Annotated in this window: 56 protein-coding genes and 2 tRNA genes (1 of these 58 running past the window's edge); 22 read left to right on the top strand and 36 right to left on the bottom strand. The window is 70.6% G+C overall.

Annotation, left to right across the window (positions count from 1 at the left end; genetic code table 11):
• Nucleotides 1-11: 11 nt before the first annotated feature.
• The 4 genes from QM626_RS03540 to QM626_RS03525 form a co-directional block, all read right to left on the bottom strand.
• The gene (locus QM626_RS03540) at nucleotides 12-1,703 is read right to left on the bottom strand and encodes a hypothetical protein (protein WP_415074033.1); all 1,692 of its coding nucleotides are present in this window, start codon (nucleotides 1,701-1,703) and stop codon (nucleotides 12-14) included.
• Between the two features lie 77 nt (nucleotides 1,704-1,780).
• On the bottom strand, nucleotides 1,781-2,938 hold the full coding sequence (locus tag QM626_RS03535; protein WP_415074031.1) for a cystathionine gamma-synthase: 1,158 nt from the start codon (nucleotides 2,936-2,938) through the stop codon (nucleotides 1,781-1,783).
• The gene (locus QM626_RS03530) at nucleotides 2,935-3,939 is read right to left on the bottom strand and encodes a PLP-dependent cysteine synthase family protein (protein ID WP_415074029.1); all 1,005 of its coding nucleotides are present in this window, start codon (nucleotides 3,937-3,939) and stop codon (nucleotides 2,935-2,937) included. The genes QM626_RS03535 and QM626_RS03530 overlap by 4 nt, the downstream gene beginning before the upstream one ends.
• A gap of 198 nt (nucleotides 3,940-4,137) precedes the next feature.
• Complete coding sequence (locus QM626_RS03525) at nucleotides 4,138-4,992, bottom strand: sulfurtransferase (RefSeq protein ID WP_415074027.1); 855 nt, start codon at nucleotides 4,990-4,992, stop codon at nucleotides 4,138-4,140.
• 281 nt (nucleotides 4,993-5,273) lie between these two features.
• Between QM626_RS03525 and QM626_RS03520 the strand changes: the two genes are divergently transcribed.
• The 5 genes from QM626_RS03520 to QM626_RS03500 are packed head-to-tail and all read left to right on the top strand — an operon-like array spanning nucleotide 5,274 to nucleotide 9,916.
• Nucleotides 5,274-5,729 carry a MarR family winged helix-turn-helix transcriptional regulator gene (locus tag QM626_RS03520; RefSeq protein WP_415074025.1) on the top strand — a complete coding sequence of 152 codons (456 nt, stop codon included), beginning with the start codon at nucleotides 5,274-5,276 and terminating at the stop codon, nucleotides 5,727-5,729.
• 12 nt (nucleotides 5,730-5,741) lie between these two features.
• A complete protein-coding gene (locus QM626_RS03515) occupies nucleotides 5,742-6,185 on the top strand; it encodes an Ohr family peroxiredoxin (RefSeq protein ID WP_415074023.1) in 444 nt (147 codons plus the stop codon).
• A 4-nt stretch (nucleotides 6,186-6,189) separates the two neighbouring features.
• Complete coding sequence (locus QM626_RS03510; protein ID WP_415074021.1) at nucleotides 6,190-7,593, top strand: DUF2252 domain-containing protein; 1,404 nt, start codon at nucleotides 6,190-6,192, stop codon at nucleotides 7,591-7,593.
• A gap of 47 nt (nucleotides 7,594-7,640) precedes the next feature.
• Nucleotides 7,641-8,294, top strand: a complete 654-nt coding sequence (locus QM626_RS03505) for a TetR/AcrR family transcriptional regulator (RefSeq protein WP_415074019.1) — start codon at nucleotides 7,641-7,643, stop codon at nucleotides 8,292-8,294.
• On the top strand, nucleotides 8,291-9,916 hold the full coding sequence (locus QM626_RS03500) for an MDR family MFS transporter (RefSeq protein ID WP_415074017.1): 1,626 nt from the start codon (nucleotides 8,291-8,293) through the stop codon (nucleotides 9,914-9,916). The genes QM626_RS03505 and QM626_RS03500 overlap by 4 nt, the downstream gene beginning before the upstream one ends.
• A gap of 7 nt (nucleotides 9,917-9,923) precedes the next feature.
• On the opposite strand, the gene QM626_RS03495 is transcribed toward QM626_RS03500, so the two are convergent.
• Both QM626_RS03495 and QM626_RS03490 read right to left on the bottom strand, forming a co-directional pair.
• Nucleotides 9,924-10,187: a hypothetical protein gene (locus QM626_RS03495; RefSeq protein ID WP_415074015.1), complete on the bottom strand. Its 264-nt coding sequence runs from the start codon at nucleotides 10,185-10,187 to the stop codon at nucleotides 9,924-9,926.
• Between the two features lie 167 nt (nucleotides 10,188-10,354).
• Nucleotides 10,355-11,437, bottom strand: a complete 1,083-nt coding sequence (locus tag QM626_RS03490; protein WP_415074013.1) for an NADH:flavin oxidoreductase/NADH oxidase — start codon at nucleotides 11,435-11,437, stop codon at nucleotides 10,355-10,357.
• Nucleotides 11,438-11,540: 103 nt separating this feature from the next.
• Here QM626_RS03490 and QM626_RS03485 point away from each other — a divergent pair, with 103 nt between their 5' ends.
• On the top strand, nucleotides 11,541-12,101 hold the full coding sequence (locus QM626_RS03485; RefSeq protein ID WP_415074011.1) for a manganese efflux pump MntP family protein: 561 nt from the start codon (nucleotides 11,541-11,543) through the stop codon (nucleotides 12,099-12,101).
• A gap of 146 nt (nucleotides 12,102-12,247) precedes the next feature.
• Here the strand turns inward: QM626_RS03485 and QM626_RS03480 are convergent, their stop codons facing one another.
• The 5 genes from QM626_RS03480 to QM626_RS03460 form a co-directional block, all read right to left on the bottom strand.
• Nucleotides 12,248-13,039 (bottom strand): alpha/beta fold hydrolase, encoded by a 792-nt coding sequence (locus QM626_RS03480; protein ID WP_415074009.1) that lies wholly within the window; start codon nucleotides 13,037-13,039, stop codon nucleotides 12,248-12,250.
• Between the two features lie 3 nt (nucleotides 13,040-13,042).
• Nucleotides 13,043-13,459 (bottom strand): VOC family protein, encoded by a 417-nt coding sequence (locus QM626_RS03475; protein WP_415074007.1) that lies wholly within the window; start codon nucleotides 13,457-13,459, stop codon nucleotides 13,043-13,045.
• 100 nt (nucleotides 13,460-13,559) lie between these two features.
• Complete coding sequence (locus tag QM626_RS03470; RefSeq protein ID WP_415074005.1) at nucleotides 13,560-14,018, bottom strand: pyridoxamine 5'-phosphate oxidase family protein; 459 nt, start codon at nucleotides 14,016-14,018, stop codon at nucleotides 13,560-13,562.
• A gap of 260 nt (nucleotides 14,019-14,278) precedes the next feature.
• Nucleotides 14,279-14,701 carry a PadR family transcriptional regulator gene (locus QM626_RS03465; RefSeq protein ID WP_415074003.1) on the bottom strand — a complete coding sequence of 141 codons (423 nt, stop codon included), beginning with the start codon at nucleotides 14,699-14,701 and terminating at the stop codon, nucleotides 14,279-14,281.
• A 126-nt stretch (nucleotides 14,702-14,827) separates the two neighbouring features.
• Complete coding sequence (locus tag QM626_RS03460) at nucleotides 14,828-15,526, bottom strand: class II aldolase/adducin family protein (RefSeq protein ID WP_415074001.1); 699 nt, start codon at nucleotides 15,524-15,526, stop codon at nucleotides 14,828-14,830.
• A 356-nt stretch (nucleotides 15,527-15,882) separates the two neighbouring features.
• Between QM626_RS03460 and QM626_RS03455 the strand changes: the two genes are divergently transcribed.
• From QM626_RS03455 to QM626_RS03435, 5 genes are all read left to right on the top strand, one after another.
• Nucleotides 15,883-17,448: an ABC transporter substrate-binding protein gene (locus QM626_RS03455; protein WP_415073999.1), complete on the top strand. Its 1,566-nt coding sequence runs from the start codon at nucleotides 15,883-15,885 to the stop codon at nucleotides 17,446-17,448.
• A 120-nt stretch (nucleotides 17,449-17,568) separates the two neighbouring features.
• On the top strand, nucleotides 17,569-18,543 hold the full coding sequence (locus QM626_RS03450) for an ABC transporter permease (protein ID WP_415073997.1): 975 nt from the start codon (nucleotides 17,569-17,571) through the stop codon (nucleotides 18,541-18,543).
• Entirely contained in the window at nucleotides 18,543-19,463 is a 921-nt protein-coding gene (locus QM626_RS03445; RefSeq protein WP_415073995.1) for an ABC transporter permease, read from the top strand. Before QM626_RS03450 ends, QM626_RS03445 begins: the two co-directional genes overlap by 1 nt.
• Nucleotides 19,460-20,482, top strand: a complete 1,023-nt coding sequence (locus QM626_RS03440) for an ABC transporter ATP-binding protein (RefSeq protein ID WP_415073993.1) — start codon at nucleotides 19,460-19,462, stop codon at nucleotides 20,480-20,482. The genes QM626_RS03445 and QM626_RS03440 overlap by 4 nt, the downstream gene beginning before the upstream one ends.
• The gene (locus tag QM626_RS03435; RefSeq protein WP_415073991.1) at nucleotides 20,463-21,464 is read left to right on the top strand and encodes an ABC transporter ATP-binding protein; all 1,002 of its coding nucleotides are present in this window, start codon (nucleotides 20,463-20,465) and stop codon (nucleotides 21,462-21,464) included. The genes QM626_RS03440 and QM626_RS03435 overlap by 20 nt, the downstream gene beginning before the upstream one ends.
• Nucleotides 21,465-21,500: 36 nt before the next feature.
• Here the strand turns inward: QM626_RS03435 and QM626_RS03430 are convergent, their stop codons facing one another.
• From QM626_RS03430 to QM626_RS03405, 6 genes are all read right to left on the bottom strand, one after another.
• Nucleotides 21,501-22,184, bottom strand: coding sequence for a type 1 glutamine amidotransferase domain-containing protein (locus tag QM626_RS03430; RefSeq protein ID WP_415073989.1), 684 nt, complete (start codon nucleotides 22,182-22,184; stop codon nucleotides 21,501-21,503).
• 107 nt (nucleotides 22,185-22,291) lie between these two features.
• Nucleotides 22,292-22,582 (bottom strand): hypothetical protein, encoded by a 291-nt coding sequence (locus QM626_RS03425; RefSeq protein ID WP_415073987.1) that lies wholly within the window; start codon nucleotides 22,580-22,582, stop codon nucleotides 22,292-22,294.
• Nucleotides 22,583-22,701: 119 nt separating this feature from the next.
• Complete coding sequence (locus QM626_RS03420; RefSeq protein WP_415073985.1) at nucleotides 22,702-23,121, bottom strand: hypothetical protein; 420 nt, start codon at nucleotides 23,119-23,121, stop codon at nucleotides 22,702-22,704.
• 26 nt (nucleotides 23,122-23,147) lie between these two features.
• Nucleotides 23,148-24,185 carry a zinc-binding dehydrogenase gene (locus QM626_RS03415; RefSeq protein ID WP_415073983.1) on the bottom strand — a complete coding sequence of 346 codons (1,038 nt, stop codon included), beginning with the start codon at nucleotides 24,183-24,185 and terminating at the stop codon, nucleotides 23,148-23,150.
• A 1-nt stretch (nucleotide 24,186) separates the two neighbouring features.
• Nucleotides 24,187-24,354, bottom strand: a complete 168-nt coding sequence (locus tag QM626_RS03410; protein ID WP_415073981.1) for a hypothetical protein — start codon at nucleotides 24,352-24,354, stop codon at nucleotides 24,187-24,189.
• A gap of 79 nt (nucleotides 24,355-24,433) precedes the next feature.
• Complete coding sequence (locus QM626_RS03405) at nucleotides 24,434-25,324, bottom strand: helix-turn-helix domain-containing protein (RefSeq protein WP_415073979.1); 891 nt, start codon at nucleotides 25,322-25,324, stop codon at nucleotides 24,434-24,436.
• Nucleotides 25,325-25,425: 101 nt separating this feature from the next.
• Here QM626_RS03405 and QM626_RS03400 point away from each other — a divergent pair, with 101 nt between their 5' ends.
• Nucleotides 25,426-26,838 (top strand): MFS transporter, encoded by a 1,413-nt coding sequence (locus QM626_RS03400; protein WP_415073977.1) that lies wholly within the window; start codon nucleotides 25,426-25,428, stop codon nucleotides 26,836-26,838.
• Nucleotides 26,839-27,094: 256 nt separating this feature from the next.
• Nucleotides 27,095-28,069, top strand: a complete 975-nt coding sequence (locus QM626_RS03395) for a tyrosine-type recombinase/integrase (RefSeq protein ID WP_415073975.1) — start codon at nucleotides 27,095-27,097, stop codon at nucleotides 28,067-28,069.
• A gap of 11 nt (nucleotides 28,070-28,080) precedes the next feature.
• Here the strand turns inward: QM626_RS03395 and QM626_RS03390 are convergent.
• The 7 genes from QM626_RS03390 to serS form a co-directional block, all read right to left on the bottom strand.
• A tRNA-Ser gene (locus tag QM626_RS03390) sits at nucleotides 28,081-28,172 on the bottom strand.
• Nucleotides 28,173-28,234: 62 nt separating this feature from the next.
• The gene (locus QM626_RS03385) at nucleotides 28,235-29,509 is read right to left on the bottom strand and encodes an LCP family protein (protein ID WP_415073973.1); all 1,275 of its coding nucleotides are present in this window, start codon (nucleotides 29,507-29,509) and stop codon (nucleotides 28,235-28,237) included.
• Between the two features lie 301 nt (nucleotides 29,510-29,810).
• Nucleotides 29,811-30,083, bottom strand: coding sequence for a type II toxin-antitoxin system RelE family toxin (locus tag QM626_RS03380; RefSeq protein WP_415073971.1), 273 nt, complete (start codon nucleotides 30,081-30,083; stop codon nucleotides 29,811-29,813).
• On the bottom strand, nucleotides 30,080-30,364 hold the full coding sequence (locus QM626_RS03375; RefSeq protein WP_415073969.1) for a type II toxin-antitoxin system Phd/YefM family antitoxin: 285 nt from the start codon (nucleotides 30,362-30,364) through the stop codon (nucleotides 30,080-30,082). The genes QM626_RS03380 and QM626_RS03375 overlap by 4 nt, the downstream gene beginning before the upstream one ends.
• 36 nt (nucleotides 30,365-30,400) lie before the next feature.
• A tRNA-Ser gene (locus QM626_RS03370) sits at nucleotides 30,401-30,485 on the bottom strand.
• Nucleotides 30,486-30,686: 201 nt separating this feature from the next.
• Nucleotides 30,687-31,595, bottom strand: a complete 909-nt coding sequence (locus QM626_RS03365; protein WP_415073967.1) for an HAD family hydrolase — start codon at nucleotides 31,593-31,595, stop codon at nucleotides 30,687-30,689.
• Complete coding sequence (serS, locus tag QM626_RS03360; RefSeq protein WP_415073965.1) at nucleotides 31,592-32,857, bottom strand: serine--tRNA ligase; 1,266 nt, start codon at nucleotides 32,855-32,857, stop codon at nucleotides 31,592-31,594. The genes QM626_RS03365 and serS overlap by 4 nt, the downstream gene beginning before the upstream one ends.
• 52 nt (nucleotides 32,858-32,909) lie before the next feature.
• Between serS and QM626_RS03355 the strand changes: the two genes are divergently transcribed.
• The 7 genes from QM626_RS03355 to QM626_RS03325 all read left to right on the top strand — a co-directional run bounded on the left by QM626_RS03355 (nucleotide 32,910) and on the right by QM626_RS03325 (nucleotide 39,318).
• Nucleotides 32,910-33,929 (top strand): diacylglycerol/lipid kinase family protein, encoded by a 1,020-nt coding sequence (locus tag QM626_RS03355; protein ID WP_415073963.1) that lies wholly within the window; start codon nucleotides 32,910-32,912, stop codon nucleotides 33,927-33,929.
• Between the two features lie 135 nt (nucleotides 33,930-34,064).
• Entirely contained in the window at nucleotides 34,065-35,414 is a 1,350-nt protein-coding gene (locus tag QM626_RS03350) for a cryptochrome/photolyase family protein (protein ID WP_415073961.1), read from the top strand.
• A 14-nt stretch (nucleotides 35,415-35,428) separates the two neighbouring features.
• Nucleotides 35,429-36,484 (top strand): LLM class flavin-dependent oxidoreductase, encoded by a 1,056-nt coding sequence (locus QM626_RS03345; RefSeq protein ID WP_415073958.1) that lies wholly within the window; start codon nucleotides 35,429-35,431, stop codon nucleotides 36,482-36,484.
• A gap of 83 nt (nucleotides 36,485-36,567) precedes the next feature.
• On the top strand, nucleotides 36,568-37,548 hold the full coding sequence (locus QM626_RS03340) for an intradiol ring-cleavage dioxygenase (RefSeq protein ID WP_415073956.1): 981 nt from the start codon (nucleotides 36,568-36,570) through the stop codon (nucleotides 37,546-37,548).
• A 31-nt stretch (nucleotides 37,549-37,579) separates the two neighbouring features.
• A complete protein-coding gene (locus QM626_RS03335) occupies nucleotides 37,580-37,858 on the top strand; it encodes a twin-arginine translocase TatA/TatE family subunit (RefSeq protein WP_415073954.1) in 279 nt (92 codons plus the stop codon).
• Nucleotides 37,855-38,634 (top strand): twin-arginine translocase subunit TatC, encoded by a 780-nt coding sequence (gene tatC, locus QM626_RS03330; protein ID WP_415073952.1) that lies wholly within the window; start codon nucleotides 37,855-37,857, stop codon nucleotides 38,632-38,634. The genes QM626_RS03335 and tatC overlap by 4 nt, the downstream gene beginning before the upstream one ends.
• A 12-nt stretch (nucleotides 38,635-38,646) precedes the next feature.
• Nucleotides 38,647-39,318, top strand: coding sequence for a twin-arginine translocase TatA/TatE family subunit (locus QM626_RS03325; RefSeq protein WP_415073950.1), 672 nt, complete (start codon nucleotides 38,647-38,649; stop codon nucleotides 39,316-39,318).
• A 23-nt stretch (nucleotides 39,319-39,341) separates the two neighbouring features.
• Here the strand turns inward: QM626_RS03325 and pheA are convergent, their stop codons facing one another.
• A complete protein-coding gene (gene pheA / locus QM626_RS03320) occupies nucleotides 39,342-40,301 on the bottom strand; it encodes a prephenate dehydratase (RefSeq protein WP_415073948.1) in 960 nt (319 codons plus the stop codon).
• A 52-nt stretch (nucleotides 40,302-40,353) separates the two neighbouring features.
• Here pheA and pgm point away from each other — a divergent pair, with 52 nt between their 5' ends.
• The gene (pgm, locus tag QM626_RS03315) at nucleotides 40,354-41,997 is read left to right on the top strand and encodes a phosphoglucomutase (alpha-D-glucose-1,6-bisphosphate-dependent) (RefSeq protein WP_415073946.1); all 1,644 of its coding nucleotides are present in this window, start codon (nucleotides 40,354-40,356) and stop codon (nucleotides 41,995-41,997) included.
• Nucleotides 41,998-42,097: 100 nt separating this feature from the next.
• Here pgm and QM626_RS03310 read toward each other — a convergent pair whose 3' ends face one another.
• The 11 genes from QM626_RS03310 to QM626_RS03260 all read right to left on the bottom strand — a co-directional run bounded on the left by QM626_RS03310 (nucleotide 42,098) and on the right by QM626_RS03260 (nucleotide 52,868).
• The gene (locus QM626_RS03310) at nucleotides 42,098-43,570 is read right to left on the bottom strand and encodes an alpha/beta hydrolase domain-containing protein (RefSeq protein WP_415073944.1); all 1,473 of its coding nucleotides are present in this window, start codon (nucleotides 43,568-43,570) and stop codon (nucleotides 42,098-42,100) included.
• Entirely contained in the window at nucleotides 43,563-44,351 is a 789-nt protein-coding gene (locus QM626_RS03305; protein ID WP_415073942.1) for an ABC transporter ATP-binding protein, read from the bottom strand. The genes QM626_RS03310 and QM626_RS03305 overlap by 8 nt, the downstream gene beginning before the upstream one ends.
• Entirely contained in the window at nucleotides 44,348-45,331 is a 984-nt protein-coding gene (locus QM626_RS03300) for an ABC transporter ATP-binding protein (RefSeq protein WP_415073940.1), read from the bottom strand. Before QM626_RS03300 ends, QM626_RS03305 begins: the two co-directional genes overlap by 4 nt.
• 34 nt (nucleotides 45,332-45,365) lie before the next feature.
• Nucleotides 45,366-46,256 (bottom strand): ABC transporter permease, encoded by an 891-nt coding sequence (locus tag QM626_RS03295; protein ID WP_415073938.1) that lies wholly within the window; start codon nucleotides 46,254-46,256, stop codon nucleotides 45,366-45,368.
• Nucleotides 46,244-47,200 (bottom strand): ABC transporter permease, encoded by a 957-nt coding sequence (locus QM626_RS03290; protein ID WP_415073936.1) that lies wholly within the window; start codon nucleotides 47,198-47,200, stop codon nucleotides 46,244-46,246. Before QM626_RS03290 ends, QM626_RS03295 begins: the two co-directional genes overlap by 13 nt.
• A 5-nt stretch (nucleotides 47,201-47,205) precedes the next feature.
• On the bottom strand, nucleotides 47,206-48,756 hold the full coding sequence (locus tag QM626_RS03285) for an ABC transporter substrate-binding protein (RefSeq protein ID WP_415073934.1): 1,551 nt from the start codon (nucleotides 48,754-48,756) through the stop codon (nucleotides 47,206-47,208).
• A 116-nt stretch (nucleotides 48,757-48,872) separates the two neighbouring features.
• Nucleotides 48,873-49,319 (bottom strand): VOC family protein, encoded by a 447-nt coding sequence (locus QM626_RS03280; RefSeq protein ID WP_415073932.1) that lies wholly within the window; start codon nucleotides 49,317-49,319, stop codon nucleotides 48,873-48,875.
• A 5-nt stretch (nucleotides 49,320-49,324) separates the two neighbouring features.
• Nucleotides 49,325-50,185, bottom strand: coding sequence for a MaoC/PaaZ C-terminal domain-containing protein (locus QM626_RS03275; protein WP_415073930.1), 861 nt, complete (start codon nucleotides 50,183-50,185; stop codon nucleotides 49,325-49,327).
• Nucleotides 50,186-50,281: 96 nt separating this feature from the next.
• The gene (locus tag QM626_RS03270; protein WP_415073928.1) at nucleotides 50,282-51,853 is read right to left on the bottom strand and encodes a class I adenylate-forming enzyme family protein; all 1,572 of its coding nucleotides are present in this window, start codon (nucleotides 51,851-51,853) and stop codon (nucleotides 50,282-50,284) included.
• Nucleotides 51,850-52,341, bottom strand: a complete 492-nt coding sequence (locus tag QM626_RS03265; RefSeq protein WP_415073926.1) for a nuclear transport factor 2 family protein — start codon at nucleotides 52,339-52,341, stop codon at nucleotides 51,850-51,852. Before QM626_RS03265 ends, QM626_RS03270 begins: the two co-directional genes overlap by 4 nt.
• Nucleotides 52,338-52,868: a nuclear transport factor 2 family protein gene (locus QM626_RS03260; RefSeq protein WP_415073924.1), complete on the bottom strand. Its 531-nt coding sequence runs from the start codon at nucleotides 52,866-52,868 to the stop codon at nucleotides 52,338-52,340. The genes QM626_RS03265 and QM626_RS03260 overlap by 4 nt, the downstream gene beginning before the upstream one ends.
• A 127-nt stretch (nucleotides 52,869-52,995) precedes the next feature.
• Here QM626_RS03260 and QM626_RS03255 point away from each other — a divergent pair, with 127 nt between their 5' ends.
• Nucleotides 52,996-54,232: the 5' portion of a 3-hydroxyacyl-CoA dehydrogenase NAD-binding domain-containing protein gene (locus QM626_RS03255; protein WP_415073922.1), read on the top strand. 785 nt of this gene lie beyond the right edge of the window; the window shows 1,237 of its 2,022 coding nt (coding positions 1-1,237); it begins with the start codon at nucleotides 52,996-52,998; its stop codon lies off the right edge, out of view.

Here is a 54,232-nt window from a genome sequence, read left to right as displayed (position 1 = left end):
GCCGCCGGGGCTCAGCGCGCGCCGACCGGGACGACGGCCACGAGCACGACCTCGCGGCCGCGCTGGGTCAGCCGCGCCCGGCGGCCGAGCTGCCCGACCCCGCGGCGCCGCACCGCGCCGCGCAGGACCCCGGGACTGGCGACCTCGACCTCGAGGCATCGCTGCTGCCGGGGGCCGGTGGCGCGCAGGCGCACGGTCGCCTGCTTGGCCGCGGAATGCTTGACCGCGTTCACGAAGGCCTCGCTGGCGATGTCGGCGACCTGGCGAGCCGTCGCCGGGTCACGCATCCCGGTGGCCGCGTCCAGGTCGATGTCGCAGTCGATCTGCATCACCTGCGACCACACCGACAGGAGCGCACCGAGCGGATCCTCCTCCGGGCCCCGGTCCTGCGGCGACACGACGTGGTCCAGCGCCCGGTGGACCGCCGCGATGAACGTCTCGGTCTGCTCACGGGTCGCGACGTCGTCGTCGAGCGTCGCGGCGAACACGACGCACCGTCCCTGCACGGCGCCGTGGAGGGACGCGGCCGCCGCGCGGAGGACCTCCGGTGCGGAGCCGGGGCTCCGCCCGCCCGGCCCCCGGACCGCGGCGAGCGCCTGCGTGAGCCAGCGCTGCTCATTGTCCGACCGGAGGATCGCGGCCTCGGCGATCGCCGCGAGCACGGTCAGCAGCGGGAAGGCGAGGAGCGAGATCAGCGCCACCGGCCCGTCGACGACCGGCAGGAACGCCAGTGAGAGCACGGCGCCGGTGACGACGGCGAACACCACGATCAGGATGCCGCGGGTCGAAGCGGCACGGCGACGCGCGACGATCCGCAGCAGCAGGTCGGCGATCACCGCGACCGCCAGCAGGGCCAGCGCACAGGCCAGCAGCTCGAGCGGCGGGAGGATGTGGGACGCGTACGGGATCGAGGCCACGATGTAGAGCACCCCCACGAAGCCCACCGGCGGCGGGGCCAGCCTGGCCCACATCGACGGCAGCCCGACCGTGCCCGACGAGGTCGCCTGGTCCGCTCCGGCGTCGAGCCGGTGGCTGGCGGCGCGGACGTCCTCGGAGAATCCACGCACGCGCTCGAAGTCGACGACGCCGTGCCGCAGCGCGTCGACGCGGCGACGAAGCTCACCGACCGTGAAGACCACGCGTGCACGGGCACGGCGCATCGTGTCGTCGTACCCGCCGCCCCCGCCGAGCACGGCGAGGGCTTCGCGCAGCCGGCGGTTGACGGCTGTCGCGGTGACGGTCGTGTCGACCGCGACGGCGACCATCGACATCAGCACGAGCCAGCTGATCGCATTGGTCAGCATCCGCAGCGGCCACTCGGCGATGCTCGTGCCGACCGGGGACCCGCCGAAGAGCAGGTCGTTCAGCGGCGGCCGCAGGACCGAGACCACGACGACGGCCGCGAGCACCGCGACCGCACGGCCCCCGGAGCTGACGAGCAGACGCTCGGCCCACGCGGCGGGCAGCACCACCACGACGCAGACCATCCAGCTCAGCAGCGACGCGAGCAGCGCGGCCGGCAGCTGCGCGGCCGCATCGACCCCCGCGAACGCCCCGAGGGCCGTCAGCGCGGCGGGCAGGCTGACCAGCGCCGACCACCAGGTGAAGAAACGCCCCCCGGTGACGGCGCGCCACCATCGCTGGGCGAGGACTCTCACGACCATCGCCCACCGCTGCGGCGGACGGGCGCGTGCGCGCTGCACTGCCCCATCCCTGCCCCTTCACGGGGACGGACCCGAGACGTCCCCGACTCGTACTCTAACGACCCCGGACCGCGCTGTCAGAGAGCGGACAACGCCGCGTCGAGATCCGCGATCAGATCGTCGGCCGACTCGATGCCCACCGAGAGCCGCACGAGCTCGACCGGGACGGCCAGCTCCGTGCCCCGGACCGAGGCGTGCGTCATCTCGTCCGGGTAGTTCACGAGGGACTCGACGCCGCCGAGCGACTCGGCCAGGGTGAACAGCCGGGTGGACTCGGCGAAGCGTCGCGCGGCGGGGCCGTCGGCGAGCGCCAGGGACACGACGCCGCCGAAGCCGGTCATCTGGCGGGCGGCGAGGTCGTGGCCCGGGTGGGACTCGAGCCCCGGGTAGTACACCCGGGCGACGCGGTGGTGGGCTGCCAGGAACCGGGCGACGGCATCCGCGTTCTCGCTGTGCCGCTGCATCCGGATCGCGAGCGTCTTGATGCCCCGCGTCGTCAGCCACGCGTCCAGCGGGCCCGAGACCGCGCCGGCCGCGAACTGCAGGAAGCGCACCTGCTCGGCGAGCGCCTCGTCGCCGGTGACGACGGCGCCGCCGACGACGTCCGAGTGGCCGCCCAGGTATTTCGTCGTGGAGTGCACGACCACGTCGGCGCCCAGCGCGAGGGGGCGCTGCAGCGCGGGCGAGGCGAAGGTGTTGTCGACGACCACCAGCGCGCCGGCGTCGTGACCGAGCCGCGCCAGCCCGGCGATGTCGCTGATCTTCAGCAGCGGGTTCGAGGGCGTCTCGACCCACAGGATGCGGGCGGGCCGCTCGATGAGCACGGCGGCGACGGCGGGCAGGTCGCTCATGTCGACCACCCGCACCCCGACGCCCCACGGCCCGAGGATGCGGGCGAGCAGGCGGTAGGTGCCGCCGTAGACGTCGCTGCCGAGCAGGACCTCGTCCCCCGGTCGCAGCACGGCCCGCAGCAGGGCGTCCTCGGCGGCCAGGCCCGAGGCGAACGAGATGCCGTGGGCGCCGCCTTCCAGCGCCGCCAGCTGCGCCTCCAGCGCGGTGCGGGTCGGGTTCCCGCTGCGGCCGTACTCGTAGCCCTGGCGGAGACCCCCGATGCCGTCCTGGACGTAGGTCGAGGACAGGTGGATCGGCGGGATGACCGCGCCGGTGGAAGGGTCTGCCTCCTGGCCGGCGTGCACGGCCAGGCTCTCGAAGCCGTGAGCGGCGGGATTGGTCATCGGTGTGCTCCTGCGGGGGTCGTGACGGATGCGGCCGGCTCGGCCGTGAGGGCGAAGCCGCGCTCCCGCATCCATTCGTCGTCGTAGATCTTGCTGAGGTAGCCGCGGCCGTGATCGGGCAGCAGCACGACCACGACGGCGTCGGCGGGCAGGTCGCGCGCGACCCGCAGAGCGGCGGTGACGGCCATGCCGCTGGAGCCGCCGACCAGCAGCGCCTCCTCGCGGGCGAGCCGACGGGTCATGGCGAAGGACTCGGCGTCCGGGATGCGTTCGTAGCCGTCCACGACGGTGGCGTCGAAGGTGTCCGGCAGGAAGTCCTCCCCGACCCCCTCGACGGCGTAGCCGTGGACCGGGCCGCCGGAGTAGATCGAGCCGACCGGGTCGGCGCCGATGACGGTCACCGCGCCGTCGGAGACCTCCTTGAGGTACCGCCCGGTGCCGCTGATCGTGCCGCCGGTGCCGATGCCGGCCACGAAATGGGTCACCCGGCCGTCGGTGTCGGCCCAGATCTCCGGTCCCGTCGTCTGGTAGTGCCCGAGCGGGCCGTTGGGGTTGGCGAACTGGTTCGGCTTGAACGCGCCGGGGATCTGGCTCGCGAGCCGGTCGGACACGCTGTAGTACGAGTCGGGGTGCTCGGGGGGCACGTTCGTGGGGGTCATCACGACCTCCGCGCCGTAGGCCCGCAGGACGGCGACCTTCTCCCCCGCGAACTTGTCGGGCACGACGAAGATCATGCGGTAGCCGCGCTGCTGGGCCACCAGCGCCAGGCCGACGCCGGTGTTGCCGCTGGTGGGCTCGACGATCGTGCCCCCGGGGCCGAGCAGGCCGTCGCGCTCGGCGGCGTCGACGATGTTCCGGGCGATGCGGTCCTTCGCGGAGCCGCCGGGGTTGAAGTACTCGACCTTGGCGAGCACGGTCGCACCACAGCCGGCGGTGACGCGGTTCAGACGGACGAGGGGGGTGTGGCCGACGAGGTCGGCGACGCTGTTCGCGTAACGCATGGAGAAGTCCCTGGGCTGAGCGCCGCGGCGAGGCCTGCGGGCGCGTGGTCGGTGTCGGTCGGTGAGGCGCGCACGAGGCGCGGGAGGATCACTCAGCGACAACAACGACAGGTCAGCACGCCCTCGACCGTACACGACCGGTACCCGCCTCGCCACTCGGCGCCGTCCCGCCGAGCTCGCACGGACGCGAGCGGAGGATCAGCGGGCGGCGACCCGGCCCCACGGCGTCGGCCCCGTCGCGATCGGGCGCCCCGCGGCGCGCGACCACTGGCTCCACGATCCGGGGAACACGCGGGCGGCCACGCCGGCGTGCGCGAGCGCGAGCGCGGAGTGCGCGGCGGCGATGCCCGAGCTGCAGTAGACGACCAGCGGCACCGAGCCGGCCGCCCCGGCATCCGCGAACGTGCGACGGATGCGGGCGGGCTCGCGCAGCCGTCCGGCGGCGTCGATGTGCGCCATGGTCGGCACGTTGATCGCGCCCGGGATGTGGCCGGCCGCCGGGTCGGGGGTCGGCGCCGTTCCCCGGTAGTGCTGCGGCGAGCGCGCATCGATGAGCGCCCCGTCGAGCGCGGCTCGCACGGTGTCGGCGATGGATGCCGCATCCGGCTCCGCCTCGGACAGCTCCGCGTTCCCGGGGCGCGGCCGCACATCGCCCGAGTGCAGCGTGCCGCCCGCCTCGACCCAGCCGCGCACGCCGCCGTCGAGCACCTTCACGTCCAGCCCGCGGCGATGCAGCAGCCACCACAGCCGCGCGGCCGCCACGCCGTCGTTGTCGTCGTAGGCGACGACGAGGTCGCCGCGGTCGACGCCCCAACGGCCGACCGCGGCCTGCAGCGCATCGTGCGAGGGCAGCGGATGCCGCCCTTGCTCCGGGTGCCCGGGATTGGCCAGCTCCTGCTCGAGATCGACGTAGACAGCTCCCGGCAGATGTCCGGACACATACGACGGACGGCCCTCGGGCAGGTCGAGCCGCCACCGCACGTCGAGCAGCCGCACCGGGCGCTCGGCCTCGAGCGCGGCGGCGAGCCCGGTCGGCCCGATCACATGCGTCATCCTGCGAGCCTGACCCGCCCACCCGCCCCCGGCGAGGCTCCCCCGCAACATCCCGTCATGCCGTGTCACGCCGCGTCACACAGGGGCGTCGAGGGGTATCGGCGTCGCTCGCCTGGTCGCCGCTCAAGACAGTCGCTCAAAAGACAGGACACCTCAGCGCAGGCCCCGCGACACGCCGCGCGATGGGCCCCTTCCGGCGCATTCAGCCGCACCCGTCCTGTCTTTTGCGCCGCGGCGTCATATAGGTTGTGCACAACTAGATTGCGTGCAATACTTTTCGCGTGCCGGTGGTCGACGAGATGGTGTGCTTCGCTCTCTACTCCGCGAGCCGGGGGACGACGCAGGCCTATCGGCGGCTCCTCGAGCCGTGGGGCCTCACCTACCCGCAGTACCTCGTGCTCGTGGAGCTGTGGGACCTCGGCCCGCGCACCGTCCGCGAGCTGGGCGCGGATCTGGCGCTGGACTCCGGCACGCTCTCGCCGCTGCTCCGGCGCATGGCCGATGCCGGATACCTCACGCGTTCACGCGACCGCGCCGACGGACGCGTGGTCACCGTGCGCCTCACCGAGCGGGGCGAGGCGCTGCGCGACGAGCTGGAGGGCATCCCGCTGGAGGTCGGATCCTGTCTCGGCCTGAACCTCGAGAGCGCCCGCGAGCTGCTCGATGTGCTGCACCGGGTCACCGGCAGCCTGCACGTCGCCGACGAACCGACCGCGGATGCCACGGCATCCGCCTGACGAAAGGACACCATGGACGCGATCTACACCGCAGAGGCCCTCGCGACCGGCGACGGCCGCAACGGCCACGTGCGCACCGCCGACGGGCTCGTCGACATCGACGTGCGCGTGCCGAAGGAGATGGGCGGCGCGGGCGGGGCCGCGAACCCCGAGCTGCTGTTCGCCGCGGGGTACGCGGCATGCTTCCACAGCGCGCTGATCTCAGTGGCGCGCCGCGAGAAGGTCGCGATCCACGACACGAGCGTCGGCGCACGGGTGGGCATCGGCCCCGACGGCGGGGGCGGGTTCGGCCTCGTCGTCGAGCTCGAGGTCGTCGTCCCGGATCTGCCGCACGACCAGGCACAGGCGCTGGCCGACGCCGCCCACCAGGTCTGCCCGTACTCGAACGCGACGCGCGGCAACATCGAGGTGACCGTCCGGGTCGTCGAGGACCGAGCCGCGACCGCGACAGAATGAGCGGGTGACCGACCCGAACGCGCACGCCATCGCTCCCGATGCCGACGCGCTGGGCGCCGGCTGGACGCGGCCGCCGTCCGCCGCCGCGCATGCCGCCGCCGGACGCGACGAGCGCAGGCGACACCCGCGCCGCCTGCTCGCGACCCTCACGGCGCAGCCGGCGCGCGACCCGCTCGGCATCCTCGCCGCCCAGAACGCGACCCGCGTGCCCGAGCTCGTCCCGCTGCGGGCGGAACGGATGTCGGCCAGCCCGTTCACGTTCTACCGCGGCACCGCCGCCCTCATGGCCGCCGACCTCGCCGCCGACCCGCACAGCGGCATCCTCGTGCCGTCCTGCGGCGACGCGCACGTCTCCAACTTCGGGTTCTACGCCTCCCCGCAGCGCACTCTCGTCTTCGATCTCAACGACTTCGACGAGGCCGCGTGGGCGCCGTGGGAATGGGACCTCAAGCGGCTGATCGCCAGCGTGATCATCGCCGGACAGGCCTCGTCGCGCGACGAGGGGACGACCCGGGATGCCGCCCGCGCCGCGGTGCGCGCCTACGCCGGTGCGATCGCGCGCGCCGCCACGCTCAGTCCGACCGCGCGCTACTTCACGCACCTCGACGCCGACACCGGCATCGACACGCTCGACACGGCGTCGCGCAGGGCGTTGCGCACCGCCGTCCGCGACGCCCGGAGGCGCACCGGCGAGCGGGCCACGCGCAAGCTGACCGCGCTCGGCGACGACGGGCGGCTGCGGTTCGTGTCGCAGCCGCCGACCATGACCCCGCTCGGTCCCGACCTCGCCCGGCGCGTGCACGAGTTCATCCTGCGATACGTCGAGACCACCCAGGCCGACGTGCGGCAGCTGATCAGCGCGTACACGGTCTCCGACGTCATCCGCCGCGTGGTGGGCGTCGGCAGCGTCGGCACCCGGTGCGCTCTCGTGCTGCTGCAGGACGGTGACGGCAACGCCCTGATCATGCAGTCGAAGGAGGCGGGGCGCAGCGTGCTCGAACAGTACGGGGGCATCGAGCAGCCCAGGCTCCTGCGCGACCACATCGCGTGGCACGGCGAAGGCGGCCGGGTCGTGGCCATGCAGCGCGTGCTGCAGGCGCTCTCGGATCCCTTCCTCGGCTACCTCCGGGCCGACGGCGTGGATCTCTACGTGCGACAGTTCCACGACATGAAGGGCGGCATCGAGGCCGAGACGCTCGACGACGTCCCGTTCGCGAACTACGCGCAGGCGTGCGCGATCACCCTCGCCCGCGCCCACAGCCAGTCCGCGAACGCCGCCGCCGTCGCCGGGTACATCGGCGGGGGCCGCGTGATCGCCGACGCGATCCTCGACTGGTCCGAGGCGTACGCCGAGCTCAGCGGACGCGACTACGAGGCCTTCCTCGGCGCGCAGGCGCCGGCGGGCTGAACTCCTCGTCCTTCCGATTTGTGCACTCTCGGCACGATCATGCAATAATGCACTATGTGAATGAGAGTGCAGAAGGATCGCGTGCCCGACGGCGCACCGAGACGGCTCGCACCCTCATCCGCCTCGCTCGCGCCGCGACCGCCGCCCACGGCCTGCACGGGTTCACCGTCGAGGAGCTGTGCGAGCAGGCGGGCCTCTCCCGCCGCACCTTCTTCAACTACTTCGCCTCGAAGGAGGACGCGGTGCTCGGCATCCCGCTCCACCGCGGCGACGAGGAGCTCACCGCGGCCTTCGTGGCCGGCGGGACCGCGTCCGGCGACATCTCCCCCACTCTCCTCGACGACCTCGCCGAGCTCGCGCTCGAACGATGGCGCACGATGGACATCGCCCCCGACACGGCGCGAGAGCTGTTCGCCGCGATGCACCGGGAGCCCCGGCTGCTGGGCCGCATGCTCGACCTCGGCGCCCAGGGCGAGCAGGACGACGCACGCCTGATCGTGCAGCGCGAAGGGCTCGAGCCCGGCGATCTGCGCGCGCAGGTGGCCGCGCTCACCGTCGGCGCCCTCGCGCGAGCGGCCACCGGGGAGTACCTGCACGCCGAGGGCGCCGAGTCCTTCGACGTCGTCTTCGCCCGCCACATGCGGGCTGCCCGCGACCTGTTCGCCACACAGGCGGCCTCACTCCTGGAAGGACACGCGTGACCACGCTCGACGCACCCCTGCTGCTGACCAAGCGGCGGATCTGGATCATCTTCTCGGCGCTGATCGCCGGGATGCTGCTGGCCAGTCTCGACCAGACGATCGTCTCCACCGCGATGCCCACGATCGTCGGTCAGCTCGGCGGCGTCGACCACCAGGTGTGGATCACCACCGCCTATATCCTCGCCACGACGATCGTCATGCCGATCTACGGCAAGTTCGGCGATGTGCTGGGCCGGCGCCGCCTGTTCCTCGCCGCGATCGCGATCTTCACGCTCGCGTCGCTGGCCTGCGCCTTCGCCGGCGACTTCTGGACCTTCGTCGCGTTCCGCGCGGTGCAGGGCCTCGGCGGCGGCGGGCTCATGATCCTGTCGCAGGCGATCATCGCCGACATCGTCCCCGCCAACGAGCGCGGCAAGTACCTGGGACCGCTCGGCGGCATCTTCGGCCTCTCCGCCGTCGCCGGCCCGCTCCTGGGCGGCCTCTTCGTCGACCACCTCACCTGGCAGTGGGCGTTCTACATCAACATCCCCGTGGGCATCGCCGCGTTCGTCATCGCGCTGGTCGCCCTCAAGCTGCCGAACAAGCGCGCCGAGAAGCGCATCGACTGGCTCGGCGTGCTGTTCCTCTCGGCGGCGACGACCTGTCTCATCCTGTTCACCGACTTCGGCGGCGACTCGGACATCGGCTGGGCGTCGCTCGCGACCTGGGGCTGGGGCGCGGGTCTCGTCGTCGCGATCGCGCTGTTCGTGATCACCGAGGCGCGCGCCGAGGACCCGGTCATGCCGCTGTCGATGTTCCGCAACCCGATCTTCGTGAACGCCACCGCGATCGGCCTGGCCCTGGGCATCGGCATGTTCGCCGCCATCGGCTTCGTGCCCACGTTCCTGCAGATGTCCTCCGGCACCTCGGCCGCGGCGTCCGGCCTGCTCATGCTGCCGATGATGGCGGGACTGATGGGGACCTCGATCGTCTCCGGCATCCTGATCACCAGGACCGGGAAGTACAAGATCTACCCGATCATGGGGGCGGTCCTCACCGGCATCGCGATGGTGTGCATGACCACGCTCGAGGCGGCGACCCCGATCTGGCTGATCTGCGTCTACCTGTTCGTCTTCGGCGCGGGTCTCGGCCTGATCATGCAGGTCGTCGTGCTGGTCGTGCAGAACGCCGTCCCGGCGGCCGACATCGGCACCGCCACCAGCGCGAACAACTACTTCCGCGAGGTGGGCGCGGCACTGGGGACCGCGGTGTTCGGCACCCTGTTCACGAGCCGGCTCACCGAGAACCTCACGCGGGTGTTCACCGAGGCGGGCGCGTCGGCGTCGGACGCGGCCAGCGCGAGCTCCAGCATCGACCCGTCCACGCTGGACCAGCTGCCGGAGGCGGTGCGCACCGGCGTGGTCGACGCCTACGCCGACGCCCTGGCCCCGGTGTTCTGGTATCTGGTGCCGTTCATCGTGATCGCGCTGGTGCTCGCGCTGTTCTTGCGCCAGATCCCGCTCTCCGACGTCGCCGGCCTCGTGGCGCGCGGCGAGGCGATCGGGGGCGAGGAGGCCGAGTTGCTCGAGGCGGCGCAGCGCACGGCGACCACGCCCGATCGGGGTGTCCGAGACCACACCTGACGCGCGGTCAGAGCACGTCCGCGAGCACCCGCACCGCCGCGGCGAGGTCGAGCACCTGGGCGATCTCGACGGCGCGGTCCATCCGCGCGCCCTGATAGACCACGTGGACCCGGCCGACCACCTCGACGAAGCCGACCACCATCATGCCCCGGACCAGCGCGTAGGAGTCGAAGCCGGTGCGCTCGAGAGCGATCTCGTCGGCATCGACCTCGGCGGCGGGCGGCAGGACGTCGGGCACGAGGAGATGCGCGTCCCGCGACAGAGTGCTCATGGCGCACCCTGTTCGGCGAGCCACGGCAACTCGATCGGCTCGGTGGGAGGGAGGGCGTCGAACAACGGATCTGCGTGCATCATCGTCGCTCCGTTCGTGGTGGATGCTCCGATTGTGACCGCGCGAGCGCGCCGCGGATCGCCCCTTTCGTTCGCCGCCCCGACGTGCTACAGGTAGGCGCGCTCGTACTGCAGCGGGACCGGGGCGGCGGCCCCCAGCTCGCGGGCGGCGCGGATCGCGAAGTTCGGGTCGCGCAGCATCTGCCGTCCGGCCAGCACCACGTCGGCCTGCCCTGCCACGAGGGCCTGCTCGGCCTGGAACGACTGATCGATGAGGCCCACCGCCGCCACCGGCATCCCGGTCGCAGCGCGCACGGCCGCCGCGAGCGGCAGCTGGTAGCCCGGCCCGACCGGGATGCGCGCGCCGGACACGACCCCACCGCTGGAGACGTCGAACAGGTCCGCGCCCCGCTCTGCGGCCCACCCGGCGACAGTGGCGACCTCGTCGACCGTCAGGCCGCCGTCGGCCCAGTCGGTGGCCGAGAAGCGGACCAGCACCGGCACCTCCTCGCCGATCGCGGCGCGCACGGCCGCCACGACCTCGAGGACGAGACGGGCTCGGCCCTCCAGCGACCCGCCGTACTCGTCCGTGCGACGGTTGCTCAGCGGCGAGAGGAACTCGTGCAGCAGGTAGCCGTGCGCGGCGTGCAGCTCGAGCAGGTCGAAGCCGGCCGACACCGCGCGACGCGCCGCCGCCGCGAAGGCGTCGACGACGGCGTGGATGCCGTCGAGATCCAGGGCGAGCGGCTCGTCGAGGTCGTCGAAGGCGATCGCGCTGGGCGCGACCGTCCGCCAGCCGCCGTCGTGGAGGGGGACGGACCCGCTCCCGGCCGCGTCGAACGGGCGATACGTCGAGCCCTTGCGGCCCGCGTGGGCGAGCTGGATGCCGGCGAGCGCGCCCTGCGAATGGATGAAGTCGACGATCGGCGCGAACGCGTCGCGCTGGGCGTCGTCCCATAGCCCGAGATCCTGCGGGCTGATGCGCCCCTCGGGCACCACGGCGGTCGCCTCGGCGATGACGACGCCCGCCCCGCCGCGGGCGAGCGCGCCCAGGTGCACGAGATGCCAGTCGGTCGGCACGCCGTCCTGCGCCACCACCGAGTACTGGCACATCGGAGGCACCCACAGCCGGTTCCGCGCCTCGACGCCGCGCAGTCTGATCGGGGTGAACAGCCGGGGTTCGCGGGGCATCGGTCCTCCTGCAACGGGGGTCGGGTTTCGGAAGGCCGAACGATATTCGCGGCCGGAATCTGTGAACATACCCGGGTCCCCTTCCATTCCGGAGTGTCCCCGCATGTCCGTGCTCAACCTGCTGCTGGTCGCGGTCGGCGTCTCCGCGGATGCGTTCGCGGTCGCCCTGACGCAGGGGGTGCGCGCCCGGGCCCGCCTGCGGCGCACAGCGCTGGCCGTCGCGGCCGTGTTCGGCGTGTTCCAGGCGCTGATGCCGCTCATCGGCTGGGCCGTCGGGGCGCAGCTGAGCGGATTCATCGCGCCGTTCGACCACTGGCTCGCGTTCGGGCTGCTCGCGCTCATCGGGGGCAGGATGCTGTGGGAGGCGGTCCGGCACCAGCACGAGCCCGTCCGACGCGGCCGGGTGCGTCTGCGCGAGCTGCTCGCGCTCGGGGTGGCCACCAGCATCGACGCGCTCGCGGTCGGCCTCAGCTTCGCGTTCCTGCACGTCGCGATCGTGCCCGCCGTGCTGGTCATCGGCGTGACCACGGCGGTCGTCTCCTACGGCGGCGTGCTCCTGGGGCGCCGCGCCGGCGAGCGCTTCCAGACCCCGGCCGAGATCGTCGGCGGTCTCGTGCTCATCGGGATCGGCGTGAAGATCCTGCTCGAGCACCTGCTCGCGTGACGCGCGCTCCCCGGTGGGGGCGAGTCATCGTGCGGGGCCGCGGGGATCGCCCGGTAGGAGGAGCCCGGGCACGATGACTCGCCTCCGCCGGGGCGGGGAGCCGAGGAGGCGGCCGCTGCGCACCCGCCTCCGTGGGCAGGTGGGGGTCAGGCCCCGTAGACCTTCGCGAGCGCCTCGTCGACGACCGTGTTGAACCGTTCCGGGTTCTCCCAGTAGTCGGAGTGCGGGGCGCCCTCGACCAGGCGGACATCGGCCGTCGGCACCAGCTCACGCAGCTTCGCGTACGCGGGCCGGTATGCCATGACGTCCGCTCCGCCCTCGATCACGGTGAGCTGCACGCCGGCGGCGATCGCCTCGCGCACCTTCTGCAGCGGCACGGTCCCCGCCAGCGTCGCCTTCAGACGGTTCGGCCGCCCCGGACCGGTCTCGTTGAAGCTGCCCAGCTGGAAGAACAGGGCGACGCGCGCCGGCTCGTCCTCCTGGAACTCCTTGGTCAGCAGGAAGTCCGCGACGCTCAGGTGGGCGACCGAGGCCCGGCCGACCTTGGCGAGCTCGGCCATCTCCTCGCCGAACGGGCCCAGCGTGCTCGCCATGACGAGGCCGGCGACCCTGTCCGGGTTGTCGACGGTGTAGACGAGCGAGCCGTAGCCGCCCAGCGACTGGCTGACGATGAAGACCTTCTCGTCGATGCCCAGGTCCTCGACGACCGCCTCGATCGCGGGGACGTGGATGGACATGTCGTACTTCCCGTTCCTGACCGTGGACAGGCCGAAACCGGGAAGGTCGATCAGGACGACCTTGTAGTTCTTCTCGAAGTGCGGCAGCTGCTGATACCACGCCGCATGGTTGCCGCCGCCACCGTGGAGGAACACGAGAGGGGTACCCTCGCCGTGCACCTCGTAGTAGACGTCGAAGTCGTCCTCGGAGACCGTGGGCATCGATCACCACTCGCGATCGCCGTGCCACACGATCTCGACGTGGTGGCCGTCAGGGTCGCGGATGGTGGTGGTCGCCGAGTTGTTCTGCGGACGACGGTAGGGCTCGTCGAAGGGCACGCCCAGCTCGGTGAGCTTGACGAGGAACTCGTCGAAGTCCTCCACCTCGATGGCGAAGTGGTAGTGCTGCTTGGGGTCGACGTGGTCGACCGGCGAGAAGTGCAGGTCGAAGTCGCCGCGCTCGCCGTGGGTCATGAGCAGCGCCATGCGCGTGGGCTCGTTGGCACCGCCGGAGCGACGCGACGGCACGAAGCGCTCCATGCCGAGGACGTCGTGGTACCACTCGTACGTCTTCTCGGGGTCGGTGATGGGGAAGTTGACGTGGTGGATGCTGTGCGCATCCCGCTTGTTGCCAGCAACCATTCTGCGTGCCTTTCGGTTCGGGTGGATCACTCTAATGATGTATCGCGATCTATCACTTGCGATGCTAGAGCCGCGCCCTGAGCATGTCAAGGCGGACGGGTCAGAGCCCGCGGCGCTGGGTGACGGGCCCCTGCCCGCCGAATCCGTCGACGGCGTCGACGTCGACGATCGCGGCGACGCCCTTCCCGAGGGAGGTGCGCTCCTTCTCGGGCTCGGGGATCGAGTTCCAGATCTGCTCGTTGAGCTCGGGCGCCAGGCGAGCGCGTCCCGTGAGCGCCACGCGACGCGACGACCTGCCGTCCGGGCCCTGCTGCGGGTCGTAGTAGAGGACGTTCACCCGCGGGTTCTTCTGGATGTCCGCCGCGAAGCCGGTGTCCTCCTTGCGAACCCAGAGCGAGAGCTGGTCCGGCGAGTAGACCTGGACGCTGCCACGGAAGGTGACGGCCGGATCGCCGTTCACGTCGACGACCGCGATGACGACGGGGCGCTCGCGCGCCATGGCGCTGTCGAGCGCCTCGGCCAGCGGGCGCAGGTCGATGGCGGTGGGTTCGGCGGGCATGAGCGGTTCTCCTCCGGGTCGCTGTCGAGTACCGAGGATAATGACATATCTCGATAGTCGGTCATCGGCAACTGCAAACTTGGCGTGCAGGATCCGCAGGATCCCTCCAGGTGCACATCGGCGACGGCGGAGCCGGGCATCAGGGGGCCGTCGCCGCGCAGCACGACCTGGATGTCGAGCGCGCTCGCCGCATCCGCGCGGCGGGATCACACGATATATCGGTAAAGGAGACCGTGTCCACCGGCGCGCGGAGGCGTCGATCAGTCGGAGCGGCCGCCCAGCATCCCGTAGATCGCCTGGCGGGTCGAGCGGAGCAGGCCGATCGCGAGGTCGATCTGCTCGTTCGTGCCCGCCGACGAGATCTGGCGGACCGCCGAGTGCACCTGCTGCATCTCGGCACGCAGATCGAGGTGCGGCGAGTCGATGTGGAAGCTCTCGACCACGGCCTCGACACCGCGTTCGTCGGCATAGGCGCGGCCCTCGTCGGTCAGCGCGAAGCGGCGACGGCCTCTCGCGGCGCTGCTGCGGACGTAGCCCTTCTCCTCGAACATCTGCAGCAGCGGATAGACCGAGCCGGGGCTCGGCCGCCATGTGCCGCCGCTGGACTGCTCGAGCCGGTCCATGAGCTCGTACCCGTGCGCCGGGCCGTCCAGGAGGGCGGCCAGCACCAGATCGGGGACCATTCCCCGCCGCACGGCCCGCCCGCCGGGGACCGCGCCTCCTCGTTCCCTTGCCATCTGTCTCCGATCCCCGATGATGCTACCGGCTGCATGGCGACGGGATGCCGGGGGATCCGACACCGAGTGCCATCAGCGGGCTGCCTTCACCTTACGATCCAGGTGGTCCCACGTCCGGAGGAGGTAGGCATCGGACTGCGTGTGCGCGTAACGGTCGCCCGGGTGACGGAGCTCGGGCGCCACCCCGCCGGCCGCCGCGGCGAGCAGCTGCAGCTCGGCCGCCCGCTCCAGCAGCACCGTCGCCGCGACCGCCGTCTCGACCGAGGAGCCGACCGCCACCAGACCATGGCCGACGAGGAACAGGGCTCGCGCCGATCCCAGCGTCTGCGCGAGCGCCTCGCCGAGCTCCCGGGTGCGGATGAGCCCGATCGGCTGCTCGAATCGCGGAACTCCGCCGGAGAACGGCCCGGCGCCGTTGGAGAACGCGATGAGGTCCTGGCCCGTCGCGGCGAGGGCGATCGAGAACGGCGCGTGGCAATGGACGACGCTGCCGACGTCGGGACGCGCACGCAGCACCTCGGTGTGGATCGGGTACTCGAACGGCACCGACCCCTCGCCGGCGAGTCTGTCGCCGTCGAGGTCGATGAGCACCACATCCGCCGCGCCCACCTCGTCGAATCCGCGGGGACCGGCCTTCATCCACAGCCCGCGCGCCGCCGGGTCCCGGAGGGAGACGTGTCCCCACACCGGGTCGCCGTAGTCGCCCGCGCCCAGCACGCGGCATCCTGCGACGACCTTCTCCACCGCGACGTCCTCGTCGTGCTCAGCCACGTGTCCCACTTCCTGTTCGAATCCATGGCGGACGGATCCGCCCGCGTTCGCCCGGTCTGTTCAGGCGACATTAGTGATACATCACGATATGCATCATATGATTGCCGAACACCATCCGCCGTCGCCTCGACTCGGGGCATCCGCAGGTGGTGGAGTAGTCCTCACGCCGAACGAAGACGTCCTGGCCTTCTGGTCACAGCAGACCCGGACATCCACGTGACGCACCTTGCACCGCCCGAGACCGTCATCACGTGATAGGAGCATGTGACGGCGAACGAGGGCATCCACGACGGAGGCGGCAGCGAGGAAAGACGACGCAGTCCCCCGCCGCACGTCACACACCCGAAAGGCAAGAAATGCTCCGAACGAAGCTCCTCCTGAGCGCAGCGGCGGCGGCCGTCGCCGCGCTGGCGCTGACCGGCTGCTCCGGCAGCGATGCCGACGATTCCGGCAGCACCGACTCCGAGCCCGTCTCCGGCGGTTCGCTGACCGTGCTCCAGCAGGCGTCGCCGACCAATCTGACGCCGGCGTCGCTTCAGAACTCGCTGCAGCAGACCGCGTTCCTCGGCAACTCGCTGTACGGCAACCTGGTGTACGAGGACACCAGCTCCGGCGACATCGAGTACTCGATGGCGACCGACTTCTCCTCGACCGACGGCGGCACGACCTTCACCCTGACGCTGCAGGACGGCCTCGAATACTCCGACGGCACCCCGCTGACCGCCAGCGACGTCGCTGACAACTGGGACGCGATCAAGGCCGATACGACCTCCAGCTCGCAGACCATCGCGGCCTACATCGCCTCGACCACGGTGGTCGACGACACGCACCTGCAGGTCGTGCTGACCGCGGCGACCCCCGACTTCGCCGGACAGATCGCGGTGTCCGGCCTGAACTGGATCGCGAAGCCCGCCGCGCTCGAGGCCGGCGAGGAGGCGTTCGACGCCGACCCGATCGGCGCCGGTCCCTTCACCCTCGACAGCTGGACCAGCGGCGGCACGATCGACCTGGTCCGCAACGACAACTACTGGAACGCGCCGAAGCCGTACCTCGACGAGCTGCACATCACCCCGGTCACCGACGTCACGCAGCGCGTGAACACGCTGGCCACGGACGGTGCGCAACTGTCGATGGAGACCGACTGGGCCGCCGTCAGCAAGGCGGAGAGCGCCGACCTGACGGTCACGCAGCTGCCGACCTCCGGGGGGCGCTTCCTGACGTTCAACACGCGCACCGCACCGTTCGACGACGTCACCGTGCGCCAGGCCGTCACCGAGGCGATCGACTTCGAAGCGCTCAACGAGGCCGTCTACTCCGGCGGCGCCACCCTGGTCGACAAGCTGTTCGCCGAGGAGAGCCCGCTCTACAACGACGTCACCCTGCAGACCTACGACCACGACGCCGCACAGGAGGTCTTCGACGAGCTGGCCGATGCCGGCACGCCGTTGTCGTTCTCGTTCACCACGCTGAGCGACGCCGACAAGATCGTCGCCGAGGCGGTGCAGGCGCAGCTGAGCACCTATGACAACGTGACCGTCACGCTCGACGCCAAGACGTCGGCCGACTCGGGCGCGGTCTACGGGCAGAAGGCGTTCCAGGTGCTGCTGGGCATCTCGTCGTTCATCACCCCCGGTTCGAGCCTGTCGCTGAACTTCTCCAGCACGTCATCGCGCAACGCGTCGGGCATCGACGACCCCGAGCTCGACGCCGCGCTGACCGCCGCTCAGACGGCCACCACGACCGAGGCCCAGCAGGAGGCCTACACCACGGTCGCCGAGCGCCTGGCCGCGGTCACCCCCGTCGCCTGGTTCGCTCGGGTGCTCTCCGGCACCGTCTCGACCAGCACGGCACAGGGCATCGTGCTCGACGGCGGCACCGGCTCGCCGCTGCCCGAGGACCTGTGGACCAACGCAGGGTCTTGACGCGCTGACGCCGTGAGCCGCAGGCGCCCCGGCGTGTCCCGCGCAACGGGGCGCCTGCAGTTCGCACCATGCCGCGGAGAGCTCGATCCGGTGGCGCACGCCCACCGAGGAAGGAAGAAAGTGCTGAGATCAGCGGGTACGCGGCTCGCCCTGTTCGTGATCGCGAAGCTCAGCCGCGCCGTCGCGGTGGTGCTGCTCGCGACGATCGCGATCGCGGTGCTCATGTCGTTCTCGTCGGGCTCCGTCGCCGACGCCATGCTGGGCGCGGACGCCACCCCGGAGAAGGTCGCCGAGCTCAACCACGAGCTCGGCACCGACCGCCCCCTCTGGGAGCAGTACGTCTCCTGGCTGCTGGGCGCCCTCCGGGGCGATCTCGGCAGCTCCCTGGTGAGCCAGCACTCCGTGCTCGACGAGATCCTCTCCCGCATCCCCGTCACGGCCGAGCTCGCGATCCTCGCCGTGCTCATGGCTCTCGTGTTCGCCGTCATCGGCGCACTGATCAGCGCGACCTGGCCGGGCAGCTGGATCGACCGCATCCTGTCGGGGTGGGCGTCGATCACCATCTCGATCCCTGCGTTCATCGCCGGGCCCGTGCTCATCTTCGTCTTCGCGGTCGAGCTGGGCTGGTTCCCCGCCCTCGGCTGGAGACCGCTGACGGCGGGCCTCGACGTCAACCTGCGCTCGGCGTTCCTGCCGGCGCTGTCGATCTCCCTGATGGAGTTCGCGAACTTCTACCGCCTGCTGCGCAGCGACCTGGTCACCACCCTCGGCGAGGACTTCATCGGCGCCGCCCGCGCCCGCGGCCTCAGCGGCGGGTACGTCATGCTGCGCCACGCCCTGCGCCCGTCCTCGTTCTCGTTGATCACCGTCATCGGCATCAGCCTGGGCGGTCTGATGGCCGGAACCGTCGTCGTCGAGGTCCTGTTCGTCGTGCCCGGGATCGGTCAGCTCCTCGTGACCGCCGTGAGCGGCCGCGACGTGATCATGGTGCAGGGGATCGTGGCGTTCACCGCCATCGTCTACGTCGTCATGAACATGGTCGTCGACGTCGGCTACACCTTGCTCGACCCTCGAGTCCGAAGGGCGGTGCGCTGATGAGCTCCACGACCACGAGCCCCGTGCCCTCTCCCCCGCCGACCATCCCGCTGCGCACCCTCGATCCTCTCGACCGGGTCCCGCGAGTGCCGAAGGCGCCGCGCAGACGCCCCCTCTGGATGTGGCTCGGCGTCGGCTGGATCGTCCTGGTGGTCCTGCTGGCGGTCTTCGCCAAGCTGCTGCCCCTGCCCGACCCGGGGCTGCAGGTCGTCTCCAGCCCGCTGATGCGCGGGCCCGGCTTCGACTCGATGGCGATGTGGCTCGGCACGAACAACCTCGGCCAGTCGATGATGTCGCGCATCGTCTACGGCGCTCAGGTGTCGCTGGTCGTGAGCGTGGCCGCCTGCGCGGTCGCGGTCGTCGTCGGCACTCTGGTCGGCATGACGGCCGGATACTTCGGCGGCTGGGTCGACTCCGTCGTCGGGCTGCTCACGGACACGATGTTCGCCTTCCCGGGCATGATCCTGCTGCTGACCCTGGCCACCGTGTTCAACCCGAGCGCGGGCACGCTGATCGCCGGCATGGGGATCATGGGCATCCCGCCGTTCCTGCGCCTCGCACGCGCCCATACGTTGACGTGGTCGCAGCGCGAGTTCGTGCGCGCAGCGAAGGTGCTCAATGCCAGCACGGGCCGCATCCTGATGAAGGAGGTGCTGCCGAACGTGCTGCCGGCGCTGGGGGCGTTCGTCCCGATCGTGATGTCGCACATCATCGTGGCCGAGGGCGCGATCAGCTTCCTCGGCTACGGCGTGCAGCCCCCGACGCCATCCTGGGGCGGCATGATCTCCGCCGGCACGCAGTACCTCGAAGACGCTCCGCAGCTCGTGCTGATCCCCGCCGCCGTGATCTTCCTCACCGTGCTCTCCTTCAACCAGCTGGGCGATCATCTGCAGACCCGGAACGGAGGCGGCCGCCGATGAGCGACACCACGAACCCCTCGCCGCTGCTGCAGGTCGCCGGCCTGCGCGCCTATCTCGGGTCTCCGCGCGGCGTCGTGAAAGCCGTCGACGACGTCTCCTTCGCCATCGCCCGGGGCGAGGGCATGGGACTGGTGGGCGAGTCCGGCTCCGGGAAGTCCGTGATGGCGAAGGCGATCATGGGCCTGCTGCCCTGGCGATCCGACCGTACCGGCTCGGTGCTGTTCAAGGGCCGGGAGCTGCTGACGACGTCGAGGAAGGAGATGCGTGAGATCTGGGGCACGCAGATCTCCCTCGTGTTCCAGGACCCGCGTCGCGCCCTCAACCCGGTCGTGAAGGTGGAGCGTCAGCTCACCGAAGGCCTGCGCAAGCGTCTCGGTCTGGGCAGATCCGAGGCACGCGATCGCGCCCTGCAGCTGCTCGCCGAGGTCGGCGTCTCGGACCCGGAGCAACGGCTGGGCAACTACCCGCATGAGCTGTCGGGCGGCATGGCGCAGCGGGTGATGATCGCGATCGCGCTGTCGTGCGAGCCGGAGCTGCTGATCGCCGACGAGCCGACCACGGCGCTGGACGTCACGATCCAGCGTCAGATCCTCGACCTGCTGCGCGAGGTCCAGCGCAACCGCGGGATGTCGATGATCCTCATCAGCCATGACCTGTCGCTGGTGGCCGGTCGCACCGACCGGGTCTCGGTCATGTATGCCGGGCGGATGGCCGAGAACGGGCCCACCCGCGAGGTGTTCGCGCAGCCCCGCCATCGGTACAGCGAGGCGCTGCTGGCGACCACGCCCACCCTGGAGCACGAGCGCCACACCCCGTTCGAGCTCATCCCGGGCTGGCTCCCCGACCCGGTCGAGCCGCCGCCGGGATGCCGCTTCGCCGCCCGCTGCAGCTACGCGACCGCCGACTGCACCATGCCCGGCCCGGCCACGACCGAGATCGGCGCGGGCCACTACGTGGTCTGCAACCACCCCGCCGGGGCGCCGGCGCAGAAGAAGGACGGTGAGCTCATTGGCCGGTAGTGGGACCGCGCATCTGCGCGGCGACGACGCCCTGCTGAGCGTGAAGGACATCGTCGTGGAGTACCGCGCCGTCGGCGGCGCGACGCTCCAGGCGGTGTCGAGGATCAGCTTCGACGTGATGCCCGGCGAGACCATCGGCATCGTCGGCGAATCCGGCTGCGGCAAGTCGACCACGGGTCGCGCCGTGCTGCGCATCGAGGAGATCGTCTCCGGTGAGATCACCTTCGACGGACGCCGCATCGACAAGGCCACCAACGCCCAGATGCGCACGCACCGCCAGCAGATGCAGATGATCTTCCAGGACCCGGTGGGCTCGCTCAACCCGCGCCGAGCCGTGCGGGACGTGGTGGCGGAGGGGCTGGAGATCAGCGGGGTGTCCAAGGCGCACCGCCGCAAGGTCGCCGAGGACATGCTCGAGCGCGTCGGGCTGCCGGCCGACCGGTTCGGGTCGGTCACCCCGACCCAGCTCTCGGGCGGCCAGGCGCAGCGCGTCGCGATCGCGCGGGCGATCGCCCTCCGGCCGCAGCTGATCATCTGCGACGAGCCCGTCTCCGCCCTCGACGTGTCCGTGCAGGCGCAGGTGCTCAACATCCTCGAAGAGCTCAAGCAGGACTTCGAGCTGACGATCGTGTTCATCGCCCACGACCTCGCGGTGGTCCGCTCGGTCAGCGATCGGATCATGGTCATGTACCTCGGGAAGGTCTGCGAGGTGGGAGACGCCGTCGAGGTCTACGACAAGCCGGCGCACCCCTATACGCGGGCGCTGCTGGACTCGGTGCCGATGCCCGACCCGGACGAGCCGTTCGGCGGCCCGGCCCTGCACGGCGACATCCCCTCTCCGTTGAACCCGCCCAGCGGCTGCCGGTTCCGAACCCGCTGCCCTGTCGCGAGGGACGTCTGCGCCGAGATCGAGCCGCTCATGCAGGAGGTACGGCCCGGCCAGTTCGCCGCCTGCCACTTCCCTCTCGCCGAGGCCGGCTGACCGATCCGCTCGTGCCGCCGGGCGGGCGGGACAGGCTCAGAGCAGCGCGGCCACCTTCTCCGCGGTCTCCTTCGCCGAGCCGGGATTCTGCCCCGTGACGAGGTTGCCGTCCGCCACCGCGTAGGAGACGAAGGGGATCTTGGCCTTCTCGTAGAGCGCGCCGCGCTTCTTCATCTCCGCTTCGGCGTTGTAGGGCACGAGCTTGTCCACTCTGGCGAGCACCTCCTCCTGCCAGGCGAAGCCGGTGACCTTGCGGCCGGCGACGAGCAGCGATCCGTCCGACAGCCTGGTGTCGAGCAGGCCGCAGTATCCGTGGCAGACCGAGGAGACGACTCCGCCGCGTTCCCAGATCTCGCGGGTGATCCGCTGCAGGCCCTCGCTGTCGGGGAAGTCGTACATGACGGCATGACCGCCGGTGAAGTAGATGGCGTCGAAGTCGGCCGAGTCGATCTGATCCGGGCTGGCGGTGGTCTCCAGCAGCGCCATCCGGGCCGGGTCGGCATGCCACGCCTTGGCGGTCTTGTCGTAGTTCGGGAACTTCAGCGACCGCGGCTCCAGCGGCGAGAAGCCGCCTCGCGGACTGACGATGGTCTGCTCGAAGCCGCGTCCCTCGAAGACCTCCCACGCGTGGGTGAGCTCCGACAGCCAGAGCCCGGTGGGATGGGACGGATCGTCGTATTGGCCGACGTTCGTGACGACGTCGAGGATGCGTCTGGTCATGACTGTCTCCTATCGCGTACCGGTGGCGGCGAGGGTAGCAGGCGGCGTCGACATCTCGTTCCACCGGCTGCGCGGCTACGCGGGACGGAATGGCTCCGTTGTGAACATCAGACCTCGGGGCGCGGGCAAGGGTCTTCGACGTCGGTCAGGATGTGGGCGGCGTCCAGGGTGATGCCGCCGGGCGAGTTGGCGGCGTCGGCGAACGCGTGGAGGAGAGACGGATCGAGCTCGGGAGTCTGCGGATCGTCGAACGTGAACCTGAGCGCGATCGCGCTGTGAAGCCAGATGGTCGACCGGCCCGTGCCGTCCGGATGCCGCCAGGAGATGGTGAACGCCTCGTGTCTGCGAAGCTTCGTCGCGATCACGACCTTCAGATGCGCGAGGACCCAGTCGTCCACGTGGAGGCGTCCTGCGTCTCCGCCATAGTGCAGCGTGCCCATGCGGCACCGCCATCCCGAGGAATATCGCCCTCGCATCGGCCCCGAACCCCGTGCGATCGCACATGGATGCTCTGAGGCTACACCGGCAGAAGAGCTGCGTCTCGGGCGGTGGCGGAGCCGCCTGACTCGCGTGCGGTGTCATCGCTTGTCAGACGCAGGCCGAGGGTGCTCAGGAGCAGGGAGAGCACATGGTCGTCGCGACGCGGAAATCGAATGGAAGGTGGCGACCAGCGCGCGTGCCGTCGGCGAGCGCTCAGGGCTCGAGCGGCCTGTCCGCCGCGTCGCCTGCCGCTGCGGCGGCGAGCCCGGCGTCGTCGAACACGCAGTTCTCGAACCGGGAGCTCGGTCTCGATCCGGTAGAGACCCTTGACGATGCGGGACTGCTCGAGGATCCGCGCCTCGAGCGCCGAGAGCCGCTCGGCGGTCCACCGACGCCGCAGTGCCGCGACCCCCGGATGCCTCCACATCTGCACGCCGTCGTTCAGCGTGAGGTTCACTGGGGTGCTCCTTCCGCGGGCCAGGGTCACCGGCCGATGCGGACGAGGGACTTGATCGCGCGGCGTTCATCCATCGCCTGATAGGCGTCCAGCACATGGTCGAGGTCGGTTTCGTAGTCGAACACGAGGCCGGGGTTGATCGCGCCCGACAGCACGTCGGGCAGCAGCTCAGGGATGTAGCGGCGGGCGGGGGCGACGCCGCCGGAGAATCCGGTGTTGCGGAAGATCATGGTGTTCACCGGCAGGACGACGTCGTGCGGGACGCCGACGGCGCCGATGGTGGAGCCGACAGCGGCGATCCCGTAGGCGGTGTCCATCGACTGACCGGTGCCGACGCATTCCATCACGGCATCCGAGCCCCATCCGTCGGTGAGGTCGAGGACGTGCGCGATCGCGTCGTCCCCGCGCTCGGCCACGATGTCGGTCGCGCCGAACGCGCGGGCGACCTCCTGCCGGACAGGGTTGCGGGACAGGGCGATGATCCGCTCCGCGCCGAGCCGGTGCGCGGCGAGCACCGCGGACAGGCCCACCGCGCCGTCACCGACGACGGCGACGGTCTGACCTGGCTTGACGCGGGCGGACACGGCGGCGTGATTGCCCGTGCAGGCGACGTCCGACAGGGCCAGCAGCGACTTCATGGTGGCGTCGTCGTAGTCCCCGGCGGGCACCTTGACGAGGGTGGCGTCCGCGTAGGGGACGTGCACCTTCTCACCCTGGCCGCCGTCGTTGCCGTTGTTGCCGAACGAGCCGGCGTGGATGCAGTTCGACGGCCACCCGGTCCTACACGGCCGGCACTCGCCGCAGCACCATAGGAACGGGGCGATCACCAGGTCACCCTCGGCCAGGCCGGTCACGTCGCTGCCGATCTGCTCGACGATGCCGATGAACTCGTGCCCGATCGGGCCGAGTGCGTGCGGGGACACGCCTCGGTAGTACCAGAGGTCCGATCCGCACACGCAGCCCAGCAGCACCCGCACCACGGCGTCGGTGGGCAGCTCGATCGCAGGATCCGGGCGCTCGCCCACGGTGATGTCGTACGCGCCGCCGTACAGGGTTGCCCGCATCTCAGGCCTCCGTCTCGGTCTGCTCGCCGAGGATGCCGGCGAGCACGGTCGTGGCGGTCACGCCGGCGGGCCAGCCGGCGTAGAACGTCAGGTGCGTGATCGCCTCGACCAGCTCCGGGTTGGTCGCGCGGATCAGCTCAGGGGCGACCCGCGGTGCGTTCGTCGTCATGGTCTCTTCCTTCGGTCGTGAATCGGGTTTCGGGCATGCTCCCGCCCGCCCCAGCCGTGTGGGGCATGCGCGTACGGGTTCACCGGGGCGGCGCGTGCTCCGAGTCTTCGTCTGCCATGTCCGCCTGCGCGGTGGCGGCGAGGCTGCCGAGCAGTCTGAGGCGTTCCTCGGTCGGGCTGCCGGGCTCGCCGGTGTAGCCGAACATGAACCAGTCCGGGTTCGCAGGGAGGTCCATCGCCTCGTAGACGAGCTCGAGGTCTCCGACGGCGGGGTGGTGGATGCGTTTGATCCCGGCGCGGTGGTGGCGGACGTTGTGCGCGCCCCACCGGATGCGGAATGCGTCGCTGCGGGTGACGAGCTCTCCGATGAGGTCGGTGAGCTGCTTGTCGCGCGGGTTCTGCCCGGCGTAGGTGCGCATGGTCGCGACGATGTCGTCCGCGCCCTGCTCCCAGTCGGGGAAGAAGCTGCGTGCGGCGGGGCTGAGGAACATGAAGCGGGCCGTGTTCCCGTGACCGTCGGCATCGTCGAGGAGCGGCTGGTACAGCGCCGTGCCGAGCACGTTCGCGGTGATGAGGTTCATGCGGCGGTCGCGCACCCACACCGGCGCGCCGGTCACGGCATCCACGAACCGCTGGAAACTCGGTCGCACCACCGGGTCGGGCCGCGGCCTGCGGGCGCGCAGCGGATGAGGATCGGCGGCGCGGGCGAGGTCGTGCAGGTGATCGGTCTCCGCGTCGTCCAGGAGCAGCGCCGTGGCGAGAGCATCGAGGATCTCTGGCGCGACGCCGCGCAGGTCGCCGCGCTCCATCTTGGCGTAGTAGTCGACGCTGATGTTCGCCAGCGTCGCGACCTCCTCGCGGCGCAGTCCCGGGACCCGTCGCCGGCCGCCGCCGATGACACCCGCCCGCTCGGGCGTCACCCTGTCGCGGCGGGAGCGGAGGAACTCCCCGACGTCGTTTCGCTGGTCCATGCCTTCAACGCTAAGCCCGGAGTCGAAGCGCTGGGGTGTACGGCTGGTACACGGATACGGCGTCACTTCCTCGCGGAGAGAGAACGACGTGACATGGAGGCATGGCTTCTCCCCTGCCCGTTCCCGTCCCCACCGCTCGTGGGCCGCGCACCGGCATGATCCTCGCGATCGTGCTCGTGAGCTACGTCATGATCGTGCTCGACAACTCGATCATCTTCACCGGCCTCCCGCAGATCCAGGCCGAGATGAACCTCACGGCGGGCGGACTCGCCTGGGCCCAGAACGCGTACACGCTCGTCTTCGGCGGACTCCTGCTCCTCGGCGCCCGCATGGGAGACATCCTCGGCCGCCGCCGTGTGTTCATTGTCGGCCTCGCCCTCTTCGGGCTCGCCTCGCTCCTCGTCGGCACCGCGCAGAACGAAGCCTGGATCATCGCGGCCCGCGCGTTCCAGGGCATCGGCGCTGCCATCGTCGCACCGTCCTCCCTCGCCCTGATCACGGCACTGTTCCCGGTCGGACCCAAGCGCACTCGCGCCACCGCCACATACGGCACGACCGCGGGGCTGGGCGCGAGTCTGGGCCTCGTCGTCGGCGGGGCACTCGCGTCCTGGGTCTCGTGGCGGGTCGGGTTCTTCATCAACGTTCCCGTCGCGGCCGTCATGATCATCCTCGCCCTGCGATACCTACCCGCGTTCGAGCGGGTGAGCGGCCGATTCGACGTGCTCGGGGCGATCGCCTCGACCCTCGGCATGGGGGCGTTCGTCTACGGCATCATCAACGTCGGCGAACAGGGCTGGGCCGACCCGCTGACCCTCTGGTCGATCGTCATCGGCCTCGCCGTCCTGGCCGTGTTCGTGCTCAACGAGTGGAAGGCGCGTCAGCCGATCATGCCGCTGCGGCTCTTCGCCAGCCGGGAACGCGCCGGTGCCGCGATCGCCCGACTGCTGTTCGCCGGCACGATGATCGCGTTCTTCTTCTTCACGACGCAGTTCTTCCAGGGCGTCTACGGCTGGAGCCCGCTGCAGGCCGGACTCGGCTTCCTCCCGATGACCGTCGTCCAATTCGCCTCCTCCCTCCTCGTCCCGCGCCTGACCCGACGCCTCGGCGGCGCACCCCTCCTCGTCGTGGGCCTGGTGTCGGTGCTGGCCGGCATGGCATGGATCACCCGGCTCACCGCCGATACCCCGTTCCTGATCGGCGCCGCGGGGCCTCTCGTCCTGCTCGGCCTCGGTCAGGGCCTCACCTTCGGCCCCCTCACCTCCGCCGGCGTGGCCGGAGCCCGACCCGAGGATGCCGGCGCGGCATCCGGCCTGGTCAACACCGCCCACCAGCTCGGCAGCACCCTCGGCGTCGCCATCCTCACCGCGGCCGCAGCGGGCGTCGCCACCCTGGAACAGCGCGTCGTCGACGCCTACCTCGGCGGCACCGTCATGCTCGGCCTCGCCGTCGCCGCCTCCCTGGCCTTGATCATCCCGGCTGAGCTCCGGCACCGGACGCGAACGGACAGCGCATGACCGAACCGACAGCAGACCCCACGCCCACGACGACGCTCGTGTTCTTCTCCGAGCGGCTCGCGGGGGTGATCGAATGAGTGTCCAGCAGCGCAAGACGAAGGCGGGCAAGACCCGGTACCTGGCTCGCGTGAAGGTCGGAGAGGTGCACTTCGGTTCCAAGACGTTCAGCCGGAAGAGCGATGCGGAGGCATGGGAACGGGAACAGCGACACCGGCTCGAGACCGGACGGCCGCTGCCATCGAAGCGCAAGTACACCTTGGGCGAGCTCGTCGAGATGTTCAAGGAAGCCAGGAAGAACGGCAATCCGCACACCGTCGACACGGACGACAACAACCTCGCGGCGCTGCCTAAGACGCTGATGGCACGGCCGGTATCCTCGATCCAGGCGGGTGATGTCCGTGAGCATCTGCTCGCCGAGCTGCGGGCAGGCAAGGCGCCCTCGACCGTCGCCCGCGCGAAGACGACGCTCAGCGCGCTGTTCACCTACGCCGACGAACAAGGCCTCCTGACACAACCTCATCCCGTTCGGAACATGAAGAAGATCTCAGAGCTCGGAACGGTCGGCTCCCGATCGATCAGCCTCAGCGAGATCCCGACGCCGGAGCGAGTGACCAAGGAGCTGCGCAATCTGCGGGAGCGGCGGTCCGATGTCGCCGAGGTGTTCGAGTTCATGTCCCTGACGGGCCTGCGGTGGGGAGAGGTGCGCGCGATGCGCGCGTGGTGGCTGAGCGAGAGCGGCCTACCCCAGCTCGACGTCGAGCGGTCGCACTCGGATCGGTACGAGGAGAAGGGTCCGAAGTCGTGGCGCGGCACGAGGTCCGTGCCGCTGTCACCCCGTGCGCTCGAGATCTTCCGCACGCACGCCGCAGACAAGTCGCCCGACGACTACCTGTTCACGAACCAACACGGCGGGCAGCTGTCCGTCGGAGTCGTCCGGAAGTTCCCACTCGGGTTTCGGCGGCACGCGCTTCGACACTACGCGGCGTCCACCTGGCTGCGCCTCGGGACTCCCGTGCACGAGGTCGCGGAGTACCTCGGCGATGATCCGCGCACCGTCCTGAGCGTCTACGCCCATGTTCTCGGCGAAGGGCAACGGCGTGACTTCGCCAACCGCCTGGCGGCCGCAGAGAAGGTCTCTCGAAAGTCCGGCAACTCCACGGCAACTTCGCGGCGAAACTCGGCCCAGAAACGAAAGCTGCCCGATCGAGGCGATTCTGGAATCGGCCTCTGACCGGGCATTTCTGGCGGAGACGGAGGGATTTGAACCCTCGGTCCCCGTGAGGGGACTCCACCTTAGCAGGGTGGTGCACTAGGCCTGACTATGCGACGTCTCCAGGTGCGCGCCGCGGGCACGCACCTGCCCATCATAAGGGGTGCGCGCGCGGCATCCGAACCGTCAGCCGTTCCCGACCGAGCAGGTCTGCTCCGCCGCCGTCTGGCCGGAGATCGAGGACGGCAGCTCGACGGCATCCGACGAGGAGGTCGTCGTCGTGTCCGATGGCGTCGCGGTCTCGGTCGAGGTCGTCGCCGTGTCGTCCGTCGGCGTCTCGACCGTGCCTGTGGACACGGTTCCGCCGTTCGCGCTGGTGTCGCCGGTGAGGATCAGCTGCTGGTTCGCGTCGACCGCTTCCAGCAGGACGCTCGCCGCCGACGTGTTCGGCACCACGCGGTTCGAGTCCTCGGGGTCGGCTGTGGTCGGATACTGCACGAAGACGATGTCGTCGTACGACACGCCCTTCAGCGTCAACGCGAGCTGGACGAGCGTGAGCGGATTGGACAGGCTGGTGCTCAGCGTCACGTTCTCGACGATCGTCGTGGCCAACGAGTACAGCGTGGCGACGTTGGAGAGGGTGCCCTCGCTCACGATCTTGCGCACGAGGCTGGACATGTACTGCTGCTGGTTCGAGATGCGCGCGAGGTCCGAGCCGTCGCCGACACCGTGCCGGGTGCGCAGGAACTCCAGTGCTTCCACACCCTGCAGCGTGTACGTGCCCGGGTCGAGGCTCAGACCGGTGTTGCTCTCGTCGTAGATCCCGTTCTCGACACAGACCTCGACGCCGCCGATGGCGTTCGTGATCTCGATGACACCGCCCCACGTGAGCTTGGCGGCGTAGTCGATGTTCTCCCCGGTCAGCTGCGAGACGGTCTTGGCCACGCAGCTGAGTCCGCCGTACGAGTATGCGGTGTTGAGCATCTGCTTGCTCATCGCCGACGACGTCGATCCGCTCTCGCTCGTGCATGACGGGATCGCGATCATGAGGTCTCGCGGCAACGAGATCGCCGTGACGCGTCGCGGGTTGTCGGAGACGTGGATCAGGATGTTGACGTCGTTGAGCTCTTCGGACGCTTCGGACCCGCTGCACCGGCCCGGGAAGTACTGTGCGTAGGCCTCCTCGCAGGCGTCGGTGCCCACGAGCAGGATGTTGAACGACCCCTCGATCGCACCGACACCGGGCGGCGCGGCGGTCTGGCCTTCGAGCTCGACCGCATTGCTCGACAGCGTCGACAGCAGGCTCCAGGTGTTGTAGCCGACGACCCCCATGCCGGCCACGACGACCACCGCGACGGCGACGGCGACGATCTTCAGGATCTGGGAGACCGGATGCGGCGAACGCAGCTGGCCGTGACGCGCCACCGTCTGGCGGCGCCCGCTTCGGGTCGACGGGCTCACTCGGGTCCTTCGGTCATGCTCAGAATCGGGCAGCGGCGGGAGCCGCGCAGGCCGAACCTATCGGGTTCGGCTGAGAAAAGTCCGGATCGCCACGGAGTATTCAGTGATGGGGTGCTCCCCACACCGAGCGGAGCAGAGCAGCGCGAACGGTTCACGGAGCAGAGTCGTCAGCGCTCAGGAGGACGGTGCGCGATCGCCCGTTCCTTGCGCGCACGGTACTCGGGGCGAGCGGAAGCCACGCAATGGCTTTCGAACCCCTCGTGGGAGACGAAGCGGTTGTTGGCCTGGGTCGCGGAGCGGGTCAGCGACGATAGGCGTCACGACGGTGAGTGATCGAGACGATGTCGATGATCAGTCGCTCGTCCACGATCCGATACAGCACGCGATATTCGCCTCGGCGAGCGGAGTAGAGCGGCGCGAGGGGCTCACGGAGCGGATTCCCGACTCGCCGCGGGTTGTCGCGTAGCGCTCCGACGATGAATTCGAAAGCCGCTGCCGCCACTTTCTCGGGCAGGTCATACTCAAGGGCACGACGCGCGCTTCGTGTGAAGACGATCTCGTAGCCGGCGCTCATGCAGTGAGGCGTCCTCGCGCGATCATCGCCGCGCGTACCTCGTCCGCCGAGAAGACGTCACCGGCCTCCAGCTCGGCGAGTCCGCGCTTGATCGCCTCGATGTCGTCGAGACGACTCAAGACGTCGACCGTCTCCAGCAACGAGTCGTAGTCGTCAACGCTCAGCAGAACGACTGCGCGGTCGCCGTTCCTCGTCACTTCGAATCGCTCATGGGTCGACACCGCCGACTCGACCAGCTTCGAGAGGTTCGCGCGTGCATCCGCGAGCGAGAGCGTCGTCATGTACAGAATTATAGCGCAGGACTCCCCCGACGTCAGCGGAGGGTGTGGGATTCGAACCCACGGGACATTGCTGCCCACCGGTTTTCAAGACCGGGTCCATCGGCCGCTCGGACAACCCTCCCGAGGGATGCCGCGGCATCCATCGCCCGCTGAGTCTAGACGAACGCTGCCGCCGGCGAGACCGCATCCACGCGCCGAGAGGGTGGTGTCCACCCACGGTCTCGGCGCCGGGATGCGGTCTCGCGGAGTAGGAGCAAGGAGTGGGAGTAAGGGGCACGCGAGCGGGCGCGGGACGTCGGCCGGACCGGCGCGGGACGAGGCGCTACAGCCGCCGCAGCACGTCGGCGACGCCGCCGTCGCCGACGGTGCCGGTGACCTCGCCGGCGGCATCCCGCACCTCGAGCGGGCCCTGCCCCATCGCCACCGCGCGCCCGCCGTGCTCGCGCGCCCAGGCGAACATGCCGACGTCGTTGCGGCCGTCCCCCATCACGAGCACGTGCGCGGGATCGACATCGAGCCACCCGCGCACGAGCTCGAGCGCGGAGCTCTTGTCGACGCCCTTCGGCGCGATGTCGAGCCACGCGGTCCAGCCGACCGCGTAGGAGACCTGGTTCAGCCCGATGCGCGCGACGAGCTCGAGGAAGTCCTGCTCGTCGTGCTCGGGCGCCACGACCACGACACGGGTCACCGGCTCGCGCGCGAGGTCTTCGAACGGCACGCGCTTGGCGTGCACGAGATTCCAGTCGTCGAGGTATTCGGTGTACTCGCGCCTGCCGTCGGGCAGCTCGACGAGGTACCGCGCGTCCGGCAGGTGCGCGCGCAGCTCGGCGAGCACGGCGCTCGGGTCGAACGTCTCCACGTGGCACCGCTCGTAGTGCGCCTCCGACCCCTCGACGCGCTTCATCACCACGGCGCCGTTCGAGCAGACCGCGTACTCCGGCCGGATCTGCAGCACGCGCTGGATGCCGCGGGTCGACTCCCAGTTGCGGCCGGTGGCCAGCATCACCTCGTGGCCGGCGCGGTGCGCGTGCGCCACCGCATCCACGATGCCGGGGCTCAGCGACTCGTCCTCCCGCAGCACGGTGCCGTCGATGTCGAGCACGATCAGCAGTCGCTGCGAGACCGGGGTGGGATGCTCGGCATCCGCCGCGAGCTCCTCGACCAGGTACGCAGCCTGCTCCGGGGTCGTGACCTCGATCTCACCGGTCTCGGGCAGCCGCGCCTCGGTCACGCGAGCGGCTCCAGCACGTCGAGGCCGCCGAGATACGGCCGCAACGCCTCGGGCACCGTGACCGAGCCGTCCGCGCGCTGGTGCGTCTCCAGGATGGCGACGATCCAGCGGGTAGTGCCCAGCGTGCCGTTCAGCGTCGCGACCGGCGTGGTCTTTCCGGCGCCTGGACGGTAGCGGATGTCGAGGCGCCGCGCCTGGTAGGTCGTGCAGTTCGAGGTGCTCGTGAGCTCGCGGTACGCGTTCTGGGTGGGCACCCAGGCCTCGATGTCGAACTTGCGGGCGGCGGAGGAGCCGAGGTCGCCCGCGGCGACGTCGATCACCCGGTACGACAGGCCCAGCGACTGCAGCATCCCCTCCTGCATCGCGACGAGCCTCTCGTGCTCGGCCTCGGCGTCCGCCGGGTCCGCGTAGACGAACATCTCGAGCTTGTTGAACTGGTGCACGCGGATGATGCCGCGGGTGTCCTTGCCGTACGAGCCCGCCTCGCTGCGGTAGCAGGTCGACCAGCCCGCGTAGCGCTTCGGCCCGCGCGTCAGATCGAGGATCTCGCCCATGTGATACCCGGCCAGCGGCACCTCGCTGGTGCCGACCAGGTACAGGTCCTGCTCGTCGAGGTGATAGACCTCGGCCGAGTGCTTGCCGAGGAACCCGGTGCCGCGCATCACCTCGGGCCGCACGAGCGTCGGCGGGATCATCGGCGTGAACCCGGCGGCGAGCGCACGGTCCAGCGCGAGCGTCATGAGCGCGAGCTCGAGCCGCGCCCCGATGCCGGTGAGGAAGTAGAACCGGCTGCCGGAAACCTTCGTGCCGCGCTCCATGTCGATCGCGCCGAGCAGCTCGCCGATCTCGAGGTGGTCGCGCGGCGCGAAGTCGAACGCCGGGATCTCGCCGTGGGTGCGCAGGGTGACGAAGTCGTCCTCGCCGCCGGCGGGCACCCCGTCGATCACGATGTTCTCGAGCTTCTCCAGCGCGGCGGTCGCGGCGTCCTCGGCGACGGTCACCGCCTGCTGCGCGGCCTTGACCCGCTCGCTGAGCGTCTTGGCCTCGGCCACGAGCGCGGCCTTCTGCTCTTTCGGCGCCGCGGCGACGGTCTTGCCGTGCGCGTTCTGCGCGGCACGCAGCTCCTCGAAGGCGGTGATCGCGGCGCGACGGTCGCGGTCGGCGGCGAGGGCCTCGTCGACGGTGTCCGGCGACTCGCCGCGCGCCACCTGCGAACGCTTCACGAGCTCGGGGTCATCACGCAGCAGAGTCGGGTCGATCACGCCCCAATCCTATGCGAGCGCATCCGGACGGCCGCGGGGATATCGTGGCTGCATGACAGCGGACGCGACCTCGGTCCGCCGCGCCGCCCTCGTCTACAACCCCGTCAAGGTGGATGCCGACCGGCTGCACGAGCAGGTGGTGCACCTGTCCCGCCGCGCCGGCTGGGCCGACCCGCTCTTCTTCGAGACCGCGATCGACGACCTGGGCCAGGGGTGCGTGGCGCGGGCACTGGCGGCCGGCGCCGACGCGGTGCTCGTCGCCGGCGGCGACGGCACGGTGCGCGCGGTGTCGGAGGCCCTGACCGGCACCGGCGTGCCGCTGACGATCGTCCCCAGCGGCACCGGCAATCTGCTCGCCCGCAACCTCGCCCTGCCACTGGACGACCCGGAACGCGTGATCGCCGCGACCTTCGGCACCCACCACCGCGGCATCGACATCGGCATCGCCCGAATCGCCCGCCCCGACGGGGGCAGCGAGGAGGCCGCATTCGTCGTGATGGCCGGCATGGGGCTGGATGCCGCGATGATCGCGAACACCCGGCCCACGCTGAAGAAGGCCGTCGGCTGGGTCGCCTACGTCGACGGCGCCGCGCGGTCGCTGCCGAAGGCGAAGCCGTTCCGGCTCGTCTACCAGGTCGAGCACGGCCGGATGCACACGACGAAGGGATACAGCATCCTGTTCGCCAACTGCGGCACGCTGCCGGCCGGGATCGCGCTGATCCCGGACGCCTCGATCGCCGACGGCACGATGGACGTCGTGCTGATCCAGCCGCGCGGGTGGTGGGGCTGGCTGGCCGTATGGCGCAAGGTGTGGTGGGACAACTCTGTGCTCCGCCGGTTCCGTGCCGGCCGGCTCGTGCTGGAGCGACGCCGCGACCAGTCGGTGCGGTACCTGCAGGGAGAGATGGCCGAGGCGGGCGCGGCGCCGGCCCAGGCCGTGCAGCTCGACGGCGACGAGTTCGGCGAGGCCGTGCGGATGCGGTGCCACGTGGTCCCCGGCGGCCTGCTGGTCGCCCTGCCGCCGGGGCACGCCGTGCCCGGCACGACGTCGACCCCGCTGCCCGTGTCATAACTCCGCCTGGGCGCGACGATGCGGGCGCCGCAACCGGTTGCGGCCGCCGCCGCGACCTCGGCAGCCGGAGTTATGACACGGCGAGAGTCGCGTCAAGCCCGATCCACGCGCGCGCACGTGCCGCACGATGAGAGGGTGAGCACCCTCGTCTGGTTCCGCGACGACCTCCGCCTGGCCGACAACCCGGCGTTGCGCGCGGCGCTGAACCGCGACGAGCCGGTCGTCGGCCTCTACGTGCTCGACGAGGTCTCCCCCGGCATCCGTCCGCTCGGCGGGGCGGCCCGCTGGTGGCTGCATCACTCGCTCGCCTCGCTCGGCGCGGCGCTGCACGAGCGCGGCTCGACCCTGCTGCTGCGGCGCGGTCCCGCCGCGCAGGTCGTGCCGCAGGCGGTGGCGGACGCCGGCGCCTCCGCCGTGGCCTGGAACCGCCGCTACGGTGCACCGGAACGGGCGGTGGACGCCGGACTGAAGGACGTGTTGCGTGCCGGCGGCGTCGACGTGCGCTCGTTCGCCGGATCGCTGCTGTTCGAGCCGTGGGAGGTGCGCACCGGCGGCGGGACGCCGTTCCGCGTGTTCACGCCGTTCTGGCGCGCCTGCCGTCACCTGCCGGCGCCGCGGCATCCGCTGCCCGAGCCGCGGCACGTGCGCAGGCCGCGCCGCTCCCCCGGCACGGACGAGCTGGCCAACTGGAGGCTGCTGCCGGGCGCCCCGGACTGGGCGGACGGTCTGCGCGAGCGGTGGCGGCCGGGCGAGCCCGGCGCGAGGGCCCGGCTGCGCGAGTTCGTCAAGGAGGACCTCGCCGGCTACGACACGGCGCGCGACGAGCCCGCCGCCGGCGCGACCTCGCTGCTGTCGCCGCGGCTGCGCTGGGGCGAGCTGAGTCCGCAGCAGGTGTGGCACGCCGCTCTGGCGGAGGGCGGCGGCGCGGACCGGTTCCTCACCGAGCTCGGCTGGCGCGAGTTCGCGTGGCACACGCTGTACGCCCACCCGGATCTCGCCGCGGCCAACCTGCAGCCGGAGTTCGACGCGTTCGAGTGGCCACGGCTGCGCCCACGGCTGCTGCACGCGTGGCAGCAGGGCCGCACCGGCTATCCGCTCGTCGACGCGGGCATGCGCGAGCTGTGGCGCACCGGCTTCATGCACAACCGGGTGCGGATGGCGGCGGCCTCCTTCCTCGTGAAGAACCTGCGCATCGACTGGCGGCGCGGCGAGCAGTGGTTCTGGGACACGCTCGTCGACGCGGACGCCGCGAGCAACCCCTTCAACTGGCAGTGGGTGGCGGGCTCCGGCGCCGACGCGGCACCCTACTTCCGCGTGTTCAACCCGGTGCTGCAGCAGCGGAGGTTCGACGCCGCCGGGCGCTACGTGCAGGAGTGGGCCCCGGACTCTGCCGGCATCGAGCCGATCGTCGACCTCGCCGCATCCCGCCGTGCCGCCCTCGACGCCTACGACCGGATGCGGCGGAATAGCCGACCGCGCACATGAGGTTGCAGGTGGGGATGACCTCCCCCGCCCTCTCCGTCCTCGATCTCGTCCCGGTGCGCACCGGCCAGACCAGCGCCCAGGCCGTCAACGCCTCCCTGGACCTCGCGCGCCGCGCGGACGCGCTCGGCTACCGCCGCTACTGGTTCGCCGAGCACCACAACATGCCGGCCGTCGCCTCCACGGCGCCACCGGTGCTGATCGCCGCCGCGGCGGCGCGCACCCAGCGGATCCGGGTCGGGTCCGGCGGGGTCATGCTGCCCAACCATTCGCCGCTCATCGTGGCCGAGCAGTTCGCCGCCCTCGAGGCGCTCGCCCCCGGCCGCGTCGACCTCGGCATCGGGCGGGCCCCCGGCAGCGATCCCGTGATCACCCAGCTGCTGCACCGGGCCGGCGTGACCAGCGACGTCGACCGGTTCCCGGATCACGTGCAGGACATCCTCTCCCTCACCTCGGCCGACGGGGCCACGGTGCAGTTCACCTCCGGCGGCACCTACTCTGTGCACGCGACCCCGGCCGCGGCGGGCGTCCCGGAGCTGTGGCTGCTGGGCTCGAGCGACTACTCGGCGACGCTCGCCGCATCCCTCGGCCTGCCATACGTGTTCGCGAACCACTTCTCCGGCGAGGGGCTCGATCGGGCGCTCGCGCTCTACCGCCAGCAGTACCGGCCGAGCGAGACGCACCCCGGGCCGGTCACGTTCCTCACCGCCAACGCGGTCGTCGCCCCCACGCGCGAGGAGGCCGAGGCGCGCGCGCTGCCGCAGATCCGCATGATGGCGCGCCTGCGCGGGAACCGGCCCCTCGTCCCGCTCGAGACGGTCGAGCAGGCGCAGCACGCCGAGGCCGCCGACCGGCTCGGCGAGCCCTTCGCCGGATGGGCGCGCGAGCGCTGGTTCCTCGGCCCGCCCGACGAGACGGCATCCGCCCTGCGTGCCTTCGCGCAGGAGCACGGCGTCGACGAGGTCATGATCTCCCCGGTCGGCGGCGCGTTCGAGACCGAGCCGATGGAGACCGCGACCGGCCGTGCGCAGACGCTCGAGCTCCTCGCAGAAACGCTCATAGCGGGCGCATAGGCAGCGCCGAGGGTCTACGGACGCTCTCCCCTCATCCTGGATGCATCGGATCCCCATCCGATCGCATCAGAGAGGAGGCCATCATGGCCCGCATCCCCGAGCCGGAGCAGACCCCCGACGGACCCGCCTACGAAGGACGCCTTCTGGTCCGCCCCGACGACGAGGTCGTCGACCAGGGCGCCGGCTTCGACATGCGCACGCTCGTCAGCCGCCGAGGCGTGCTGAGCCTCGTCGGCCTCGGCGTCGGCGCCGCCACCCTCGCCGCGTGCTCGTCCACGTCGACCGCGAGCACGACCGCTTCCGCGACGGCGACCGCCACCGCGACCCCCACCCCCACGACCAGTTCGAGCGCGACCACGACCGCGACCTACGCGACCGAGGAGATCCCGCAGGAGACGAACGGCCCCTACCCTGCCGACGGGACCAGCGGCGTGAACGTGCTGGAGGAGTCCGGCATCGTCCGCAGCGACATCACGTCGAGCCTGGACGGCGGCGCGACGGTCGAGGGCGTGCCGCTCTCGTTCACGTTCACCCTCAGCGACCTGGCGAACGACAACGCACCGTTCGAGGGGGTCGCCGTCTATGTCTGGCAGTGCGACGCCCAGGGCCTCTACTCCATGTACTCGGACGAGATCGTGGACGAGACGTATCTTCGCGGCATCCAGGTCACTGACAGCAACGGACAGGTCACGTTCCAGACGATCGTGCCCGGCTGCTATCTCGGTCGCTGGACGCACATCCACTTCGAGGTCTACCCGGATGCCGCATCCGCGACGAGCGTGGACAACCAGATCGCCACCTCCCAGGTGGCCTTCCCCGAGGAGATGCTCAACACCGTCTACGAGCTCGACACGTATTCCGGGTCGTCCGAGAACCTCGCGCAGGTCAGCCTCTCCACCGACAACGTCTTCAGCGACGGCTATGACCTCGAGATGGCGACCTTCACCGGTGACACCACGTCCGGCTATGTCGGATCGCTGTCCGTCGCCATCGACACCACGACCGCGGCCACGCTGTCCGACGCCGGTGGCGGCAACGGCGGCGGCAACGGCGGCGGTCGCTGACCATCGATCACCCCACCCAAGGAGAACCATCATGTTGCAGAACCTCACGGGCTGGCACGCCCTCCTCATCCTCGCGATCGTCGTCCTGATCTTCGGCGCGGCCAAGCTCCCGGGGCTCGCCCGGAGCGTGGGCCAGTCGATGCGCATCCTGAAGGACGAGAGCAAGGACGCGACCGCATCCCGTACCGACGCCGACCTCGTCCGGGACGAGCTCGCGGCACGCGCGACGGCGACGCCCGTCACCACGGCGGTCTCCGCCGCGGCAGAGCCCGCCACCACCGCTCCCGCCGAGCCGCGCCCCGTGTCATGACCACGCTGACCGCCGCGCGGGGGACGATGCCGCTGTCCGGCCACCTGCGGGAGGCACGGGGGCGCGCGGTCCGCGCGGCGGCGGCGGTGGCCGTCGGCATCATCGCCGGCTACGTCCTGTCCGACGGGATCCTGGAGATCCTGCGGGCCCCCATCGAGCAGCTCGCCCTCGAGCGCAGCGCCAGCCTCAACTACGACAGCGTGACCGGGGCGTTCGAGCTCAAGCTGAAGATCGCGCTGTTCGCCGGCATCGTGCTGGCCAGCCCGGTCTGGCTGTACGAGCTGTTCCGGTTCCTCGCCCCGGGCCTGACCCGCCGCGAGAAGAGGTACACGTTCGGATTCGTCTTCTCGGCGCTGCCGCTGTTCGCCGCGGGCTGCGCGACGGGCTTCGTGCTGTTCCCGCACATGGTGGAGCTGCTGGCGAGCTTCGCCTCGGCCGAGGACAGCACCATCCTGACCGCCTCCTACTACGTGGACTTCGTGATGAAGGTGATCGTGGCCACCGGGATCGCCTTCGTGCTGCCGGTGTTCATCGTGCTGCTGAACTTCATGGGCGTGCTCTCGGCCGCCGCGATCCGCCGGAGCTGGCGGGCGATCCTCATCGCGATCGTCGTGTTCAGCGCCCTGGTGACCCCGGCTGCGGACGTGCTGTCGATGTTCCTGGTCGCGCTGCCGATGACCGTGCTGTTCGCGGCCGCGTTCGGGATCGCCCACGTCCACGACCACCGCGCGGCCAGACGCGCCGCCGCAGACCTGCTGCCCGCCCCGACCACCTGACGGAGGGACCCCGTGTTCGGCCTGACATTCGAGAAGCTGTTCGTCATCGCGGTCATCGCGGCGATCGTGATCGGTCCGCAGCGGCTGCCCGCCCTCACCCGCCGGCTCGCCGAGACGATCCGCGCGCTGCGCGGCTTCGTCGAGTCGACCCGCGCCCGCGCGGAGGACGAGATGGGGGTCTCGCTGCAGCGGGCCGACTGGCAGTCGCTGGACCTGCGGCAGTACGACCCGAGACGGATCGTGCGCGACGCGCTCGCGGGCTCGGACACCGGGGCGAGCGCCACGAGCGCCGAGGCGGGCACGAGCCCGACCGCGGTGCCGTCATCGCCGGCGTCCGAGGCGCCGGTGTCCGGGACGCCGGGCTCCGGAACGCCGACTGACGCTCGTCCCGCCGCGGCCCCGACGGACGCCGCATCCGAGACGACGGCCGCCGACTCGGGCACGCGCCCCGCGCACGACGGCGCGCCGACCGTCATCACCACCGGCCCCGCCACGGATGCCGCCGCGCCCGTGGAACCGCTGTTCGATCCGGCGATCCTCGCCGAGGCGAGCCGCATCCATCCCGGTCAGCGATACCTGGTGAGCGGGGGGTCCGCGCATCCGCGCCGCATCCTCATCGAGTCGCTGCCGGAAGACGACCCCCGCCGCCTCGCGGCCCGCGTCGAGGCACCCGTCGCGAACTGACGTCCCGCGCTGCCCGCTGCGCGCTAGGCCTCGGGCTCGCCGCTGAGCAGGCCCCGCAGCCAATCGCGCGCCTCGACGAACACGTCATCGGAGTAGCGGTCGGAGTACCGCACGATCGCACGGTCGGCGCGCGGGTAGGAGCCGAGGAAGATCACCTTCGGGCTGAACCGGCGCAGCCCCATCAGCGCGTCCGCCATCCGCTCGTCGCGGATGTGGCCGTCGGCGTCGATCACGAACCGGTAGCGTCCGAGCGCGTCGCCGATCGGCCGCGAGGCGAGCAGGCTGAGGTTGATGCCCCGTGTGGCGAACTGCTCGAGCATCTCCATCAGCGCCCCGGCGTACTCGCTGGGCAGCTCCACGATGAGCGAGGTCTTGTCGGCACCGGTGGGCGGCGGCGGCGCGACCGTGCGCTCCACCAGCACGAAGCGCGTGACGGCCTGCTTGTTGTCGCCGATGTCCTCCGCCAGCAGCGTCAGATCATGATGCTCGAGGATGCCGGGCGGCGCGATCGCGGCATCCGCGTCGCTCGTGCCGTCGGTCAGACCCACCGCGCTGGCGACATTGCTGGACGCCGGCAGGTGCGCGTGGCCGGGCAGCTCGCGGCCGAGCCACCGCAGGCACTGCGCGTAGGCGACCGGATGCGCGGCGATCAGGCGCACATCCGCCAGGGTCGTGCCGGGCCGGGCGACCAGCACGAAGCTCACCGGCACCAGGTACTCACCGACGATGCGCAGACCGGGCATCGTGGCCAGGGCATCCTGCGCGGTGGACACGCCGCCGTCCACCGAGTTCTCGATCGCGATCATCGCGGCGTCCGACCTGCCCTCGACGACGTCGGCGAGCGCCTCGGCGACGTTGTTGACGCTCTTCCAGATCTGATCGCGCGCCTCGGGCACCTGGGCGAGGGCGGCCTCGGTGAACGTGCCGGCGGGACCCAGGTAGCTGTAGGTGCGGCGGGGGGCGTCGGGCGCGTCGGTGGTCACGGGCACTCAGCCTAGACGTGACCGACGCGGCCGGGCAGTGCAGACTAGGCACATGAGCCGCGCAGGACAGCCCGCCGAAGCATCCGACCTCATCGACATCGACGAACTCATCGCCGCCTACTACGACCGCAAGCCGGACGCCGCGGTGCCCGACCAGCGCGTCGTCTTCGGCACCAGCGGACACCGCGGGTCCTCGCTGTCCACGAGCTTCAACGAGGACCACATCCTCGCCACGACGCAGGCGATCGTGGACTATCGCGTCTCGCAGGGCATCGCCGGCCCGCTCTTCCTCGGGCGGGACACGCACGGGCTGTCGCTGCCGGCCGAGCGCACCGCGATCGAGGTGCTCGTCGCGGGCGGCGTCGACGTGCGCGTCGACGCCCGCGAGTCATGGGTTCCCACGCCGGCGCTCAGCCACGCGATCCTCACCTACAACCGCGATCGGGCGCTCGACGACCCGGGTCGCGCCGACGGCATCGTCGTCACCCCCAGTCACAACCCGCCCCGCGACGGCGGCTTCAAGTACAACCCGCCGAACGGGGGGCCGGCCGACACCGACGCGACCGCCTGGATCGCCGATCGCGCCAACGCCTACATCGCCGCCGGGCTGGACGGCGTGATGCGCACCCGCTTCGCCGATCTGGACGCCGACCAGCTCGGCCAGTACGACTTCCGCGAGGCGTACGTGCGCGACCTCGACTCGATCATCGACATCGCCGCGATCAAGAAGGCCGGCGTGCGCATCGGCGCCGACCCGCTCGGCGGCGCCTCGGTCGAGTACTGGGCGCTCATCGCCGAGCACTACGGCCTCGACCTCACGGTCGTGAACCCCGACGTCGACCCGACCTGGCGGTTCATGACGCTGGACTGGGACGAGAAGATCCGCATGGACCCGTCGTCGCCGTCCGCGATGGCCGCGCTGGTCGCGAGGCGCGACGAGTACGACATCCTCACCGGCAACGACGCGGACGCCGACCGCCACGGCATCGTCACCCCCGACGCCGGGCTCATGAACCCCAACCACTACCTCGCCGTCGCGATCGACTACCTGTTCAGCCACCGCGAGGGATGGCCGGAGTCGGCGGCGGTCGGCAAGACGCTCGTGTCGTCGATGATCATCGACCGCGTCGTCGAGGCGCTGGGCCGGGAGCTGTACGAGGTCCCCGTCGGCTTCAAGTGGTTCGTGCCGGGGCTGCTCGACGGCTCGGTCGCCTTCGGCGGCGAGGAGTCGGCGGGAGCGTCGTTCCTGCGGCTGGACGGCACCGTGTGGACCACCGACAAGGACGGCATCCTGCTGTGCCTGCTGGCCGCCGAGATCCTCGCGGTCACCGGGAAGACGCCGTCCGAGCGCTACGCGGAGCTCGAGGACACCTACGGCACGTCGGTGTACCAGCGGGTGGACGCGCCGGCGACCAAGGCGCAGAAGGCCGCGCTGGCGAGGCTGTCGCCGGAGGCGGTCACCGCCACGGAGCTCGCGGGCGAGGAGATCACCGCGAAGCTCTCGCACGCCCCCGGCAACGGCGCGGCGATCGGGGGGCTCAAGGTCGTCACCGCCGACGCGTGGTTCGCCGCCCGCCCCTCGGGCACCGAGGACGTGTACAAGCTCTACGCCGAGTCGCTGCGCGGCGAGGGGCACCTGCGACAGGTGCAGGAGCAGGCCCGCGAGGTCGTGGCGGAGGCGCTCGGCGGGGTGTGACTCCCGCCACGGCGGCGCACCGGCGCGGCCGCGGCTCGGCGAGAGCGACTGGCCCGTCCGTCCTGCGTCGGGCGGTGGCCGCGCGCACGGAGATCGAGGCCTACGTCCAGTCGTCTCCTGCCGGCAGGGCGTTCACGAACGCCGCGCGGTCCTCCGCGAGCACCCATCCGTCGCGGATGAGCCGATCGAGCCGCCGGACGTATCGTTCACGGTAGGCGGCGGCGTCCCCGTACCGTGCGCGCAGCTTCTCGATCGGGAACGGCACCCGATGCCCGACGATGTCGGCGAGGTATTCCGGCCCGGCGATGGGCGCCTGCGGCGGAACCTCGCACCGGCCGGGGCGAGGAGTGCTGTGCGGCAGATAGGCGGCGGTGGGCACCTCGGTCCACGGTGTGCGCACGCCGCCGATCACATTGCCGTCGACCTCGCGACGAAGCGGAAGCGCCTCCGGAAACAGTGCGCACGGGCCGTCGTCGCGCGACGCCAGCGTGCTGAACGGCGTCACCTTCGGCGGGATCTCTCCCTCCTGCGCCCAGCGCTCGAGTTTCGCGAACAGCGCGATGACCACGAGGTCCATACGTGCGTCAGAGGCCTCTTCCAGGATCTCGCGAAGAGGCTTGCGGATGCCCTTCTTCTCGAGCTGGTCCGCGGCGGTCTGCCCGCCTCGGCCCGTCGCCCCGCTCGAATGCGAGGTGCCCGCGACCTGGTAGAGCCGGAACAGGTCTTCCGGCCCGTCGGCGTCGTCCCGGCTCGAGGTCCCGTTGCTCTCCGACTCGTATTCGCTGAGGATCTCCATCACGGGGACGCCGATCGCCTGCACGGTCCGCCGGGGATCGTCCAGCGGCGGCGGCGTGACGCCGTCGCTCAGCGGCCAGTAGCCCAGCGCGTAGTCACCGCCCCCCGCGATGCACAGCGCGTACCCGTCGACCACGGGCCGTCCGTCGTCGAGCAGGTTCTCGGCGTGAAAACCCTCGGCGAGGTACACGCGCACCATGCTGCCCGTCGCCGACCAGCCGGACACGAACAGGCTCCGCACCGGTCGACCGAAGATCTCGAGCGCAGCGGCGGTGCGCAGCATCCGGGTCACCTGCTGGAGGATCGAGAACCCGAGCCCCTCGAACGGGATCGTCAGGTCGGCGTAGCGCTCCGGATCGAAGTCGTCGATCATCTCGCGCACCGGCCCGGGGAAGACCGTGACCCCGACGTACGCATGCCCGGAACGCACGATGTGCGGCGCAAGGCTCCGCCATGTGGGCGGGTTGTCGTGTTCGGGATGCAGGGGCTCGACGTGCACCGTGCCGCTGAACCGGGAGGATTCGGCCGGTCGGCGGACGAGGATCCGGGTCGTGAAGGGGACGTCCGCTGTGCGGATGCGACGGGAGCCGTCGGCCGCATAGTCGAAGAGGTCGGCTTCGCCTGTGACCAGGTACTCCCGCTCCACGTACCCCACAGGATCGAGATCGAAGCCGACGGCGAGGTCGGGCAGGAACGCCGTGCCGAACGGCTCCGATCCGGCAGTCACCGTCAGGCGGGTGAAGCTCGGTGTCGCTGTTGCCCGGGCCTGATCAGACATGGGTGGGGTACTCCTTGTCGAGCATGCCGGACGACGCCAGCAGCGCACGGGTGTAGTCGTTGACCGGCCGGTTGAAGATCTGCTCGGTCGTGCCGTGCTCTTCGAGCGTGCCGTTGCGCATCACGGCGATCTCGTCCGTGAGATGACCGACCACGGCCAGGTTGTGGCTGACCATGATGAGCGTCAGATCGCGTTCGCGCCGCAGCCTCAGGATCAGGTTGATGATCTGCGCCTGCACGGAGACGTCGAGGGCCGACGTCGGCTCGTCGGCGACGAGCACCGTGGGGCTGCAGGCCAGGGCGCGGGCGATCACGACGCGCTGGCGCTGCCCGCCGCTGAGCTGGCGAGGATAGGCGTTCCCCAGCTCGACCGTCAGGCCGACCTCGTGCAGGAGCTGCCGCGTGAGCTCGGCCGCCGCCCGCGAATTCAGCCTGCCGGCAACTTTCGCCGCTTCCGCGATCGCCGCAGCGCAGCGCTGTCGCGGATCGAGCGCCGAGTACGCGTTCTGGAAGATCAGTTGCACCCGTCTGCGGTCCGGTCGGTCCCGCGGTCTTCCGCCCCACTGGCCGCCGAGCACGCGGATGCTGCCCTCGCTCGGCTCCAGCGCTCCGACGATCAGGCGTGCCAGGGTCGATTTTCCCGACCCGCTCTCCCCCACGATCCCGAGGGAGCCGCCCACGGGAACCGCGAGGGAGACGTCCCGCACCGCCGGCACGTGTTCGCGTCGGTACCGGAACGTCACGTTGCGCACATCGATGGCGGATTCCGTCTGCGTCTTCATGATGCCTCCGCCACCTCGCGCCACCGGACGCACGCCGCCTCGTGTTCCTCGCCGACCGGGACGAGCGGGGGCGTCCCGACCTCGCAGGCGGGAGCGGCATGCGCACAGCGGTCGATGAAGGGACAGCGCGATCGATGCCAGCCGGCCGGTGGAAGCGATTCGCCGGGGATCGGCACGATGGGCTGCCCGAACGGCACCGTGGTCGGGTCGCTGGCGATGAGGCCACGGGTGTAGGGGTGGGCCGCCGCCGCCAGCAGCGAGCTCGTTCGAGCGGTCTCGATGAAACGACCGGCATACATCACGCTCGTCCGTGCGCAGACTCTGCGGATTACGGCGAGGTCGTGCGAGACGACGATGAGCGCGAGCCCGTCGACGTCCCGGAGCTCTCGGAGCAGTTCGAGCACCTCCGTGGCGACGGTGGCGTCGAGCGCCGTGGTGGGCTCGTCCGCGACGAGCAGCCGCGGCCCGTTGGCGAGCGCCAGGGCGAGCAGCACCCGCTGCTGCATCCCACCCGAGAGCTGATGCCCGTACTGGGCGAGCACCTGCTCCGGGTCGCGTAGACGCACGCGGTCCAGCAGTCGGAGGGCGTGATCGCGCCAATTGCCGTCGAACGACGGGGTGCTGTCGAAGACCTCCTTGAAGTGCGTGCCCACACGCCGGAACGGGTTGAGCCCGGACAGGGACGCCTGCGGCATGAACGCGATGCCGCCGCGGCGCACGTCGCGCCAGTCGTGGATGCTCGCGCGCTCCAGGGCGACGCCGTCGAAGCGCAGTCGCCCGGAGACGATGGATCCGCCGTGCTGCCCCAGCATCCCGGTGAGGGTGCGGCAGAGGAGGGACTTTCCCGAGCCGCTCTCCCCGACGATGCCGAGCGACTCGCCGACCCCGAGGCGGAAGGACACGGGGCCGACGCGCACGCCTGCGACCTCCAGGACGAGTTGGTCGACGTCCAGCAGACTGCGCCGCTCGATTGGGCTCACCGTCTCGGTCCTCTCTTGGATGATCGTCATCGACTCACCTCGACTCTCTTCGGGCGATGAGGCCGCTGGTGGACAGCGTCACCCCGACGGCGGTCAGGACGAGCACCAGGGCGGGGAATGCGGTGATCCACGGCGCCTGCGCGAGCACGGGCCGGCCACCGTACATCATGGCGCCGAGCTCCGGCGTGGGCTCGGTGATCCCCGCTCCGATGAACGCGAGACCGCCGATCAGCGCGATCGTCATGACGGCGTCCGTCATCGCGTATGTGAAGCTCGCCTGGAATGCGTTGGGCAGGATGTGCTTGAGCACGATGCGCGCACGCGAGTATCCCATCAGCCGCGCCCCCACCACGAAGTCGCGGTCGGCGAGCGCTGCGGCCTGGGTCCGGCCGAGCCTCGCGTAGATCGACCATCCCGTGATGAGGATCGCGACCATCACGCCCGGCACCCCCTCCGGAACGCCGAAGGGACGCCACTCCGGCCCGACCGACAGCACGATCAGGAGCACGAGGAGCACGAAGGGGATCGCGATCAGCGCATCGGTCAGCCGCATGAGCAGATTGCCCCAGATCCGGTGCTTGGCAGACCCGACGAGCACGCCGAGCGTCGTGCCCACGATCAGAGCGAAGCCGACTCCGATGACGGCCAGCACGTAGTCCAAGCGCATCGCGGTGGCCAGACGCGTCAGGACGTCTCGACCGAATGCGTCGGTGCCCAGGAGATGCGCGGCCGAGGGCGCGGACAGCGGCGCGGCGCCCAGCGCGTCGGGAGCGTAGGGGCTGACGATCGGCACGATCACCGCCACGGCGAGCAGGGTCGCCAACAGCAGGACTCCGATGCGGAGGCCCCATCGATCCGCGCCCGCCCGGCGAGCGACGCGCGCGGGGAGTCGGAGCGTGAACCGCTCCCGTGTCACCGTGACCACCGTTTCCCCCTTTGCACCGGGTCGATGAACGCGACGGCGAGATCGGCGACCATGTTGATGATCACGACGAAGATGGCCGATGCGATGGTCATGCCCGCCACGGTCGGGTAATCCCTGGAGAGCACCGCCGTGCTCAGCGCCTGCCCGAAGCCCGGCAGCCCGAAGACCGCTTCGACGATGATGGCTCCGCCCAGCAGGATCGACGCGTTGAACGCGACGAGGGTGATCAGCGGCAGCGCGGTGATCGGCAGGACGTGGCGGATGGCGATGTGCGTCTCGGAGAGCGCCCGGCTGCGGGCGGCGTCGACGTACTCCTCCTTCATCACTTCCTGCGTCGACCGATACGCGGTCCTCGCGATCGGTGCGACCGCGACCATGCTCAGGGTGATGGCCGGGAGCCAGATGAATCGGACGTTGTCGATCGGCGAGGCGCCCCAGCCGCCCGCCGGCAGGACATTGAGCCAGATTCCGAAGACGAGCAGCAGCACCGTCCCCGTCACGAACGGAGGCAGCGCGATGAGGATCGACGACGAGAGGTCGACGGCGTGTCCCCATCGGCGCGAGTTGCGGTACCCCGCGACGAGTCCGACCGTCAGCCCGACGAGCAACGCGATCACGAGGGCCACGAAGATGACGCTCAGGGTGACGGGCAGCGCATCGAGGATGATCGACCAGACGCTGCGACCCTCGGTGAGGGACTGCCCCAGATCGCCGGTGGCGACCTGGAGCAGCCCGTTCACTGCCTGCGCCCAGACCGGGCGGTCGAGCCCGAGCTGCTGGTTGAGGCTCTCGATGGCCTCCGCCGATGCGGCCGATCCGAGGATCGTCGTGGCGGGGCTTCCGGGGATCAGCCGCACCAGCACGGAGGTCAGGAGCACGATCAGCGCGACCACGATGATCAGCTCGCCCAGCTTGCTGCCGACGACGCCGGCAGCCCGCGCCACGATCTTCATTGCGCTGGTGCCGGCGCGACGTCCAGCAATCCGGTCGGCGAGAAGAAGATCTGTGCGGCGAGGTCGGATCTGACCGCCCAGAGGCTCGGGTTCGTGGTCAACGGGATCCACGGCGTGTCCGCGGCGAACAGCGTCGCGAGCGACTCCAACGCGTCGACCTGGCTGTCCTTGTCGGCGGAGTACACGGCGTCCACGGCGGCCGAGACCTCGTCGTCGCTCCAGTTCGAGAACATCGCCTTCGTCGGACCGGACGGATCCAGCAGCAGCGCTGTCGCCTGGGTCAGTCCGAACCCGCCACCGCCGGTGAGCAACAGCTGGAAGTCGCCGCTGAACGCTTTGGTGTTGTAGGTCGTCTGGTCGAACGGCAGCAGCTGCACGGTGATCCCGATCTCCTTCAACTGGCTCTGCAGCACGACTGCGGCGCTGTTCGCGAACGCGGAGGAGGTGTTGTAGGTCAACGAGAGCTCGCAGCCGTTCTCGCACGAGGTGCCCTCGAGCAGTTCGGCGGCCGTGTCGAGGTCCGCGGTCGCGGAGTAGATCTGGTTGAACGACTCATCGGACCCCGGGAAGTTCTCCGAGTAGGGGCCGAGGAGCGGAGCGCTGATCCCGCTGGTCGCGATCGTCGCGAGCGACGTGCGATCGATCGCGTTGCCGATCGCCTCGCGAACTTTCTGATCCGACAGGATGCTGTCCGTCGCGTTCGCGCCGAGGACGGTGATGCCCCAGGTGTCGACCTGTTCGACCGTGGCGCTCGAGCCGAGCGTGCCGGCGGAGGTCGGCGCCAACTGCGTCACCATCTGCAGCTGTCCGCCCTGGAGCTGGTTGACGGCAGACGTGGAGTCCGCGACGACATGGAACACGAGCTCGTCCACCGACGGCTTGGTGCCGGCGTAATCGTCGTTGGCCACGAGGGTCACGGTGTTGCCGGAGATGTCGCCATCGACCTTGTACTGCCCGGCGGAGACCAGCGACGTGGCGAAGCCGTCCTCATCCCAGGATCCCGCGGGCACGATCGCGAAGGGGAAGAGCGCCAGCTGCGCCTGGTAGTTCGGGTTCGGCGCCGAGAACGTGAAGACCACGGTGTCGTCGCCTTCGGCAGTGACGGATTCGATCCCGCGATAGAAGATCGCGCCGATGCCGCTGCTGAGGCCCAGATCCCGGGTGTACGTCGCCGCGACGTCGTTCGCGGTCAATGGAGTGCCGTCGGTGAAGGTCAGGTCGGGCTTGAGCGTGACGGTCGCGGTCAGCTCGTCGCTGGAGAGCGTCGCCGACTCGGCGAGCGCGGGCTCGACCTCGTCGGTGGTGTTCGGCACGTACGAGAACAGCGTGCCCCCGATCAGGTGCAGGAACCACACGTTCTGAAGGAGGATCGTGTTCGCAGGATCGATGCCGGTGATCGGACCGGGCATCGCGACATCGATCGAGTCGACCTGGGTCACGGCCGCGGTCGTCGTCTGCGCGGCGCTCGTTCCCCCGCATGCCGTCAGTGCGACGGCCAGCGCCACCGCGCCCGCCACTCCCATGCCCCGACGGAGGAACGGGGACATCCTTGCTGCTGTTGCCTGCATCATTGCAGTTCCTTTCTTGCCGGCCGGTCGGCCGTTCAGTACAAGTGGATGATCAGATCATACGACATTTATATGACGATCAATTGTTGACTGTCCTATTTTTCGGGGAGCACGCTCGCGGGTGCCACGGCGGCATCCGGCTGCACATAGAAGGCGATGAGGGCGCCGCCGGGGGTCTTCACAGCCGGCAGTTTCACCTCGACGAAGGCCGGTTGCAGCCCACCGTGCTCGATCCGCTGGGCGTCGAGCCGGTCGCGGACCCGCTCGATCGCGGCACGGTCGGGGACACCGATGCCGAGCACCGTGAACCCGGCTGCGGCTGCCGCCAGCGCCGGCGCTCGCCAGAGGACGATGTTGGGTCCTCCCGACGCGCGGCGCATCGCCGATCCGAGCGGCCCCGCCTCACCGGGGAAGTCGAAGTCCCAGACGTACCCGAGCACTCGTTCCCAGAACGCACGCGCAGCGTCGAGATCCGCGACCGGGATGCGGACGTGGTGCGTTCCGGTCCAGACGTCCGGCGTCGTGCTGTCCACCTCGGGCACGGCCCTCAGTCCTCGACTTCGACGAGGCCGTCGCTGAGGCACAGCGTGCCGTCCGCGAGGGCCGTCTCGAAGCTGTACACCGCGCGGCCGTCGCGCCGACCGGCACGGTAGAGGCGAGTGGTGATCGTGTCGTACGGGCTCACCCAGCGGCTGAACCGGACCGCCAGCCGCTTGATGCGCGCCGCGTCTCCCCCGGCGACGTTCTCGGTGATCGCCCGGGTCGCGAAGGCGAACGTGCAGTTGCCGTGGAGGATGATCCCGGGGAACCCGAACCGCTGGGCGAACGCGTTCTCCGAGTGCAGCGGCATCGTGTCACCGGAGGCGCCCATATAGCGGTAGCTCTGGTCGGGATCGAAGGACTCCGTCACCTCCAGGAAGGGCCCCGCTTCGCGCGCGTACTCGCGCGCCGGCGGCAGGTCCCCGATCGCCTCGGGGGCGATCGCCGTGCGGATGAAGACCGTGACGTGCTGATCGACGATCGGGGTGCCGTCCTCCAGGGCGGTCACGCCTTTGATGGTGATCAGCGACCCGGTCGAACGGGGCGTGATCCCCAGCGGGTAGGCGCGGGTCACGAGCTTCATGCCCGCCTCGATCGGACGGTGGAACACGAAGTCCTGCTCGCCGTGCAGGCCCATCATCCGCTTCTCGGCCGGCGGCATGTTCTCGGTGAGCGGGGCGATCACCTTGAACGCCGGGACGACGTTGAAGACGGGGCTGGCGATGTCCCCGGCGAGGTGACGGGGGTTGGTGTCGTTGGTCGCGTGCGCGTAGGCGATCAGGCGCTCGCGATCGACGACGAACTCCGCCGGCTCGCTCCATTTGAACAGCGGCTCGGTGTCGAACTTGTCCGTCTCCAGCGTGGTCATGGGGATCCCTTCTCAGAATGAACTATTTGTTTACGATCGTTGTTTATTTGTCATGTAATTTGGGCAGTGCTCGAGACCGCACGCGACGACCGCGCCTCAGGCGCCGCTCACCTGTCGGGCGCTCGTCTCGCCGAGCGGCCAGTACCGCTCGCGCACGTCGCGGCGGGAGAGCTTTCCGAACTGGTTGCGCTCGATCGGCTCGGTGCGCAGCACCAGCTGCGTGGGCTTCTTCATCGAGCCCACCTTCTGCCGGCACAGCTCGACGAGCTCCTCCTCGGCGACGCTCGCGCCGTCGGCCACCACGACGACCGCCACCGGCGTCTCCCCCCACCGCGGATGGGGGATGCCCACCACGACCGCCTCGACCACGGCCGGGTGCGCACACAGCGCCTGCTCGATCTCGGCCGGCCAGATGTTGAAGCCGCCCGAGATGATCATGTCGTTCTTGCGATCGACGACGAACAGCAGGCCGCGCTCGTCGAGGTAGCCGATGTCGTTGGTGCGCACGTAGCCGTCGGCGGTGATGCGTTCCGCGGTGGCGACCGGGTCGTTCCAGATCCCCCGCATCCGGCCGTCGGAGGACACGAGGATCTCTCCGACGGATCCGGGGGGCAGAGGCGCCCCGGCCTCGTCGACGACGCGCACCGAGGTCCCCAGACACGGCCGGCCCGCCGAGGCGAGCACGCGCTCGTCGGTGGTGGCCCCGTAACGATGGTCCTCGGGGGTGAGGCACGAGACCGGCAGGCACTCGCTCTGCCCGTAGGTCTGGAAGAGCACGTCGCCGAAGGCCGCCTGGGCCGCCCGGGCGGTGACGACCGAGATCGGCGCGCCGGCGTAGACGATCGCCCGCATGCTCGACAGGTCGAAGCGCGCCACCTCAGGGTGGGTCGCGAGCAGCTGGAGCATGGTCGGCACCATGATCGTCAGCGTGCATCGGCGTCCGGCGATCAGTCGGAGCGCCTCCGTCGCCTCGAAATGCGGCATGACCTCGATGGCCGCGCCGCGCGCGACGAGAAGGTAGAGCACCGTGGAGGCGGCGTGGGTGAGCGGGGCCGCCGCGAGGTAGCGGTCTGCGGAGGTGATCCGCGGCAGCATGGCGGCGTTGGCCACCGTGACGTGCGCCCAGCTCTCGTGGGTGTGCACCGAGGCTCGCGCCGTTCCCGTGGAACCCGAGGAATAGGCGAGGTGCAGCACGTCGTCCGGTCGGACCGGGACCTGCGCGTCGTCGGCATCCGCGGCAGCGAGCAACAGCTCGTAGTCGAGCAGGAGCTCGTCCCCGCCGTCGAGCACGACGACGTGCGCGAGCTCGGGCGCCTGGGCGAAGACGTCGGCGAAGCGCTGCGCGAACTCGCGCGTGGTGAGCAGGACCCGAGAGCCCGAGGCCGTCAGCATCGCCAGATGCGCCTCCGCGCTGTTCATGGCGTGGAGCGCGGCGCGGACGTATCCCCCGAGCGCCAGGCCGGCCATCACCTCCAGCGTGGTCAGGTCGTTGGGCGCGAGGGTGGCGACCCGGTCACCCGGTGCGACGCCCAGCGCGCGCAACGCGTTGACCAGTCGGAAGGAGCGCTCGGCCACCTGGCTGTACGAGAGCGAGCGCTCCCCGCACACGATGGCGGGCAGATCGGCGTGCGTCGCGAAGGCGCGACGGACGAGTTCGGCGATGATCATTCGGAAGGTTCTCCGTCCGGGTCGGGAATGGGCCGGACGATGCGGAACCGCATGCGCGAGAAGCGCCAGCGTCCGTCGATCCGGGTGTACTCGCAGTCGTACCGACCTTCGTCCCACACACCCCAGACGGTGACCTCGCGGCCGCCGACCACGGCGCTGCTGTAGAAGCGGTGCCAGGTCCACAAGCCGGTGGCGCGGTCGCCGGCGACGGTCACGACCGGCGAGGAGAGGACGTAGCTCGCGCCCTCCAGGGGCACGTCGGCCATGTGCTGGAAGTGCTCGGCGATGGCGTCGCGTCCGGCTCGGGGACCGTGGGCGCGCATGTCGATGACGGCGTCGTCGGCGAAGTAGTCGACGAGGTCGTCGAATCGGCGATCGGCGACGGCACGAACGAACGCCGCGTGCATCGACTGGACCTCGTCGCGTCCTTCGAGCTCGAGGATGCGGCGTTCCAGTCGCTCGAGCTGGCCTTCGAGCTCAGCGCTCATCGCAGTCCTCTTTCTTCTTCCGTGCGACCGATGCCGAGCACGTCGTCCGCGTCCGGGTCGCGTCGCGGGGCGACGAGGCGGAACCACATCTCCGCGAACCTCCAGCGGCCGGCCGACCTGCGGTAGCGGGTGCGATACCGCCCCTCCCACCATGGGCCCGTGATGCGCATGCCGCCACCCATCACCGGGAGCTCGGTGAAGTGGCGCTGCCACGTCCACCATCCCCACCCCTCGTCGCCCGAGACCTCGATCTCGGGCGAGCTGAGCAGGTAGGCGTCCGGCGGCGAGCCGGCGGAATGCATCGCGGCGAACAGGTCACCGATCTCGACATGGCCACGACGGACGCCGTGCCCCCGGAGGGAGACGACCGCATCCGGCAGGAAGTCGTCGATCATCCCGTCCCAGTCGCGATCTGCCAGCCGGCGCACGTAGTCGCGATGCAGATCCGCGATCGCGGCGACGTCCTCGAGCCGGGACACGCGGCGAGCCGCAGCGGCCACCCGCTGCGCGAGATCGTCACTGGTCATGGGGCCCCTTCGCCTCGGATGCGGGAGCCGGTGTTGTTCCGGCTCGTCTCAGAATCTAATACATTCATCTGACTGTCGCAAGCAGTATGTCCTATATTGGGAATTCCCAGCCGGCGAAGGAGCCCTCATGCCGCAGTCCCCCGTCCACAGCGAGATCCGCGACGGCGTCGCGCTGATCACCCTCGCCCATCCCCCGGTCAACACGCTGAGCCGCCCGGTGCGCCGCACCCTGCTGGCCGCGTTGGAGGATGCGGAGCACGACGACGCCGTCCGGGCCGTCGTGCTCACGGGCGCCCGCATGTTCAGCGCCGGCGCGGACCTCGCCGAGTTCGACTCGGGCGAGGGGCTCGCCGAGCCCACCCTCCACCTGACGATCGCAGGGTTCCTCGATGAGATGTCGAAGCCGTCGGTCGCCGCCATCGCCGCCGTCGCCCTGGGGGGAGGTCTGGAGCTGGCGCTGGCGTGCTCGGCCCGCGTCGCCGCGCCCGGCGCACGGCTCGGGCTGCCGGAGACCACGCTCGGCTTCATGCCGGGAGCCGGTGGAACGCAGCGCCTGCCGCGGGCGATCGGGATCGAGCGCGCCCTCGACCTGATCGTCACCGGGCGCGCGATCTCCGGCGTCGAGGCGAAGGATGCCGGTCTCGTCGACGCCGTCGCGGACGATCCGATCGGCGAGGCGGTGCGGATCGCGGCCGAGACAGCGTCGGGCAGGCGCACGCGCCGCCGACTGCGGGACGAGCCGATCGCCGAGCCGCTCGCCGCCGCGCTGATCGACTCGGCGCGGCGCACCGTTGCCCGCTCGCGGACCGCCTCCGCGGGGGTGCGGGCGGCGCTCGAGGCGCTGCAGGCAGCCGTGAGCGCGCCCTTCGACGAGGGTCTCGCGACCGAGCTGCGCCTGTTCATCGACCTCGCCGGCCAGCCGGAGGCCCGGGCGGCCCGATACCGGTTCCTCAGCGAGCGCTCCGCACGACGCGCGGATGCCGCCGACGCGCTGCCCGTGACCACGGCGGCGGTGATCGGCGCCGGGACGATGGGCCGCGGCATCGCGCTCGCGCTGCTGCACGCCGGCATCCCCACCGCCCTCGTCGACACCACCGCCGAGGCCGTCGCGGCCGCCCGCGAGCAGATGGCCCGCCAGCTCGAGCGGGCGGTCTCGCGCGGGCGGGTGAGCGAGCAGCAGATGCACGATCGGCTGGCGCAGCTGCGCACCGCCACCGACATCGCGGCGGTCGCCGAGGCCGACCTCGTCATCGAGGCGGTGTACGAGAACCTCGCCGTGAAGCTGGACGTGTTCGCCGCGATCGATGCGCACGCTCGCGCCGGCGCGATCCTCGCTTCCAACACGTCGAGCCTCGACCTCGACG

This window comes from Microbacterium sp. (genome assembly GCF_047606385.1).
GTDB lineage: Bacteria > Actinomycetota > Actinomycetes > Actinomycetales > Microbacteriaceae > Microbacterium.
This window is presented reverse-complemented; position numbering and strand designations above follow the sequence as displayed.

Excerpts from the sequence above, each read along its gene's own strand:
- QM626_RS03535 (WP_415074031.1), bottom strand. The coding sequence starts at position 2,938 with ATGACCAATCCCGCCGCTCACGGCTTCGAGAGCCTGGCCGTGCACGCC.
- QM626_RS03530 (WP_415074029.1), bottom strand. The coding sequence starts at position 3,939 with ATGCGTTACGCGAACAGCGTCGCCGACCTCGTCGGCCACACCCCCCTC.
- QM626_RS03525 (WP_415074027.1), bottom strand. The coding sequence starts at position 4,992 with ATGACGCATGTGATCGGGCCGACCGGGCTCGCCGCCGCGCTCGAGGCC.
- QM626_RS03515 (WP_415074023.1), top strand. The coding sequence starts at position 5,742 with ATGGACGCGATCTACACCGCAGAGGCCCTCGCGACCGGCGACGGCCGC.
- QM626_RS03505 (WP_415074019.1), top strand. The coding sequence starts at position 7,641 with ATGCACTATGTGAATGAGAGTGCAGAAGGATCGCGTGCCCGACGGCGC.
- QM626_RS03495 (WP_415074015.1), bottom strand. The coding sequence starts at position 10,187 with ATGAGCACTCTGTCGCGGGACGCGCATCTCCTCGTGCCCGACGTCCTG.
- QM626_RS03490 (WP_415074013.1), bottom strand. The coding sequence starts at position 11,437 with ATGCCCCGCGAACCCCGGCTGTTCACCCCGATCAGACTGCGCGGCGTC.
- QM626_RS03485 (WP_415074011.1), top strand. The coding sequence starts at position 11,541 with ATGTCCGTGCTCAACCTGCTGCTGGTCGCGGTCGGCGTCTCCGCGGAT.
- QM626_RS03480 (WP_415074009.1), bottom strand. The coding sequence starts at position 13,039 with ATGCCCACGGTCTCCGAGGACGACTTCGACGTCTACTACGAGGTGCAC.
- QM626_RS03475 (WP_415074007.1), bottom strand. The coding sequence starts at position 13,459 with ATGGTTGCTGGCAACAAGCGGGATGCGCACAGCATCCACCACGTCAAC.
- QM626_RS03470 (WP_415074005.1), bottom strand. The coding sequence starts at position 14,018 with ATGCCCGCCGAACCCACCGCCATCGACCTGCGCCCGCTGGCCGAGGCG.
- QM626_RS03465 (WP_415074003.1), bottom strand. The coding sequence starts at position 14,701 with ATGGTCCCCGATCTGGTGCTGGCCGCCCTCCTGGACGGCCCGGCGCAC.
- QM626_RS03455 (WP_415073999.1), top strand. The coding sequence starts at position 15,883 with ATGCTCCGAACGAAGCTCCTCCTGAGCGCAGCGGCGGCGGCCGTCGCC.
- QM626_RS03445 (WP_415073995.1), top strand. The coding sequence starts at position 18,543 with ATGAGCTCCACGACCACGAGCCCCGTGCCCTCTCCCCCGCCGACCATC.
- QM626_RS03440 (WP_415073993.1), top strand. The coding sequence starts at position 19,460 with ATGAGCGACACCACGAACCCCTCGCCGCTGCTGCAGGTCGCCGGCCTG.
- QM626_RS03430 (WP_415073989.1), bottom strand. The coding sequence starts at position 22,184 with ATGACCAGACGCATCCTCGACGTCGTCACGAACGTCGGCCAATACGAC.
- QM626_RS03415 (WP_415073983.1), bottom strand. The coding sequence starts at position 24,185 with ATGCGGGCAACCCTGTACGGCGGCGCGTACGACATCACCGTGGGCGAG.
- QM626_RS03410 (WP_415073981.1), bottom strand. The coding sequence starts at position 24,354 with ATGACGACGAACGCACCGCGGGTCGCCCCTGAGCTGATCCGCGCGACC.
- QM626_RS03405 (WP_415073979.1), bottom strand. The coding sequence starts at position 25,324 with ATGGACCAGCGAAACGACGTCGGGGAGTTCCTCCGCTCCCGCCGCGAC.
- QM626_RS03400 (WP_415073977.1), top strand. The coding sequence starts at position 25,426 with ATGGCTTCTCCCCTGCCCGTTCCCGTCCCCACCGCTCGTGGGCCGCGC.
- QM626_RS03380 (WP_415073971.1), bottom strand. The coding sequence starts at position 30,083 with ATGAGCGCCGGCTACGAGATCGTCTTCACACGAAGCGCGCGTCGTGCC.
- QM626_RS03375 (WP_415073969.1), bottom strand. The coding sequence starts at position 30,364 with ATGACGACGCTCTCGCTCGCGGATGCACGCGCGAACCTCTCGAAGCTG.
- QM626_RS03355 (WP_415073963.1), top strand. The coding sequence starts at position 32,910 with ATGACAGCGGACGCGACCTCGGTCCGCCGCGCCGCCCTCGTCTACAAC.
- QM626_RS03345 (WP_415073958.1), top strand. The coding sequence starts at position 35,429 with ATGACCTCCCCCGCCCTCTCCGTCCTCGATCTCGTCCCGGTGCGCACC.
- QM626_RS03340 (WP_415073956.1), top strand. The coding sequence starts at position 36,568 with ATGGCCCGCATCCCCGAGCCGGAGCAGACCCCCGACGGACCCGCCTAC.
- QM626_RS03335 (WP_415073954.1), top strand. The coding sequence starts at position 37,580 with ATGTTGCAGAACCTCACGGGCTGGCACGCCCTCCTCATCCTCGCGATC.
- tatC (WP_415073952.1), top strand. The coding sequence starts at position 37,855 with ATGACCACGCTGACCGCCGCGCGGGGGACGATGCCGCTGTCCGGCCAC.
- pgm (WP_415073946.1), top strand. The coding sequence starts at position 40,354 with ATGAGCCGCGCAGGACAGCCCGCCGAAGCATCCGACCTCATCGACATC.
- QM626_RS03310 (WP_415073944.1), bottom strand. The coding sequence starts at position 43,570 with ATGTCTGATCAGGCCCGGGCAACAGCGACACCGAGCTTCACCCGCCTG.
- QM626_RS03305 (WP_415073942.1), bottom strand. The coding sequence starts at position 44,351 with ATGAAGACGCAGACGGAATCCGCCATCGATGTGCGCAACGTGACGTTC.
- QM626_RS03285 (WP_415073934.1), bottom strand. The coding sequence starts at position 48,756 with ATGTCCCCGTTCCTCCGTCGGGGCATGGGAGTGGCGGGCGCGGTGGCG.
- QM626_RS03275 (WP_415073930.1), bottom strand. The coding sequence starts at position 50,185 with ATGACCACGCTGGAGACGGACAAGTTCGACACCGAGCCGCTGTTCAAA.
- QM626_RS03270 (WP_415073928.1), bottom strand. The coding sequence starts at position 51,853 with ATGATCATCGCCGAACTCGTCCGTCGCGCCTTCGCGACGCACGCCGAT.
- QM626_RS03265 (WP_415073926.1), bottom strand. The coding sequence starts at position 52,341 with ATGAGCGCTGAGCTCGAAGGCCAGCTCGAGCGACTGGAACGCCGCATC.
- QM626_RS03260 (WP_415073924.1), bottom strand. The coding sequence starts at position 52,868 with ATGACCAGTGACGATCTCGCGCAGCGGGTGGCCGCTGCGGCTCGCCGC.